Raw genomic sequence first — 41,526 nt, forward strand, 5'->3', positions numbered from 1 at the left:
CGCGGTTGGGATCGACAAACTCAAACTGGAAGCGGTCGGGGTTGAGGCGGCGGTAGCGCTCCAGCTGTTCCCGCAGGTTGGGATCGGGAGCGGTGGTTACCGCCCAGACTTTAACGGGCTGCGCCAGTCCCTGCACCAGCTGCCGGGTCTGAGGCGACAGGGTAAACAGGCCCTCCTCGGTGAGATCCAGGCGCAGGTCGTAGCGCGCCGCCACCACATTCACCAGCACCAGAATGACGGCCATAGCCGTCACCGCCACCAGGATGTTGGCGTTGGTTTGAGTAGAACGCAGGCCCAGGAAGACGCCGACTTCCCGTTGGTGAGTGAGGCCCCACACCACCACTAGGGCCACGCCTGCTGCCAGCAGGCTCAGCGGCACAGCCGTCCAGCCCGTGAGGATAGCCCCCACCACCAGCCCAATGGCGATGACGCCCAGCCCAAGGATCCCCGTCCAATCTGCAAGTACCCGCCAATCCTTCATCAGCACACGTCTCCCAGGACAACCCTAGCCTTGCTGCCAGCGCAGGCTTTCCACCGCTTGCACCGTGGCAAACAACCCCAGCAGGATGATGCTGAGGAAAAGGACGATGCTACTGCTGCTGAGGATCCCTTGCACCCAGTTGCTGTACTGCTGCAGCAGCGAGACATGCCGCAGGGTAGCGGCAATCCACGTGTTTTCCTGGCCCGCTGCAGCGTCGATGACCCAAAGCAGCAGGATGAGCCCAAAGGTGGCCACTGCAGCAATGAGGGTGCTGTCGGTTAGGGAAGAGATGAACAACCCCAAAGCCATGACGCTGCCGGCCAGCAGAGCAAGCCCCACATAGCCCATCAGGGTTAGGCGGTAGTCCACTGCTGGGTTAGAACTGCTCAGCACCAGCACGTGGTAAACCAGCGGCGGCAGCAGCAAGGTAATGAAGAACACCCACACCGCCAGCCACTTGCCCAGGGCCACCTCCAGGTTGGTAATGGGGGAAGTGGCCAGCAGCTCCATGGTGCCCCGCCGCCGCTCTTCGGCATAGGAGCTCATGGTGAAGATGGGCAATAGAAATAAGGAAAGGGTGCCCAGCAGATTGAGAAACTGCTGCGACAGGATGGTGGCAGCATCAAAAGGGTTCTCCTGGCCAAACTGGGCAAACAGATCCACCTGCTGGGAAAAATTGATGACCCGCACCAAGATGTTGACAAAGAAAAACCCCGCCAGCCCCCAAAACACTGCCGCCACCACATAGGCAATGGGGGAGGTAAAGTAGCCGCGCAGCTCTTTGCGGAAAATGGCAACCACGCCGTTCATGCCGCTTCCTCCAACGCGCCTGCTGCTTCCTCTTGGGTGGTGAGCTGCAGGAAAATTTCTTCCAGAGAAGCCTGAGGACGGCCAATCTCGTAGAGGTCGATCCCTGCCTGCACCAGAGCCCTGGCCACCTCTGGGATCCAGCCCTCTGCGGAAGCATTGCTCTTGAGCTGCAGCTGCCAGCGAGGGGGATCCGCGGCCAAGGGCTGTACACTTACCACCTCCACGTGCAGCAGGTTCTGCAGAGCTGCTCGAATGGCCGCTTCCTCGGCTGCCCCCACCACCAGCTTTGCCTGCTGCCGATCCTGCAACTGAGCCGTCAGCTCAGCGGGCGTGCCGACAGCTGCCACCTGGCCGCGGTTGATAATCACCACCCGGTCGCAGGTCATGCTTACCTCCGGCAGGATGTGGGTGGAGAGGATAATGGTGTGCTCTCCTGCCAGGCTTTTGATCAGGTTGCGCACTTCGATAATCTGCTTGGGATCCAGCCCAATGGTGGGCTCGTCGAGGATGATCACCGGCGGGTCGTGCACCAGAGCTTGGGCCAGGCCCACCCGCTGCTTGTACCCCTTGGAGAGCTTGCGGATAAGGGTGTGGCGCCTGTCTTCCAGACTGCAGCGGCGGATGACCTCGTCTACTCGCCTAGGTCGGTCACCGGCACTGACCCGCTTGATCTGGGCCACAAAGTGCAGATAGGCCTCCACCGTCATATCGGGGTAGAGGGGCGGGTTTTCCGGCAAATATCCAATGCGCTGCCGCACCGCCATCGGGTTTTCGTGCACATCAAACCCAGCCACCCGCGCCGTTCCTTCCGTAGCAGGTAGATACCCTGCCAAAATGCGCATCGAGGTGGTCTTGCCGGCGCCGTTGGGCCCCAAAAACCCCATGATCTCGCCGGCATTGACCTGGAAAGAAATATCGCGGATGGCGGTAAAGCGGCCGTAGGTTTTGCTGAGGTGCTCCACCTCAATGGCAGCTCTGGCTACTGGAGCCGTGGGTAAACCGGTCATTGGCGCTTCCTCGCCTAGAGAGTTAGCGGCAGTTGTTGGCCCAGAAGGCCTAAGGCAGACGCCGAGGCCATCTGCAAACTTAGCATAGCGACGCTCAGCAGGAGCACAGGGGATCCCCATCCCCCTTTTGGTGGGGACTCAAGGCGCTAGGGATCCCCACTCCTCCAGCCCCAAGACCCGGCTCTCCCCAGGGCGGGCCGCTACCACCTCCCCAATGGGGAAGGCTTCGGGGAGCAAGGACCTCACCCGATTCTCCTCCTCAGGAGGGATCACCAGCACGTAGCCCACCCCCAAGTTGAAGGTGTTGAACATCTCCAAGGTTTCCACCTGGCCCTGCTCCTGCAGCCAGAGAAACTCCGGCGGAACTTGCCAACTGTGGGGCTCTATCCGCGCCGCCTGGTCAGGAGCCAAACAACGGGGCAGGTTTTCCGGGATGCCGCCGCCGGTGATGTGGGCCATGCCGTGGAGCTTGACCCCTGCTGCTTGGAGTTTCTGCACTGCTTGGACATAGATGCGGGTGGGGGTGAGAAACACCTCTGCCAACGGTCGATCCCAGCCAGGGGGTTGGTAATCCCAAGGCCAGCGCCGCTCGGCCACAATGTGCCGCACCAGGCTAAAGCCGTTGCTGTGGAGGCCGCTGCTGGGCAAGGCCCACAGCCGATCCCCCAACTGCACCCGCGCGGTGTCTAGGATATCTGCCTTGTCCACGATCCCGACACAAAATCCTGCCAGGTCGTACTTTCCAGGCAGGTAAAATCCCGGCATCTCCGCCGTCTCCCCTCCCAGCAGTTGGCATCCGGCTTCCTGGCAGCCCGCTAAGATGCCATCGATGACTTGCCAGAGGGCTTCCAGCTCCAGCTTGCCAGTGGCAATGTAGTCCAGGAAAAACAGCGGCCTGGCTCCCACCGTCAGCACATCGTTAACACACATGGCCACCAGGTCGATGCCGACGCCGCGGTGCTGCCCCCACTGCTGGGCAATCTCCAGCTTAGTCCCCACTCCATCGGCAGCGGCAACCAGCACCGGGGCAAGGTAGCCCTTTGGCAACTCCAACAAGCCGGCAAAGCCACCAATGCTCCCCAAAAGTCCTGGGGCACCTGCACCAAACTGCTCAACGCGCTCCCGAATCCCTTGGACAAAAGCGCGTCCGCGAGCGATGTCAACCCCTGCTGAGCGGTAGTCCAAGATGCCGAAAGGCCTTGTGATAACTGGGCTTGGGCTTTTGCGCCTGGGCGGGCAAACCCGTCACCTCAAAAATCCATGGTACATTAACTTCCGTTGTTTTAACCCTCGCGTTGGAAGTTGGACGAGTTGAAGAGGAGCGCAGCCTCATGCGAACTCAAAAATGGCTCGGACAGGGACTGGCTCCTGCCCCCAAGCTGGGCTTGGTTAGCTGTCTCTGTGTCACAGCCTTGAGCTGGCCCGTGGGCCTGCTGAGTGAGGCAAGGGCCCAAGCGTCAGCCCGCAGGGGATTCGCCCCCACCCACGCAACAGAGCTACCGCTGGAAAACCCTTCGCTCTCCCCTGCCGCCGATCTGATCTTTGCTCCCCAGTCCAAGGCTTCCCTTCCCGCAAAACTTGGCACCTTGAACCTGCAGGACTTTTCCCCTCAGGCAAGTTTCTCCCCGCTACCTGAAGAGCCTATCCTCAAGATTGGCGAACAGCAGCAGCCTGCTCTTCAACCCATTGCCACCCTCTACTCCTACGCAATGGACGGGCGGCAGGCAGTGACCGTCTATGTGCGGGACTTGCCCATCGTCACCTTTATCGAGCACCCTCGCTTGGAGCCGCCGCTGCTCCGGGCCAGTTCTCTGGTGGCCCAGCTCAACCAAATGGCGCAGGGATCCTTGAAAGACACCACCATCACCCTAGCTTGGACGGAGTTCCAAGCCGGAGATCCCCTCTATGCCGTTCAGGTCAACGACCAGGAACTGTTGCGCATTGACGAGGGCGTGCTGCTGGTGGATAGCCAACGCCCAGTGGATACCGCCCTTTTGGCCGCCAATAGGCTGCGCCGGCTGTTGCTGGATGCCCCTCCTCTCCCCGCTCCCACCTTGCCGCAGCTTGCCACTCTACCTGCCAAGGCCGCTGCTCAGCCGCCGCAAAGGACAGCTCAGCAGGGTCCCCTTTTCACGGTCGAGCGAGTGCAGGAAGGGATCGCCTCCTGGTACGACCTACACCCCACTCGGCAGGAGATGACGGCAGCCCACCCTACTCTGCCCTTCGGGACCGAGGTGCGGGTAACCAACCTGAAAAATGGCCGCCAGGCAGTGGTGCGCATCAACGATCGCGGCCCCTTTATCCCAGGTCGGATCATCGACCTCTCCTTGCGGGCGGCAGAAGCCCTAGGCATGGTCCGCGCAGGACTTGCCCCAGTGCGCCTGGAAGTGCTACGGCGCCGCTAGTTAGTGGAACATGCTGCTGACAGAGCTATCTTCGTGGATACGCCAGATGGCTTCCCCTAGGACACTGGCCACCGAAAGGATGGTGAGGCCGGGGAACTGCTTCTCTGGGGGAACAGGAATGGTGTTGGTGACAATCACCTCTTCAAAGAGGCCACCCCGTAGGCGCTCAATAGCGGGATCGGAAAAGACGGGATGAATGGCACAGGCGTAAACTGCCTTGGCTCCTGCCTTGCGCAGCAACTTTGCCCCTTCAGAGATAGTGCCCGCCGTGTCGATCATGTCATCCACAAGGATGGCAATCTTGCCCCGCACGTCGCCGATGAGGTTCATGACCTCCACATCGTTGTGGGCCTGGCGGCGCTTGTCAATGATAGCTAGCGGAGCTTCCTTGAGTTTTTTGGCAAAAGCCCGAGCCCGGGCTACGCCGCCCACGTCAGGAGACACAACCACAATGTCTTCCTCCAGCAGGCCCTTTTCCTTGAGGTAGGCCTGAAGAACCGGCTGGGCATAGACGTGGTCAAGGGGGATGTCGAAGTAGCCCTGGATCTGGGCCGAGTGCAGATCCATGGCCAGCACCCGGTGGGCTCCCGCCTGAGTAATCATGTTGGCCACCAGCTTGGCGGTGATGGCTTCCCGCCCTGCAGTCTTGCGGTCGGCGCGGGCGTAGCCGTAGTAGGGCAAAACGGCAGTGATCTGGCGGGCAGAGGCGCGGCGGCAGGCGTCAATGATCACCAACAGCTCCATGAGGTGATCGTTGACTGGGCGGCAGGTGGGTTGGATTAAGTAAACATCAGCGCCGCGAATTGACTCCTGGATTTGAATGTACAGCTCGCCATCGGCAAAGCGCTTGCGCAGGATTGGCCCTAGATCCAAGCCCAAATATCGAGCTACCTCCTGGGCCAGGGCTGGATTGGCACTGCCGGAAAATATCTTCAGTCGGTTGCTCTCAGAAACAGGCGGCAGCGGGGAGGGACGAAGAAAGGGGGCAGAGCGAACCACAGATCGGTGTTGAACTCGTCCGTAGTAGCGCCCAAAGGCATGCTTCGCTATCGTAGCATCAGCTTTTCCCCCCTCAGCAACTAGGTTGAAGTCCCTCTAGGATGGAGAAAGTTTGCAGGGAGGAAAGCCATGCCTTCACTTGCCAATCAGGTGGTGCTGATTACGGGGGCCTCTGCCGGCATTGGGAAGGCCGTCGCCCTGGAAGCAGCCAAACGCGGAGCTTGCCTGGTGCTAGCGGCCCGCCGCGCGAAGCTGCTGCAAGAGGTCAAAACCTTGGTGGAGAAGCACGGAGTAGAGGCGCTGGCAGTGCCCACCGACATGGCCGATACCGCCCAGGTGGAGGCGCTGGCCCAAAAGGCCCTAGAGCACTTTGGCCGAGTGGACATCCTGGTCAACAACGCCGGCTACGGCCAAATGGGGCCCGTGGAAGAGGTGGATGTGGCGGCGATGCGGCGCCAGTTTGAGGTCAATGTGTTTGGCCTGCACGCCCTTACCCGCGCCCTCTTGCCCCAAATGCGGGAACGGGGCAGCGGCCGCATCCTTAACCTCAGCTCCGTGGCTGGCCAGATCTCGATGCCCTTCAGCGGCGTCTACAACGCCACCAAGTTTGCCGTGGAGGCCCTCAGCGATGCCTTGCGGGTGGAAGTAGCTCCCTTTGGCATCAAAGTTATTGTGATCGAGCCGGGGCCGGTGGCCACCGAGTTTAGCCGCGTGGCTGAAGAGACCTTTGCTGCCGTTGTCAATCCCAACGGCCCCTACAAGGCCATCTTGGGCAAAGCTGCCGAGCTGGCCCGCTCTTTTAACAGAATGGCCTGGCCAGTGGAAAAGGTGGTAGAGCCGATCCTACGGGCCATGACCGACCCTCATCCTTCCGACCGCTACACTGCTTTTACAGGCGGCAAGTTGGCTCTGGGGCTGATGCGGCTAATGCCGGCCGCTCTAGCTGACGCTATGTGGCGACGTGTCTATGGCCTCCCTATCTCGGCCCCGGTGCCCGCTAGGGCAAAGGAACCTACTGCCGCCGGGATCCCCTAGCCTCTGTGGGGTTGTGCCTGGTAGGAGCAAGAGGTTAAGTTTGTTAAAGGACTTTTAATGATGGGGTGTCCTTCTTCCTTATGAACAAGCTGCTTTCCCCCCAGCGCTGGTTGATGGCTCTTGTGCTGGGCTTTTGTCTCTGGCAGGGCTTTAGCCTAGATCCTGCTCACGCCGCCTTGGCCTCTGCCCTTACCTACGACCGCTTCTTGCGCTATGTCGAGGAGGGGCGCGTTACCGACGTGCGCCTTCTAGACAACAACCTGGTGGCAGAAGTTACGGCTATCGATCCCCAGACGCAGCACTCCACCCGCTATCGGGTCAACCTACTGCCTACGACTGTGCCGCAACTGGTAGACCGCCTTACTAAGAAGGGGATCGAGGTGACGGTGGTGCCTAGCCGCGATGGCAGCGCCTTCTGGGCCATTCTAGGCAACCTGGTGATTCCCCTGATGCTTCTGGGGGGCCTGTTCTTACTCCTGCGCCGGGCGGGCGGGGGGGTGGGTGGCCCTGGGCAGGCCATCAACTTTGGCAAGTCGCGGGCCCGCTTCCAAATGGAAGCCAAAACTGGCGTTACGTTCGACGACGTAGCCGGGATCGATGAGGCCAAAGAGGAGCTGCAGGAGGTGGTCACCTTCCTGAAGAAGCCGGAGCGCTTTACGGCCGTGGGGGCAAAGATCCCCAAAGGCGTGTTGCTGGTGGGGCCCCCAGGGACGGGGAAGACCCTCTTGGCCAAGGCGATTGCCGGCGAGGCAGGAGTGCCCTTTTTCAGCCTTTCCGGCTCCGAGTTTGTGGAGATGTTCGTCGGCGTGGGGGCCTCGCGGGTGCGAGATCTCTTCAGGAAAGCCAAGGAAAACGCCCCCTGCATCGTCTTCATTGACGAGATCGACGCCGTGGGTCGGCAGCGGGGAGCTGGCATTGGTGGCGGCAACGACGAGCGCGAGCAAACCCTTAACCAGTTGCTGACGGAAATGGATGGGTTTGAGGGCAACTCGGGTGTCATCGTTATTGCCGCAACCAACCGTCCGGATGTGCTGGATGCGGCTCTCCTGCGGCCTGGACGCTTCGACCGCCAGATCACGGTGGATCGACCCAGCTTTAAGGGCCGCTACGAGATCTTGCGCGTGCATGCCCGCAACAAGAAGCTGGCGGAAGAGGTCAGCCTCGAGGCCATTGCCCGCCGTACCCCTGGTTTTGCCGGCGCTGATCTGGCCAACCTGCTCAACGAGGCGGCCATCCTGGCGGCCCGTCGTCAGCATAAGGCCATCACCAACCAGGACATCGACGACGCCTTCGACCGCATCACCATCGGCCTGACCAAGCCGCCGCTGTTGGACGGGAAGAGCAAGCGCCTAATTGCTTACCACGAGTGCGGCCACGCCCTGTTGATGACCCTCTTGCCCCATGCGGATCCCTTGAACAAAGTAACCATCATCCCTCGTTCTGGGGGTGCCGGCGGTTTTGCCCAGCAACTGCCCAACGAGGAGCAGATTGACTCCGGCATGTACAGCCGCGCCTGGCTGTTGGATCGGGTGGTGGTCGGTTTTGGCGGTCGGGCAGCGGAGGAGATTGTCTTTGGCTACTCGGAAGTGACGACGGGGGCCAGCAACGACCTGCAGCAAAACACCAACCTGGTGCGGCAAATGGTGACCCGCTTTGGGATGTCCGAGTTGGGGCCGCTGATGTGGGATCCACCCAACAACGAAGTCTTTTTGGGCAGCGGCTGGATGAACCGCGTCGAGTACTCCGAAGATGTGGCGGCTAAGATCGATCGGCAGGTGCGGCAAATCCTGGAAAGCTGCTACCAGAAAGCCAAGCAGATCCTGCTCGAGCACCGCGCCCTGCTGGATCGTCTGGCCGACACCTTAGTGGAGCGGGAAACCCTGGATGGGGACGAGTTTCGGGCCATTGTGGCAGAGTACGTTCCCATTCCCGAGAAGATTGGCTTGCCCAGCCCAAAGACAGCCTAGGGATCCCCTCTGACTGCCGAATGGACTAGCTTAAGGGGGTAGTTGTCGGGGTCGTGGCCTGGCAACTGCCCTTTTGAGTCGGGTTCTCTCATGCGCTCTTTTCCGTCTGCTCTGCCAGCTCATCTTTACCGCTGCCTCAGCTGTGGTCAGGAAGGGCTGAGCCTGCCGCCAGCGCGGGAGCCAGGATTTGCTGTGGATCGGGTTTACTGTCCTCGCTGTGGCCAGGTTTACCCCATCCTCCCTTCCGGGGCAGTGGATTTTCTAGCCACCTCGCCAGCGCTGTCCCTCACTCCAGCCCAAGCCATTGCCCATCTGCCCGGCTTTGCCTGGGGCTACGACCGCCTCTGGCGGCCCTGGGCCCTGTCGCTGTTGTCGGGGGAAAGCTTTGGCAGCGAGCGAGAAGGCCAATTGCTGGCCGAGCTGGTGGGAGAGGCAGATCCGGTCTTGGACCTAGGCACGGCAGGAGGGTACTGGAGCCGACTCCTCCTAGCCAGGGATCCGCAGCGGACGGTGATTGGTCTGGACAATGCGGCGGGGGTGCTGGCAGAGGCAGCCCAACAAGCCCAGCCCCAATGGCAGCACTACAGCCTGGTGCGGGCGCGGGCGGAGCAGCTTCCCCTGGCCTCTGGAGCCTTTGGGGCAGTAATTAGCGGCGCCACCTTAAACGAGGTGCCGTTGGATCCCTGTCTGGAGGAAGTGGCTCGCATCTTGCGTCCCGGAGGCGTCCTGGTGTCCATGCACAGTCAGCAGGTTCAGGGGTGGGGGCAGGTGGTGCAGCGCTGGCTGGAGACGACAGGACTCCGCTTTTTCTCTGCCGATGAGCTGCGCCAGCACCTGGAAGCAGCAGGGCTGCAGTTGGAGCGCTATCTCAGTTTTGGCTGGGTGGCTTTTGTGCAGGCGGTACGCCGCTAAGGGATCCACTCCAGGCCAACTCCAAAGCTGGATTCCCGCGCTAGGGTGGAGTGGCGCAGGCTGTAGCGGGCAGCAAGACGAAAGGAAGGGCTGATAGCGTAGGCAGCTGTAAGCTCCGCCAGGGTGACCTGGACTTCTCCTGGCTCCTGAGGGGTCAGCCAGGTGTAGCTGGCGGTTAAGTCGGCAGCTTGGAGAGCTAGGGACAAGACAACGAAGGCCCCATAGCTCACACCCCTGAGGCGGCGGTTCTCTTGTTCCAATTCCAAGGCGCGGTAGCCCAGTTGGGGGGCTAGATTGAAGCGGGATCCCATAGGGGCAAGAAAGTAGCGCACCTCTAAGCCGTACTGGCGGACTACTGGGTTCTCAGAAGATTGGCGATAGTCGCCGCTGAGGGTGAGGCGATCCCCCAAGCGCAAGTCCTGCAAGGCAATTCGCCACGCAGAAGCCGACTCAAAACCCGCCTGCAAACGGGTGGGCAAAGCGGGAGTATTGCGGATTTCTTCCAGGAGATTGGGCGGGCCTTGCAGCCAGCGGCGCAACACGGGGCTATCGATTTGGCCCTCCAGCCCCAAAGTATCTCCCTGGGCGGTTGAGGTCAAATTGGCCCAGGCTGGCCACCGGGGCATCAGTCCAGCTCCAAGGAGCAACACACCCAAGCAAAGCCCTCTGCCCACTTCCCCCCTCCCTGCCAGCCCCACCTGGCCGAAAACTATTTGTTTCGGCTGTTGGCCATGATCCGCAGCCGCTGCGACAGGTTTTGCAGTTGCCGCTCAAGTTGCAAATCTTCCCGCTGCAACTGACTAATTTTTTCACAGCTATAGAGAACGGTGGTGTGATCTTTTCCACCAAAGTAGTCGCCAATTTTGGGCAAGCTGAGACGGGTATGTTGGCGCATCAAAAACATGGCGATTTGACGTGCATGACTGACGTCCCGCCTGCGGGAAGATCCCAATAGGCTCTCTTGGTCGATGCCAAATTCCTCACAGACTACATCAACAATCATATCGGGAGTAATTTCCTTGGGTTCGCTGGGAGGGTTGAGGATGGGCCGAATCGTCTCTACACTCATCGGCAAGCCAGAAATGGAGACGTAGGCAACGGCCTGGATGAGGGCACCCTCCAGCTCGCGGATGTTGCTGGTGTAGGTGGTGGCAATATATTCGATGACCTCCAGCGGCAAGCTCATCCCCTCATACTCAGCTTTTTTCTTGAGGATGGCCATACGGGTCTCGATGTCGGGCGGCTGAATTTCTGCAATCAAGCCCATTGAAAACCGAGAACAGAGCCGCTCCTGCAGCCGCGGGATTAGATGAGGGGAGCGGTCGGCGGCCAGCACAATCTGCTTGCCCGATTCATGGAGGGTATTAAAGGTGTGAAAAAACTCCTCCTGGGTGTACTCTTTGCCCTCAATAAATTGGATGTCGTCCACCAACAAAATATCCACATCTCGGTACTGCTCCCGAAAAGACTGCATACTGTCTCGCCGGATGGCGTCGATGAGATCGTTGGTAAAGCGCTCGGTGGACACGTAGAAGACCTTAGCCCGGGGATTGGCCTCTAGCTGGTAGTGGCCGATTGCCTGCATCAGGTGAGTTTTGCCTAGCCCTACGCCACCGCAGAGAAACAGAGGGTTGTAGGCCCGCCCCGGCTTGTCAGCCACGGCCAGGGCTGCAGCATGGGCCATGCGGTTGTTGGGGCCGACCACAAACCGCGAGAAGGAATACTTGGGGTTGAGCTCTGGTGCCCGCATAGGTAAGCTGCTGCCCCCCTCCAGCCCCCGAGGAACAGAATCCGGGAAACTGCCAGCGCAGTAGGAGCTTGGCCTCTCAACTGTCGAAGGAGGCTCTTCTGCAGCCAAGGCTTGGGGAGCAACGGAAAACTCTACCTGCAAAGGGATCCCTGCTACCCGCTGCACCACCTCGGTGATGGTAGAGGCATAGTGCTTCTGCAGCCAGCCTCGTGCCCATTCGCTGGGAGTGGAGATGGTGAGGCGGTTGCCCACTAACGACTCAGGCCGTGCTGTTTTGATCCAAGCCTCAAAGGTTGGCCGGCTGAGCTGCACTTGTAGATGGCCCAGAGCCTGATCCCAGAGCTGATCTAGGGAGATATCCACGCCACACACCCAGAGCGACACACCACAAACTCCGAGAGCTAAGCAGTGCCTCCACTCTCGGGATTCCCAATTTAACTGCTTGGCGTGGGGCCTCCAATCTACCCATTTTCCGATAGGTTTGCTAGCATGGCTTCTCAGTGACTATTTTTAGGTGAACTGGATTGCCCCCTCGCCAGCCGCGGTGGGCGGTGTTGAAGTTGCGAGTTAGTTTCTCACCATGCCTCAGCGTACCCTTCGTGGCACCAATCGCAGACGCATTCGTGTTTCTGGGTTTCGAGCCAGAATGCGCACCCCAGGTGGGCGGCGAGTCTTGAAGCGGCGGCGGGCCAAGGGGCGTTATCGCCTGGCTGCTTGCTGAGGCACCCAACTCCCCTGCTAGAGGCACAAGCAAGTGTTAACTTGGGGTGGGATCTGGGAGCCGCCACCATGCTACCTGCTCCTTATCGCTTGCGGGATCGGCGGGCATTTCAGGCACTTTACCAGGCAGGTCAGCGGCGTTCCACGGCGGGCTTGACCCTTCTGTTTCAGCCAATGCCGGCAGGAGGTGAAGGGATCCCTAGCCAGGTGGGGCTGGCGGTTAGCAAAAAGGTAGACAAATCGGCGGTACGGCGAAATCGGCTGCGACGTCGCTTGCGGGAGGCCATACGCCTTCTCTGTCCCCAGCTAAAGCCCGGCTATCAGCTGCTGTTTATCCCCAAGCCCAATTTGCTTACCTACAAGTGGCCGGAGCTGCAAGCAGAGGTGCGCTACCTTCTCCAGAAGGCCGATTTACTCGCTAGCCCAGAGGCGAATTCCTAGGGGCGGGCAGGCTGGGCTACTGCTACTGGCTGTCCTAGAGAGCAGAGTAACCCCTTTCAGGAGATTTTGGAATGCCAGCTCTTCGACCTATGCCCGGTGTAAACCGGCGCAGTCGTTGTTGCCGAAAACTATGCTCTGGCTGAAGTCTCAGCCAGGGATCCCAATCCGCTAACACCCGCCGTATTTGCAGGCAATGTTGTCGGTCAACTGCCCAATGGCACTGAAGTGCAGGTCATGGTCGCCGATACCCTGGTGCGATACCTCTATCGGGGTGCAGAGGGATCCCTTGCCGAAGCAGCGCTGGCCCACTTCAACAAGCTTGCCACCAACTGGTTTTGTGCTCTGAGAATGGTGCTTGACAGGCACACAGAAGAGGTGCGCCTCAGGTATTGCAGCAGGGATCCATCCTCAAGCCCGGACACACTTCGAGCAGGAAATTGCCCAGAGCAAGACTCTCTCCCCTACTCTCAAGACCTGGAAAACGTTGAATCAGAGCCAAACCAGACTGAGACTTTATAAACTAGAGCCAGGGCTCCCAATTGCTTCCTATTGCCCTTCAGCAGGGGGTTATTCTGGAATCCAGTTTTGCATGGGAATGTCCAGTTCATGCCATGACGGCCTTGACGCTCAATCTCAGCCCCTTGATGACTCTGACGCGAGAGGATTTTATCCGGCTATGTGCGGCCAATCCTGAGCTAAAGCTAGAGCGCACTGCCCGAGGAGAGCTGGTGATCATGTCCCCCACTGGCGGTGAAGTTGGCCACTGGAATGCAGAGATCACCACAGAGCTAACCCTCTGGAATCGCCAATCAGGCCGAGGCAAAACCTTTGATTCTTCCACGGGGTTTTCTCTGCCTTCAGGCAGCGACCGCTCTCCTGACCTGGCCTGGATCCCGCTGGAAAAGTGGGAGGCTCTGGATCCCCAGACCCGCCAGGGATTCTTGCCCCTGTGTCCTGACTTTGTGGTGGAGATCCTCTCGCCCACCGATTCTTGGGTTCAAGCCCAGGCCAAGATGCAGGAGTACTTGGACAACGGCTGTCGCTTGGGGTGGCTTTTGGATCCCAAGGCCAAGCGGGTGATGATCTACCGGGCAGGACAGGCGCCGGAGCTAGTGGAAGACCCAGAAACCTTGTCGGGAGAAGACGTGCTCCCCGGCTTCACCCTGCCCATCCGCAAAATTTGGTCTGCCGAGAGCTAAGGGATCCGCAAAAGGGGAAACAACTGGTAGTGTCTTAATGGCTTAAAAAACCAGCATTTGGCCCTGCCGACAGGGGTGGAGCAGATTGCCCAGAGTTTATCCTATTCACAGCATCTGCAAACAAGGGCAGGTCACCATGAAGGGGTTTGCGCGGGCAATTCGGGTATGGGGCACGGTCGTGGCGCTCAGCGGAGCCCTTCCTGGCAAAGTGATGGGACAGCCAGGCTTGCCGCCGGTGCCGGTCGTCCCCTCTGTTGAGGAGCCGAGAGTCGATCCAGTTCCTCCGTCCCCAGAGGTGTCCCCTGCTTCCAGGATACCGGCCGCTTCCCCACCAATGGGCCAGGATCTGCGCTACCTGGTGAAGTTGTTCATCAACGAGTCTTGGCAAGCGGGCAAGCAAGCTGCTGCGGTCAACTACAACGACCTCTACAGCCGCCTGTTGACCCGCACCTACAGGGATCCCCGCCCGCCTATCGAAGTCGAGTACGAGCTGATTCGAGAGATCCTGCGCGAATACGGGGATCCCGCCGATCGCTTCTGGGATCCGCAAAGCTTCAGGGACCTGCTCAGCCGTCCTCGCCCGCCTCTCCAGGCACGTCAGATTGGCCCGCGCCAGGTTTATCTGGCAGTGCCGGAGCTCACCCCTGCCACTGCCCAGCAGATCCGCCAAGCCCTCTACACTCAGGATTACAGCCAGGGCATTGTCCTCGACCTGCGCGGGTCGGTGGGCTATGACCCGCAAGTGATAGCGGATGTGGCGCGCCTATTTTTGCCTCGCTCCGTGCAACCGCTGCTGGTTACCGAAGACCGCTTTGGTCAGTCCACCCGCTGGAACAGCGAAAACCTGCCGCTAGCTGCCGGGATCCCCTTGGTCGTTCTTGTCGACGGCAACACCCGCCAGGGGGCCACCCTCCTGGCAGCTCAGTTGGGAGCTAGCGGCAACACCGTTATTGTGGGACAGACCGCCCAAGGCAGCGAGCGCCAGACCCGCTTCTTTGCCCTTCCTTCTGGTGCAGCGGTGGAGCTGGCCGTGGCCACCTGGAAGACCGGCGATGGACGCTCCTTAGCCCAGGGCTTGGTGCCCCTGCAAAAGGTAGAGGGAGATGAGGACGCTTGGCTAAAGGCCGCTCTAGAGGCCCTGGCCCTACCCCCCCGCCAGCCCAGCCCCCCGCCCCGCCCCACCGTCCTGGTTCAAGAGGGCCGCGTCGGTCGCTTTGTCCTGGGCATGGATACCCGCAACGTCGACACCCACCTTTTGGGCAACGTGGATCTCATCCCCGCCGAGTCACGGGCCAACGTCTTTCAGCCCAACAGCGACCTGAAGATCTTCTACTTGCAGGACTACATCCTCTTTGCCTACCGCCGTCCGGGCGTCCTCAATAGCTTTTTTGCCGACCGCATCTACACCACCCACCCCGAAGCCATGACTGGCGAAGGGATCCGCATCGGCTCCACCTACTCGGAAGTCATTGCCACCTACGGCGGCCCCGGGGAAAATGGCTACAACGAGGTCGTGCCCTATCCCAAAGGGAGCCGGGAATACCTGCGCGACGACCGTTACTACGTCAACTACGACGCCCTCGGCCTGTCTTTTGCCTTTGCGGTGGGCTCTAACCGGGTTACCGCCATTGGCCTGTTCAAGCCGGGGAGTTGAGAGAGCAAAAAGTTAATCGATTGTTAACCTTTTTGTCAAAGGCCCTCAACACCAGCCGGAGCAATGGGGTAAATTAGTGCAGCGGCCCCGGAAGAGGGGTTTTTGTGCTGTTTACATTACCGACTGGGGGAGAAGCCTTTGGCAAACGTTGTAGTTGTTGGTGCCCAGTGGGGCGACGAGGGAAAAGGGAAAATTACCGACCTCCTCAGTGAAAAAGCCCATGTGGTCGTCCGCTACCAAGGCGGCGTCAACGCCGGCCACACCGTGGTGGTGGGGGGCCAGACCTTTAAGTTGCACCTCATTCCCTCTGGCATTCTCTACCCCGATAAGCGCTGCGTCATCGCCAGCGGCACGGTGATCGATCCCGAAGTCTTGCTGGCCGAGATCGACCAGCTGCACCAACTGGGGATCTCCACCCACAACCTCTACATTGCCGAAACGGCCCACGTAACCTTGCCCTACCACCGCCTCATCGACGTGGCCGAAGAAGAGCGGCGCGGCATCTACAAGCTGGGCACCACCGGGCGAGGCATTGGCCCCACCTATGCCGACAAGGCCGAGCGCATGGGCATCCGCGTCGTGGACTTGATGTACCCCGACCAACTGCGGGAGCGCCTCAGTTGGGCCATTCCCTACAAGAATGTTTTGCTGGAGAAGATCTACAACCTGCCCCCCTTAGATCCCGAGCCGATTATCGAGCAATACCTGGCCTATGCCGAGCGGCTGCGCCCCTATGTTACCGACGCTGCCCTGCTTCTTACCCAAGCCATCGAGGAGCGGCAGAACATCCTCTTTGAGGGGGCGCAGGGTACGCTGCTGGACATTGACTATGGCACCTACCCCTACGTCACCTCCTCTCATCCCATTGCTGGCGGCGCCTGCGTGGGGGCTGGAGTTGGCCCCACCAGCATCGACCGGGTGATCGGGGTAGCCAAGGCTTACACCACCCGCGTCGGCGAAGGCCCCTTCCCCACCGAACTGAAAGACGAGATTGGCGCCTATTTGCAATCTGCCGGCGGCGAAGTCGGCACCACTACCGGGCGGCAACGGCGCTGTGGGTGGTTTGATGGCGTCATCGGGCGCTACGCTGTGCGCATCAACGGCCTCGACTGCCTGGCCATCACCAAGCTGGATGTCCTGGATGCTCTAGACGAGATCAAGGTGTGTGTGGCCTACGAGTACCAGGGCCGTGAGATCCACCACTTTCCCAGTGACGCTCGGGTCTTTGCCCAGTGCAAACCCATCTACAAAACCCTGCCCGGCTGGAGGTGCTCCACCAAAGGCTGCCGCTCCGTTGAGGACTTGCCCCCCGAAGCCTACGACTACCTGAAGTTTTTGGCCCAGTTGATGCAGGTGCCGATTGCCATTGTCTCGCTGGGGGCCAGCCGCGACGAGACCATCATTGTCGAGGATCCCATCCACGGCCCCAAGCGCGCCCTGCTCTACCCCAATGGCAGCAAGCAGGTTCACGCCCTCATGCCGGACTGAGGATCGGCGGCTAGTCCCCTGGGGGCACTGCTTGGGCAAAGTCAGTCCCAGCTTGGGCCGCTCCAAGGGGTCGAGGGAACCCTTGAGGTTGCCGCCACTGCTTCACTTAAGGATCCGCTAAGCTCAAAGGTAGAGATTGCTTGCCCTGTCTTCTGGTCTTCCCATGGCTGCTCCCACCTACTCCATCATCACCTTCGGCTGTCAAATGAATCGGGCCGACAGCGAGCGCATGGCCGGGATCCTGGAGTCGCTGGGGTATGTGCGTGCCGAAGACGCGCTACAGGCGGACTTGGTTCTTTTTAATACTTGCACCATCCGCGACAACGCTGAGCAAAAGGTGTATTCCTACCTGGGCATCCAGGCGCAGCGCAAGCGGAAAAACCCCGCCATCAAGCTCATCGTGGCCGGCTGCGTGGCCCAGCAGGAGGGAGAGCGGCTGCTGCGCCGCGTCCCCGAGCTCGATCTAGTCATGGGCCCTCAGTACGTCAACCGCCTTGGGGATCTGCTGGCCCAGGTGGAGGCCGGCAACCAAGTGGTGGCCACTGAGCCCGTCGAGATCCCAGAAGACATCACCAAACCCCGCCGCGACAGCCGGGTAACAGCCTGGATTAACGTTATCTACGGCTGCAACGAGCGCTGCACCTACTGCATTGTGCCGCTGGTGCGGGGACGGGAGCAATCGCGCCAACCCCAGGCCATCCGCGCCGAGATGGAGGACGTAGCCCGAGCTGGCTACCGCGAGGTAACCCTGCTGGGGCAAAACATCGACGCCTACGGGCGGGATCTGGATCCCAAGACCAACTTGGCCAGCTTGCTGCGCTTTGTCCACTCAGTGGAAGGGATCGAGCGGATCCGCTTTGCCACCAGCCACCCGCGCTACTTCACGGAAGAGCTCATTGCCACCTGTGCCGAGCTGCCTAAGGTGTGCGAGCACTTCCACATTCCCTTCCAGGCCGGCAGCGACGAAGTCCTCAGGCGGATGCGGCGCGGCTATACCCAGGAGCGCTACCGCCAGCTCATCCAGCTCATCCGCCAGTACATACCTGAAGCCACCATTAGCGCCGATGCCATCGTTGGCTTCCCCGGCGAAACAGAGGCCCAGTTCCAGGAAACCCTGCAACTGGTGAAGGATATCGGCTTCGATTTCCTCAATACCGCTGCCTACTCCCCCCGCCCTGGCACGCCAGCAGCCGAGTGGCCCGACCAAGTGCCGGAAGAGGAAAAAAGCGATCGCCTGCAACGACTCAACCGCCTGGTAGCCGAGGTGGCTGCCGCCCGCAGCGCTCGCCTGCTGGGCCAGGTGCAGGAGGTGCTGGTGGAGGGCCCCAACCCCAAAAATCCTCGCCAAGCTATGGGACGTACCCGCGGCAACCGCATCGTTTTCTTCGACGGCGATCCTGAACAACTGCTGGGATCCCTGGTGCCAGTGCGCATCACCGCCACGCGGGCCTTTTCCCTCAGCGGCGAGATTGCCAAGCCTGGGGAAGAGAAACCCCAAGCCGCAGAACTTGGGGCTTGCGCCTAAGCCCACGACGAGGATTGAACTCGTGACCTCCCCCTTACCAAGGGGGTGCTCTGCCACTGAGCTACGTGGGCGGCATGGTGGGCCGAGTTGGATTCGAACCAACGTAGGCGTAAGCCAGCGGATTTACAGTCCGCCCCCTTTAACCACTCGGGCATCGACCCATAGACGCTGGTCCTCCATGGTAGCAGAAAAAAGAGACTAATGCCCAGGAGCAATCTCTGCCCAGGGGGGTAGAGGGGATCTCCCCCCGGCCAAACTGGAGAGGAAACTTGGTAGGGTGGAAGACAGTCTTTTAGCTGGCAACTATGGTTTCAACCCTCGGCACGCCCTCTTCCGTGGTTTCTCCCAACCAGTCGCTGCAGCCGTTAACCAGCCGCGTCAACAGCCAGGGCCACCTGGAAATTGGCGGCTGTGACGTGGTGGAGCTCGTGCGCCAGTTTGGCTCCCCCCTCTACATCCTGGACGAATGGACCCTGCGGCAGGCCTGCCATCTCTATCGCGACAGCTGGGCCCGCTGCTACGCCGGCAGCTATCGGGTGTTGTATGCCACCAAAGCCTGGAGCTGCCTGGCCATCTGCGCCTTGGCGCTGCAAGAAGGGCTAGGTCTGGACGTGGCCTCTGGCGGCGAGCTGTACACCGCCCTGCAAGCAGGGGCCAAGGGGGAAGATCTCTACCTGCACGGCAACGCCAAGTCGGCAGAGGAGCTGGCCATGGCCCTTGAGGTAGGCTGCACTCTGGTGGCCGATAGCCTCCACGAGCTGCAGCAGCTGGCCGCTCTGGCCACCCCTGACCGGCCGGCCCGTCTGTTGGTGCGGGTTAACCCTGGCATTGACGTCCACACCCACGAGTACATCCGCACCGGCCAAACCGACAGCAAATTCGGCATTGGCCAATGGCAACTGCCTGAGGTGTTTGATTTTCTGGCAGCCCATCCCCAACTGCACTGCGTCGGGCTCCACGCCCACATTGGGTCTCAGATTTTTGACCTGCAAGGACACCGGGATCTGGCAGGAGTGCTGGCCCGCATTTGGCAGCAAGGGCTAGACAGAGGTCTGCCCCTTCAGGAGCTCAATGTGGGCGGCGGCCTGGGGATCCGCTACGTCGAGTCCGACGATCCCCCATCCATCTCCGAGTGGGTGGAAGCGGTGGCCACGGCAGTGCAGCAGAGTTTCACCGCCGCCGGGATCCCACTGCCCAAGGTGCTCTGCGAGCCTGGGCGCTCTGTGGTTGGGCCAGCGGCGGTAACCGCCTATACCTTGGGGGGCAAGAAGTGGATCCCGCCCAGCGACGACCTTCCCGAAGGCCGCCTCTACGTCACCATCGACGGCGGCATGTCTGACAACCCCCGGCCTATCACCTACGGGGCCCGCTACACCGCCCTCTTGGCCAACCGCCCCGAGGCCGAGGCCACCCAGCGGGTGACAGTGGCCGGCAAACACTGCGAGTCGGGAGATGTGCTCTTGAAAGATGTGCTTTTGCCCAACCCAGCGCCCGGCGAAGTCCTAGTTGTGTTGTCCACCGGGGCCTACAACTACAGCATGGCCTCCAACTACAACCGCTTTCCTCGGCCAGCAGCGGTGCTGGTTAACCAAGGGAAGGCCCAGTTAATCCTGCGGCGGGAAACTTATGCCGATTTAATCCGTCTGGATATCCTACCAGAGCAGTTACGGCGCTAGGGGGCTGCCCCAACTTGCCAAGGGGGATCTAGCCCGCTGGTCTCAACAGGGAAGAGCTGGAGGCCAGGGAGGAGAGCAATGGTAGGCTGGTCAGGGAACCAAAGTCCAGCAAGATTCTCACTGCAGGACAGCGCAGGCAGAAGGTCTGGAGCACGAGGGGAGCGTGAACGGGGTTTTTCGGCATGCGGGCGGCCTTATGGGCTTGGCTACAGCAATTTAACCCTCTCAGCCTCTTGGACGGGGCTCTGGCTGTCCTGCTCTTGGCTTTGGCCCTCTATTCCACCCGCAAGAGCCGGGCTGGTGTCCTACTGCGGGGATTTACGGTACTGTTGGTACTTTACCTGGCCTCAGCCTCGCTGCCGCTGGTGCACCTCATCTTGGATCGCCTGCTCCTGGCTGCGGCCGTGGCCATGGGGGTGCTCTTTCAGCCGGAGCTTCGGCAGCTCTTGGAGCAGTTGGCAAAGACCATTCCCCTGGAGTGGTCAGGTTCGCCAGACGAGGAGGAGGAAGATTCTGAGGAGGGCTTGGTGGAGGAGGTGGTGCAAGCGGTGCGGGAGCTCTCCCAAAGTCGAACGGGGGCTCTGATTGTGATTGAGCCGGATCAGCCCATTGACTCGCGGGTGTTTACGGACAAGGGGGTCTCCCTTCAGGCACGAGTATCGCGGGAACTCTTGCAGACGATTTTTCAGACCTCGACCTTGCTCCACGACGGGGCAGTTCTTATCCATCGGGATCGCATTCGGGCAGCAGGGGTAATCCTGCCAGTCTCAGAGCGGCCTGCTGGGAGGCACCTGGGCACACGACACCGCGCCGCCATGGGGATTACCGAGCAAGCCAATTGCTTGTGTATCGTGGTTTCAGAGGAAACTGGCTCCATTTCTCTAGCAGAGGGTGGACGCATCGAGCGCCCCCTGACCAGTGCCAGGTTACAGGAGCTGCTGCTGGAGCGGCTGCGCCATTCCCGCCAAGCCAAAAAACGAGAGGCTCCTCTGGGGAAACTGGGGATCCACCCTTGGGTTTGTAACGGACTGTTGGGCTGGGGGAGATCCCTGATTGAACTGGCAAAACGCTTTCGCAAACCTAAGAAAACGCTTCCCAAAGGATAACCTCCATGACCCTTTCTCCTGCTCATCTTCTGCAGTTGCCTGCCGATCTCGATCCGCAGTTGTTACCCCGCCACGTGGCCGTGGTGATGGATGGCAACGGGCGGTGGGCGCAAAAGCGAGGGCTTCCTCGCAGCGTCGGCCATCAGCGGGGGGTGGCGGCCTTGAAGGAGCTGGTTCGCTGCTGCCACGACTGGGGGATCCCCCTTCTGACCGTCTACGCCTTCTCCACTGAGAACTGGGGCCGCGCCCGCGAAGAGGTGGATTTTCTCATGACCTTGTTTGAGCAGGTGCTGTGGCAAGAGCTCGAGGAAATGAGGGAGCAAGGGGTGCGCATCCAGTTTGCTGGCCAGCTATCAGCCCTGCCCCCCTCTTTGCAGGAGGCCATTGGGCAGGCAGTGGAGTGTACCCAGCACAACGAGAGCCTTTGCTTGACGGTGGCTCTCAACTACGGAGGAAGGCAAGAGATTCTGGAGGCTTGCCGCTCCATTGCCACCCTGGTTCAGCAGGGACTGCTGCAGCCGGATCAGATCGACGAGGCCCTTTTCTCCCAGTTTCTCTACACCAACGGCCTCTCGGACCCTGACTTGTTAATCCGCACCAGTGGCGAGATGCGCCTCAGTAACTTCTTGCTCTGGCAGATGGCCTACACTGAGCAGTACTTCACCCCCATCCTTTGGCCAGATTTTGACCGCGCTGCTTTTCACCAGGCTCTGCTCAGCTACCAGTCGCGCCAGCGACGATTTGGCAAATGAGAAAACCCCCACTTCTAGAAAAAGGTGAGGGATGAGAGCTCCTTTAGGCGGCACTAGCGCAAAAAGCTGGTTACCAGCCACATCAACCCAAACGTCATCCCCACCAACAGGATGCCAGGAGCATCGCCGCCAGTAAGGGGCAAAGCAAGGGCATAGGCCAACGCCAGCCCCAGGATCAAGGCTGCCAGCGCTAGGAGGAAAGAGCGAAGGAAGCGGCGTTCCTTGCGGTACAGGAAATAGGTAGAGGTCATCAGCCCCAGCGCTAGTTGTAGGGAGGGATACTCTTCAGGGGAGAGGACAACCCAACCCAACAACCCTCCCAAAATCGCTGCCGGCCAAAGGACAGCGGCTACCGAAGGAGTGTCCAGCCAGCGACTCTTCTGGACGGGGCGGGGTAAATTCAACGCTGGCTCGGGAGGAGCAGGACGCTGTTCAGCGTAGCGAATGCGATCCGGGACAGGGATCTTGCCCTCTTTGCGCAGGCGCAGGCGCTGCATCAGAATGGCGTCGTAGGCTTGTTCCACCCGCTCTTGCTGCTCTTCATCGGCAGCCAAGCTGGCCAGAAGCCGTGCCCGCGCCGACTGGATCTCCTCAAAAGAGGCTTCTTCACTGACCCCCAGCACTTGATAGGGACTCATCTCAGCCATGGCGACCAGTCTTGTGACTCTCTATCACCTTAACCTAGCCGCCAATTCAGGAAGGGGTTGGGGAGCTGGCTCGGAAACAGAAAGGAGCACCGCCCGCAGCGATTGGGCCACTTGCTCAACTGCTGCTTGAGTGGTGGCTCTGCCAAGGCTAAGGCGAATAGACCCGAGGGCCTCGGCTTCGGAATAGCCCATGGCTAGGAGAATGCGGCTAGGGATCTGTTGGCCGCTGCTGCAGGCAGAGCCGGCACTGATAGCGATCCCCTGGCGGCTCATCTCCCGCACCAGCACGTTCCCCGAAATCGCGGTAGTGCAGTAACTGAGGTGGTGGGGCAGTCGTTGCTCCAGCTCCGCAGGGCCAGTTAGCCGCAAACTGGGCACGGCAGCTAGTAATTGTGCCAAGTGCCGTTGCAGCTGTCGCAAGCGGGCCGTCTCCTGCTGCAGCTCTTGGGCTGCCAGGGCCGCCGCCACCCCTAGACCGACAATGGCAGGGATCCCTTGGGTGCCGGGCCGCAGCCGCCGTTCTTGCCCGCCCCCTCCTAGCAGCGGCTGCAGCTCTACTCCTGGCCGGACATAGAGCGCTCCCACCCCTTGAGGGCCATAGAGCTTGTGCCCAGAAAGGGAGAGCAGATCCACCGGCAGCTGCGCCAGATCCAAGGGGATCCGCCCCACCGTCTGCACCGCGTCGGTGTGGAACAGGACCCCCGCTTGGCGGCAGATCTGCCCCAGCTCGGCAATGGGCTGCAGGGATCCCACCTCGTTCTGACCATGGACAACGGAGACCAAAACGGTGTTGGGCTGGAGTGCCTGGAGCAACGCTTGGGGATCCACCTGGCCGGCAGCATTTACCGGCAGGCGGGTCACCTGCCAGCCCTGGGCCTGCAAGCGGCGGGCGGCATTCTCCACCGAGGCATGCTCAACGCTGGAGATGATTAGGTGCTGCGGCTGGGAGTAGCGCTGCGCCACCCCAAATAAGGCCAAGTTGTTAGACTCCGTCCCGCCGGAAGTAAACACCAATGCCTCCGGCTCACAGTTGAGCAGCCCAGCCACCTGCTGCCGCGCCCGTTCCATGGCCATGGCAGCCCGTTCTCCCCACCCGTGCAAGCTGGAGGGGTTGCCCCAACTTTCCTGCATCGCCAGCCGCATGGCCTCGATCACCTCCGGACGCGGCGGAGTAGTAGCACTGTGATCGAAGTACAGGGCGGGATCCAGATTGGGCATGGGCAGCTCAGCTTCTAGGATTTGCTGTCCCCATCTTAGTGTTGGCAGCAGCTTACTGGGGCTTTGTCCTCCTTCGCGACGGCTAGGTTACTTTTTCCTGAAAAGGCTAGGGGGTTGGCGGTGCAGAACCACCGATTCCACCAGGCCAATGGCCAGAAAGTTGGCTAGCAAAGCCGAGCGGCCATAGCTTAAAAAAGGCAAGGGCAAACCTGTGATGGGAGCTAGGCCAACAGTCATGCCGATGTTGACCACTGCTTGAAAGAGGATCATCGCTAGCACCCCAATGGCGATCAGAGACCCGAAGTTGTCCTTAGCTCCTTGGGCAATCCAAATTAGCCGTGCACACAGAATCCAAAGCAGGATCAACACCGTCAAGGTGCCGACAAAGCCCATCTCTTCCCCGATGGCGGAGAAAATGAAGTCGGTGTGTTGCTCGGGGATGAAGTCCAGTTGGGTTTGGGTGCCCTGGTGGAGGCCGCGGCCCCAGAGCCCGCCAGCGCCAATGGCAATGCGAGACTGGATGAGGTGGTAGCCAGATCCCCAGGGCTCTTGGGTGGGGTCGAGGAAGATCTCCAGCCGCCGCCGCTGGTAGGGCTTGAGCAGGTTCCAGGCCACCTGGCCTAGCTGCCCCGAGAGCAGGTTAATGACACCAAAGGTCACTGCCCCTGTCCACCGCCAAGGCAGCTTCCAAGCGGCTAGGCTGGCCATGCCCAGACACCAGAGTAACCAAACCCAGATCATCCAACTCAGCTCGGGGCGGGTGTGCAGGCCGTAGAGAATGGCTCCCACCCCTGGCGACACCAGCAAGAGGATCCAACTGCCCTTGGCTCCAGCCCAGTAGAGCATGGCTAGCAAGATAGCCACAAACACCAGGGCCGTACCCAAATTGGGCTGAAGACAGATCAAAATCCAAGGAGGGGCGACGACGGCAACAGCTACCCAAATCTGGCTGAAGTACCTGATTGGCCAGTGATGCAAAATGGCCGCCAGGGTAATAATGACCCCCACCTTGGCAAACTCGGACGGTTGCACCTGAACGCCGGCAATGGAGATCCACCGCTCGGCTCCCCCTGCTGCTGTGCCGAAAAAAAGCACCGCAATCAAGCCCGCCAAGCTTAGGAAGTAGGTCAACCAGTGCCAGCGCAACAACCGCTCATAGGGGATCCGGGCCACCATCCCCAAGAGCACCAGGCCGATGCCAGCCATGATCAACTGCTGCAGCCAGTAATGGCTGACGGGGCGCCCCCAGACCGCGCTGCGGATGGCAATGATGCCGATGCCCGTCAAGGTCAGCACCGTAGCTAGCAAAATGCCGTCAAACTCCTGCCAAGGCGACAAGATTTGCTGTAGGCGCTGTTTCCAGCTTGCCCGGGGGGGCACTTTCGGCTCAGCGCTGTGCAGGAAGCGGGTCATACCTAGGGAGCAACGCCGGCACTAGTTTATCCCAGCCTCTGCCGTTGTCCCCACCAGGCAGCAGCAAGTAATCGGTATCGACCGCCATCCCTGACCCAGGACGCTAGGCCACAACCTCGCCCCCAGTTGCCCGTAGGTTTCGGTATCCAGGCGGGTACTGAAGCCGATAACGGCTTTATTCACACCATCACACGGTACTCCTCGTGCGGCCGCCCTGGTTTTGACCAATTTTTAGCGGGGGCCAGCTAGTGCCCACTGAGGCGATAGACCGGCAGGGTGAAATGAAAACTGCTGCCCTTACCTGGGATAGATTCCACCCAAATCTGGCCGTAGTGGGCACGCACGATGCGACGGCAGAGGGAAAGGCCAATGCCGTAGCCCTCCTGCTGCTGATCGCGCTCTAGGCGCACAGCCTCGGAGAAGATCTTCTCTTGCTCAGCTTCAGGGATCCCAGGGCCAGTATCGCTGACAGTCACTTGGATCTTTTGACTGGTGCGGTGAAGGATGGCAAGGCGAATAGATCCCCCGGCAGGGGTGTACTTGATGGCGTTGTCCAGGAGGTTAAAGATCACCTGGCGGATTTTGTCGGGATCCACGTGAACCGTGGGCAGATCCAGGGGAATATCGACTTGAAACTGCAACTGCTTGGCCTGGATACGGGGCTGCAGCTCCTCAATAAGCGGCTGGCATAGGCTAGCCAGTTGGGTTTCTACCGCCCGGATCCTCAGCTCCGAAGCACTGCCGCGGGCCGATTCAAGAATGTCGGTGATCATGCTGTCCATCTTGCGCAACTGCTGGCGGGCGTGCTCGAACAGTTGCCGCTCCAGAGCCTTGTCCAGGGATCCCTCGCGCGCTTGCTGCAGGGTTTCCACCGCTAGAGCTGTAGCCGTCAGGGGGCTGCGCAAATCGTGAACCAGCATCGCCAGAACGCGGTCTTTAAAATCCAGCTGTTCCCGCAATTGGGCTCGCTCTTGCCGCAGCAAGAACACCTCCTCTGACAGCTGGAGCAGCGCCTCGGTGATGGGAGGAGGGGTGGGATCCTGACCCTCCTTTTGTTGGTGGGAGGCAAGAGCCGCCTGACCCTGCCAGCGAGGCCACCACACTTCCAGTTGCGTCGCCAAGTCCTCCCCCGCCAAAACCTGGGCTGGCAAGGGCTCTGCCTTCACTAAAGCGGGGGTCACCACCAGCTTGTAGTGCTCCGCCAGGTAGGGGTGCTCTTCTAGCGGCACCACTTTTAGATGGGCAGGATATTGGCCAGGTAAGCTCTGGATGTGCCGACGGAGTTGCTCTGCCAGTTCTTCGACGTTGGCTCGGCCTTGGGCAAACAACAGCAGCCGAATGGTGGAACGGGTAGAAGCGCAATCTAGCGAGGTTTGCATAGGCCAAAGTCCAAAGGGCGGCGGGTACCTTGAGCTCACCCTCCACGCCGTTGAGCTTAGCGAAACAGGTAGGCCAGACCCACCAGCACAGCCACTAGCCCCACCGTGGTCAAGCTGAAGTGCAGGAGAGAGGTTCTGCCTTTGCGCACCATGTTGCGCATGGCCAGGCGGACATAGCTGGGCGAGGATCCCTTCTCGCTCTGCGAGGAGCTAACCGGCGAAGGCTGGGACATTGGGATGTCGGAAACGCGGGCCGATACCTCTAACCTAGCTCAAGCTGCCCCCGTTAATACACCTACGGCCACCAGCTCATCAGTCAAACCGGCAAGGGATCCCTAGGCACTGCTGCAACAGCTTTCGGTACTCTTGGCCATCCATGAGAAAAGCACCAAAGCGGGCCAGGTGCGGGTTCATTAGCTGGGCGTCAAAAAGGCGAAAGCCCCGCTCCCGCAGGTGTTCCACCAACTTCACCAGCGCCACTTTGGAGCCATTGGGAATGCGGTAAAACATCGACTCGCCAATGAAAGCCGCCCCCAAGGTAATGCCCAGGATCCCGCCTGCGAGAACTTCTCCCTGCCAGGTCTCAAAGCTGTGAGCAAACCCCGCTTGGTGCAGAGCTAGGTAAATCTGCTTTAACTCCGAGCTAATCCAGGTTTTTGGTCGAGCAGCGCAGCCCTCCACCACCTGCTCAAAAGCGCTGTTGATGCGCACCTGAAAGCGACCGCTGCGCACTAGGGGCCTCAGGGAGCGCGGACAGTGAAACCGCTCGTCCAGAGGGATTAGCGCATGCTGCCTACAGCCATACCACCCCAGGGATCCCGTCTCTTCATCGGCCATGAGAAAGTAGCCCTGGGCATAGCCGGCCACAATGGCGGTTATGTCTACCTGCATACTCATTGCCAGTTTGGCGAGAGGGTGGCGAAATCCCCCGCCTCGGCCTTGGGGTGACAATCCACACAGCCACTTACTCGCACTGGGGTAGGAAAGTCCACCTGCAGGTGCAAAGCCCGGAAGTAGCGAGACTCGGCTAGACGATAGGGCACTGGCTCCCCCTGCCGCAGCGGACGAGAGTTGGGCCGTAAATAGCCCCAAGCCAGTTGGAAAGTCACACCGGTCAAGGGCTGAATCTGCTGGCCGTAGTGGTTGGGATCCTGCAGCAGCCGTTGCCAGGTTTCGGTGGGCAACACCTGAGCGGGCAGCGCCACGTGGCAGGTGCCGCAACTGCGCACGTACTGAGCCTGCGCCAGCTGGGTCGGGGTGAGATCCTGCTGCGCTTGTACCCCAGCTAGCAGGGATCCCATCAAGCCGGCCAGCAGCGCAATCCAGCTGACAAGCCAAAATTGCCGCCGTCGTTTTAAGGAAGCCATGCTCTTGCCTTGAGTTTCAATAGATCCCCTAGTGAGTTTCCAGGATGAGCCTCTCCTGCCAGCCAGTAATCTAGAGCAGCCGGGTGCTGTTTGGCTGGCCTAATCCCGGCAGAGGGATCCAAGACGAGCCCGGCAGATGGCAATTTCCGCGGGGGTAAGGCTATCCCAGCGGACATCGCGGCGCAGAACCAAGCCATTGTGACCGGTGAGGAAGCGAGGGAGCTGGGCCTGGTCAATCACACTTAGATCCCGCATGTCGTAGGTTGTGTAGTGGGTAATCTCTGGAGAGGCGAAGTCAATGTCGATGAGGGTAAGGGTCTTGCGGGGTGGCAGGGGGCTGCCCAACAGGGGGCGGGGCCCAGAGCCGAGAGCGCCACAGTGAAGCAGCTGCAACTGTCCCTTGTAGCCAGGATAGTAGGCGTGGTGGTGGCCGCTGATGTAAACATGGACGCGGTACCTTTCCAGCAGAGCTCGCTTGACTTCAGCATCCAGCAGCACTTCCCCCGGATGGTCGCGCCCGACGGCAACGGCATAGAGGGGCAGGTGACCAATGACGATGCGCAGCTTGGCCTGTTGAGCCCGCTCGCTGGCTAGCGCTGCTTCTGCCCAAGCCATCTGTTCAGGGGGAATGAAGTTGCAGCTAGCATCCCAAACTAGGTAGAAAACCCCATCTTTTTCAAAGGTGTAATAGAAGGGGAAATCGCCCCGATCCACAAAATTCAGGCCAGGATCATGGGCGGGATCGTTCCAAAACTCGCGCGCCAGATCCCGTTCCTTTTGAAAGAGAAAACCACCGCGGGCGTTGCGGGCACAGGAAGCATCGTGGTTGCCCAAGGTAAAGCCATAGGGCAGTTGGGCAGCGCGCAGCGGAGCTGCCACATGTTGGTCAAAGGCTGCCCACATGGCGCGGATGCGCTCTTCGGAAAGGCGGGGATCCTGCCCTGCCACCATGTCCCCTCCTCCCAAGACGATATCCGGCTGGAAGTAGGGGATGAGGCGGATGGCCCGATCCACCTCTGGGTCGTAGTCCACCGAGCCGTAGAGGCCATTTAGGTCACTAATCACCACGAGGCGCAGATCTCGGCGGGGAGGGATGTAGAAGCTGCGAGGAGTTTCGGGATGGGGGACAGCCGTAGGGGTGGGCTGCGGCAGCAGAGGTGGCGCTTTCCTTGTCGGCTTTGGCTGAGAAGCCAGGGGCTGCCGACTGGCCCAGTAGGCCCCTGCCCATCCGCTGCTAACGGCTAACCCCAACAAGCCTAGGAGCAGCTTGCGCCGCCGCATCCTAACTCCTCCTCCACACCCCAGCGGTATTGTAGAAAATGAACAGGCTGCTGTTGGCGCCACGGCCTGGAGAGGTCGACGGCCAGTTTTTTTGAAGGCTTTGGGGTGGCTTCTAGAAGCCAAATCGCGGATGCTAGGCTAAGTTGGATTGGCAATTCGCTATCTCGAACTCGGTATGGCTTGAGGTTTTCCCATGCCTCGCCCTGTGGATTCCTTGGAAGCTGCGCTAGAGCGATGCCGGGAGTGCAATCTTCGTCTTAGCCGGCAGCGCCGCTACATTTTGGAACTCTTGTGGCAATGTGGCGAGCACCTCTCGGCGCGAGAAATCTACGACCGTCTTAATCGGCAAGGCAAGCCCATTGGCCACACTTCCGTCTATCAGAACCTAGAGGCTCTGGCTAGGCACAACATCATTGAGTGCCTGGATCGCGCTGATGGGCGCCGCTACGGCAGGTGTACCCACCCCCACAGCCATGTCAATTGTCTAGATAGCAACCGCATTCTCGACGTAGAGGTAGAGTTGCCGCCGGAGTTGCTGGCTGAGGTGGAGCAAAAGACCGGCACCCGCATCCACAGCTATCGCATCGAGTTCTTTGGTGTGGAAAATCCAGGAAGAAGCTAAGTCAGTAGGAGCGGTTTTGTCCCCTGTTGATCTGAGACTGGATTTGTTCCAGCGAGCTAGCCGGAGCCAGGCACTTGCTGCCCCAGCACACTAGGCCCACCGTCCCGGCAGGCAGGGGCTCTGCTTCTGCGGGCAAGCTAAAGACGGCAGTGGGCCAGGAGCGCTGTTGGAAGGTGGGAATGTGCTCAGCTCCTAAGGTCACCTTCACCCAGTTGCTGTACCAGTCTAGCCCAAGGAATAGAGTGGGACAGACCCGCGGCTGGGTGCTCATGGGGTGGGCAAAAGTTTTCAGGGCCTGCTCTGCTCGCTCCAGATAGTCCAGATCGCCCGTGAGGGCAGCCAGACGCACCAGGTTGGCGATGGCCACACCATTGGCTGACGGCATGGCGCTGTCCTGGAAGTCTTTCTCCCGCACCAGGAGTTCAGCGGCGCTCTGGGCATCGCTGACAAAGTAACCTCCCCTGGCCGTATCCCACAGTTGCGCGTCCATCTCCTGCTGCAACTGGATGGCAGCCTCCAGCCAGTACTGGGAAGTGGGATCCCCTGCTCGACCTAGGCAGGCCTGGTGCAGATCCAACAGGGCCTTGATGAAGAGGGCGTAGTCTTCGGATTTGGCAGGCACCTGGGGTGTGCCGTCGTAGTTCAACCGCAGCAGGGATCCCGTGTCGGGATGGCGCTGGCGGCTAAGGATGAACTGGGCAGCCCCCAGAGCCAACTGCAGGTACTCCTCGTCGCCAAACACTTGGTAGGCCCGTGCCAGCCCCGAGATCATCAGGCCGTTCCAGGAGACGATCATCTTGGTGTCCGTAACAGGCGGGATCCGCCCTGGCCAAGGGTGTTGGCGGGCCGATTGGGCATCTACTGCCGGCGGGAAGGGGATCCTGCGCTCGGTGGAGCCGTAGCGAGCCCGAAACAGATGAGTGGTCAAGGCGGTCTCGACTTCCGGCGGCAGCTCTCCCCCCTGTTGGCGCTGGAGGACAATGCAGCCGGGCCGGTCGGGGAAATTGCCCCCTGGCAACAGGAAGAAAGCCTGCTGCAGAGCGCGGAAGGTTTCTTCATCGAGCAAATCTTGCAGCTCCTGCCAGCGCCAGACATAGAACTCCCCCTCCTCGGGCTCCGCATCTTCTCGCCGGGCAAAACTATCGGCATCCTGGGCCGCATAGAAATACCCAGCAGGAGCTGTCATCTCCCGCGCCACCCACTCCACCGTCAGGCGCACCGCCCGCTCGATGGCAGCGTCCCGGATGCCGTGGGCCCACAGCTCTGCCAAGAACTCCAAGATCTGCCCGTTGTCGTAGAGCATCTTTTCAAAGTGGGGCACCGTCCAGGTGGGATCCACGGTGTAGCGGTGAAAGCCACCGGCCACATGGTCGAAGATCCCGCCCAACACCAGGGCCATGGCCCGCTCCTTAGCCCGTTCCAGAGCTGTCGGCAAGCCGTCGATCCCTTCCGGCGGGTCGAAGCGGGCCGAGCGCAGCACCAACTGGGCATAGGGCATCATGGGGAACTGCTGCACCGCCCCAGCGTTGGTGAGCAAGGGCTGGATCTTGGCGATCCCGGAGCGCAGTAAGTCGGGTGGAATATGGTCTTCTGGCACTAGGTCGCTGAGGGTGGTCAGGGCCGTCAAAATCTGGCCCTTTATCTCCGCAATTTTTTCTTTTTCCTGCCGGTAAAACTGCAGGACGCGCTGCAGCACCGTTAGAAACCCTGGCCGGCCAAAGCGGGGCTTCACGGGAAAATAGGTGCCTGCATAAAACGGCACCAGGTCATTGGGTGTGAGAAAGACATTGAGAGGCCACCCTCCCTGCCCGCTCATGAGTTGCAGCGCCTGCATGTAGATGCTGTCCAGATCGGGCCGCTCCTCGCGATCGACCTTGATGGGCAAAAAGTGGGCATTCAAGAAAGCGGCAATCTCGGGGTCGGAAAAGGCCTCTCCCTCCATGACTGTGCACCAGTGGCAACTGGAGTAGCCAATGGACAGAAAAATCGGCTTATCCTCAGCCCGGGCCTTCTCCAGGGCCTCCGGGATCCAAGGCCACCAATCCACTGGATTATTGGCGTGCTTGCGCAGATAGAGGCTAGAACACGTGGCGAGGCGATTGGCCATAGGTAAACCCTCTCACCTTTTTTGCTCAGGCTAGCGCGTCCTCCCCTCGAGGCCAAGCCAGACCCCTGTTGTCGCCCCTTGCCTTGGGGGTTAGACCTGCTCCTGTTTGGCGGCTGGGATTAAAAACTCCAGCGATCGCCCATAGAGAACCAAAGTGGTGCTGGGGTTTTCCACAAAACCAATCCGCTCGTAAAAGCCGCGCTGATGGGTAGTGAACACGTAGATGCGCTCCACCGACTGCAGGTGGGGATGGCTAATTAGGGTTTCCACCAGCTTGCGCCCAATGCCTTGGCGGCGGTAGTCGGAGTCCACCACAATATCCCAGAGGACGGCCCGGTAAACTCCATCGGAGGTGGCGCGGCCAAAGCCAATCAGGCGCTCCCCGTCCCAGGCGCTGACCACCGGATGGCTGTGGGCAATGGCCCGCTCCATCTCGTCCCGACGGCGGTTTTGCGCCCAAAAGGCATTGCGGTTCAATAGCAGCAGAAGCTGCTCCAAGTCCAGCTCGCCCCGCTCTAGAGAAAAGCGAATGTTGCGGTTGTCAACAGGCTGAGAAGAAGAGGCAACAAGAGGCTGAGGAGGGGGATCGGGCATGTTCAAATCTTTGCCGCAGCGAGAGTGGTCAAGCAAGGAGCCGAGAAGACAGCTTGCCCAACCAGGCGGAGCTAGCTGGCCGAGGCGCTGTCAGAGCTTAACCTCGCCTGCTCCAAGGCATAGGCTTTGAAGCGCTCCAAGTCCGCTTGGATGGTGCTTTCCACTACCTTACCCACGAACAGGCCATCTAGAATTTTGCCCAGAATGCCTGGAATCTTGTAGGCCACTGACAGCTTCACAAGGGTACTACCCTTGCGATCATAAAACCGCAGCGCCCCCCGATTGGGCAGCCCTTCCACCGATTGCCAGGCGATGCGTTGGTGTTTCACCACCGTGTGGGTGCGGGAGATCCAACTGAAGGTAAAGCCGCGCGTAGCAAGCGTCCACCGCGATAGGTCGTGATCCAGCAATTCCACCGAGCGAATCCACTGCATCCAACGCGGCATGAGGGCCAGGTTGGACCACAGCTCCCAAACCTGTTCAATGGGAACCGGCACCTCCACCTGACAGGTGTGCTCTAACCAATCTGACTCCGCCATGGCGCCTCCCACACAAGATGTAGCAGAAAGGGGAAGCCACCCTCAGCCCTGGCCACCAAGCCGCTGGGGGATCCCTGCCTTTACAAAATTTTATATCGGCCTAAGATAGCATTATCAGCCCAAGGCAAAATCGGGGGCTTTGCGCCTTTGGCCAGCAAAGTGCGGTCGATGCCTATTATGAGGTGAGGCAGAAGGGGGGTATCATGATTGCCACCTGCAAGCTTCACCTGCATTGGCCCGCTGCACTCAGCTGTTTGACTTGACGGGACGACCTCACCATGGTTTCTCAGTGGAAACAGCATCTTAAAAACTACTTCGTGGCGGGATTGCTGGTGGTGATTCCTCTAGCAACCACCATTTGGCTGATGGTGGAAGTGGCCACCTGGAGCATCGGTTTTCTGACCAGCATTCCTAAGCCGTTTAACCCCATCCAAGGGCTGCACCCCATCCTGGTTAACCTCATCAACCTGGCGGTGGGCTTGCTGACGCCAATCTTGCTTATTTTGTTGATTGGCTTCATGGCCCGCAACATTGTCGGCCAGTGGCTGCTCAACCTAAGCGAGCAGCTGCTCCATGCCATCCCAGTGGCGGGGCTGGTGTACAAAACCCTAAAGCAATTGCTCAGTGTCCTATTTGCTCCCAACAACCAGGGGTTTCGGCGGGTGGTGCTGGTAGAATACCCCCGGCCAGGGATCTGGGCTTTGGCTTTTGTGACGGGCAGCATTCAAACTCCCATCCGAATGGGCGGGCCCCAGCGTTCCCTTAGCGTGTTTATCCCCACCACTCCCAACCCAACCACCGGCTGGTATGCGATCGTGCCAGAAGATCAAGTGGTGGAGGTGTTCATGCCGGTGGAGGATGCTTTTAAGATGCTCATCTCCGGTGGGATCGTGACCCCGGAAACCTTTGAGGCTGGGCTGCAGCGGCGCGAGGGAGGTCTGGCGGTAACCATGCCCAGCTTGCGGGAGCTGGTGGAACAAGAGCGGGCGGCAGCCTCTGCTAGCACGGACTCAACGGCTGCCGAGGTGGGCTTTGAGGCTTCTTAGCTGGCCGGTTCCTCTCCTAGGAGGTTGGGCTGCCAGAGCTGGTATTCTTTGGCTTGCTCCAGGCGCACGTAGAAGGGCTGCATCTGCCGATCCAAGGCTTCCGCTCGCTCTGGGGGGAAAGCTTTCCAGGCGGCGCGGCTAGCCCAGCGAATGACGAGGTGAACAAGTTCGGGATCCTCGGCGTCAAGCCAGACTTCCTTGCCCAGAAAACCCGGCTGTTGGCGCAGGGCCGCTCCCCAGATCCGCTCGTCTTCCCGAAGGAAAGCCCCCTGGCCGCCGGGGGGAACTCGAAAGCAGAGGTGTTCGATGGCAATAGGCTGGTCGGACATCGGCAAAAGTTGTCTTAAGACGCTAATGAAGCGTTGGTCAGCCGCTGCAGGGTGGGAATGAAGTCGGGGTAGGAGATGCGGGCGCAGTCGGCACCGCTGAGGGTGGTGGATCCCTGGGCGGCCAGGGCAGCTACCATCAAGCTCATGGCGATACGGTGGTCGGCGTGGCTGTCCACCTCTGCTCCCTGCAAGGGGATCCCTCCTTTGATTTCCAGGCCGTCGGGATATTCGGTTACCTGGGCACCCATGCGGCTGAGTTCCTGAGCGATGGCCGCCAAGCGGTCACTTTCTTTTACCCGCAATTCCGCTGCATCGCGAATGACCGTAGTTCCTTCGGCAAAGGCTGCTGCCACCGCCAAAACCGGGATCTCGTCGATTAGGGTGGGAATCAGCTCGCCGCCGATGCTACAGCCTCGCAAACGGGCCGAGCGCACGCGCAGATCCCCCAGAGGCTCGCCGGTCACTTCCCGCTGGTTCTCCACTTGAATGTCGGCCCCCATCTCCTGCAGCACCTGCAGCAGCCCGGTGCGGGTGGGGTTGAGGCCCACACCCTCTAGCAGCAATTCGCTCTCGGGCACAATCGAGCCCGCCACCAACCAGAAGGCTGCCGAGCTGATGTCCCCGGGCACCTGCACCGTCTGGCCCACCAGGCGGGATCCCCCCACCACCGCCACGGTTTTTGTCGCCACATCGACCTGGATCTCGGCCCCAAAAGCCCGCAACATTCGCTCCGAGTGGTCGCGGGAAAGGGCCGGCTCCGTAACCTGGGTGGTGCCTTCTGCCAGCAGGCCCGCCAGCAGCAGGCAGGACTTTACCTGGGCCGAGGCCACAGGCGAGTGGTAGTGGATCCCCTTTAAGGATCCCCCCTGCACAGCCAGAGGTGCCAGGTTGCCCCCCGCCCGCCCCCAGATCTGAGCCCCCATCTGCCGCAGCGGCTCCACCACCCGCCCCATAGGCCGCGAGCGCAGGGAGCGATCCCCAGTGACGGCAAAAAAGCGCCCCCGCTGGCCAGCCAGGATTCCCAACATCAGGCGCAAGGTGGTGCCGGAATTGCCGGCATCCAAGACATCTGCCGGCTCCTGTAGGCGATCCAGACCCACTCCTCGGATGCGCACACACTCGCTGTTGAGCTCAGGGATCTCGACTCCCAAAGCCCGAAAGCAAGCCGCTGTGCTGTGGGGATCTTCCCCTAATGACAGACCCTGGATGACCGTTTCCCCTTCCGCCAGGGATCCCAGCATCAGAGCACGGTGGGAGATGGACTTGTCCCCTGGAACCTTAATCTGGCCGCGTAGGCCCCGGGCAGGGGAGAGCGTCAGGACGTTGGGAGAAGCAGCAGTGGTTAGCACGGCAGCCGTAAGGAGACTAGGGGCAGTCTCAATGATACGTTGAACCCACACCGCTCTTGCCGGCAGTTGGACTTGGGAAAGACAGCCTGTATTTTGACGTGGTGTAGTGCAGAGCCTCCAAATTAACACATCGTGAGGCTTGGCTAGGTCGACTGCCCTTGTCTGGGCTGCTCAGCTGCGCGGTAGCAAGGATTGCCTGCAGATTCCCGATGGCCTGGTGGCCCGGGAAAAAGCCTGGATAGAATCATCGAGGTTGCCCCTCTGCAGCCACTGACCTCATGGACTTGCCGGAAACTCGGCTCGGGGAGAGCTTGCTGTACCACCACGAGTCCGTTTTGACCGAGGAGGTGATGGCTTACCTGCAACCCCAGCAGGGCGGTACGTTTTTGGACGTAACCTTGGGAGGAGGCGGACACACCTTGGCCCTACTGCAGGGGGGAGCAGAACGGGTGGTGGGGCTGGATCGGGATCCGCTGGCTTTGCAGGCAGCTCGGGCGCGCTTGGCAGCAGCAGGGATCCTCCAGGAGCGCATCCAGCTTTGGCACCTCAACTTCGCCGATTTCGATCCGCAGCGGCACGGCTGGCGCGACGAGCAAGGGCGGCCTATCCTCTTCGATGGCATCGTGGCCGACCTGGGGGTGAGCTCGCCCCAATTGGACTGCCCTGAGCGCGGATTTAGCTTTCGCGCTGAAGGGCCGCTAGATATGCGCATGGATCCCACTGCCGATCAGGAAACCGCTGCTGATTGGGTTAACCGCCGCCCTGCCGAGGACTTGATCGACATTTTCGTTCGCTATGGCGAGGAGCGCTTTGCCCGCCGCATCGCCCATCACATCGAACGCTCCCGCCCCCTTTTTACCACTACCCAACTGGCCCAGGTAGTCTGGCAGGCAGTACCGCCGGCAGCAAGGCGGGGCCGCATCCACCCAGCTACGCGGGTCTTTCAGGCCCTGCGCATTGCCGTGAACCGAGAACTGGAAGCCCTGGAAACCCTGCTGGCCCAGGCTCCCGCTTGGCTAAAGCCCGGCGGTAGGTTGGCTGTAATCAGCTTCCACAGTCTGGAAGATCGCCTAGTGAAATGGGCCTTCCGTACGGATCCCCGCTGGCAGGTGCTCACCCCTAAACCTCTGCGCCCTTCCCAGCAGGAGCAGCAACGCAATCCCCGGGCCCGCTCTGCCAAACTGCGAGTAGCTGCCCGCCTCGGATAGAGTGGAACCCAGTTGGCAGCAAGTGCTTGCTGGGTGAGGCGTATGGTTAGCCAAAACACAAGCCGTAGTCGCAGCTTTCTCCCTATCCAGCCCAGAACTGCAACTTTGGCTCCCTCTTCCCACTCCAAAACAGCTTTGTCTCCTGCCGCTTACAAAGGCAGCTCCCCTCAACCTTTGAAGTCCGCCCATCCCCGCCGTTGGGATCCCACCTGGAGAGAGCATCTCATCTGGTGGCACCAGGTTTCCACCGGCATGGCCATCGTCTCGGGGTTAGCGGTGCTAAGTGTCTATAGTTGGACAGTGCGTACCCAAAGCCAATGGAGCCAGCACTACCAGGTTTGGCAGCGGCTGCAACGCCATGAGCAGCAGTTTCTCCTCACTCAAGAATCCATCGTCAATTCTCTGCGAGAGATTGCCGAGCGCTCCGATATGGTTTCTCTAGCGCCAGAGCGGACGATCGAGGTTCCCATTGCTCCCCCCCGCCGAGTTTCGGGGCAGGGTCAAAACACCCCCCAGCAAGCCAAAGCTAGCCCCTTTTATCCAGTTGGGTATTGAGCAGCCAGTTGCAACAGCCACAGCTAGTCACCTAAGGCGCCCCTTGATTTACTGGAAACTGCTGCCATTCCTGGCGGACTCGCTGCAGCTTCTGGAGTAGCTCTTCCCACTGTTCGCCCTCGATTAGCTGCTCTAGTACCTTCAACTCAGCTTGGTAGCCGCGCAGAGCAGCTAGCAGCGCTTGCCGGTTGTAGCGGGCCATCTCTAGCCCTAACTGCGGGATCCCACCGCCAACCCGACTTGTATCTCGAAAGCCACTGCTGGCCAAAGTGCGGGCCAGTGCCAGAATATCGGGGTTTCCCTCTTGGCTAACGGCGGCAATTAAGCCAGCTCCCACCATGACCGGCAGATGGCTAACCCAAGCTACTGCCTGATCGTGACGGACAGGATCGGCAAGGACAACTTCGGCACCCACTGCTGCCACTAGCTCCTGCATCACCGCGAGGGCTTGGGGTTGCGTCTGGGGAATGGGAGTGAGCACATAGGGTCGCCCCAGAAACAAGTTAGCTTCCGCTCCCTGGATCCCTTGTAACGTCTTGCCGGCCATGGGGTGCCCCCCCACGAATAGGGGCCATAGCGCTGTTGCCGGCCCAACAATTGGCTGCTTGACGGAGCCGACATCGCTTACCACTGTCTGGGGCGCCAGATAGGGCACCAGGGCTGCCAGGGTGGCCAACACCTGCTCCAGGGGAGTACAGATCACCACCACCTGAGGGTTGAAAAGCGTCAACTGGGCCAACTCGGTTCCGCAGCCCTGAACCGCTCCACGTTCTAGGGCCTCTTGACAGGTAGCCGGATTGCGGCTGATCCCCCAGACGGAGTACCCTGCTTCGGTAAGCTTAAGAGCCAGGGATCCGCCGATCAACCCCAACCCGACAATAGCGATGCGCATACTGTCTCCTTGAAGATCAAGGCTTTGCCAAAGCCGGCGGCAGAGGGAGACTGCCTTTTGGGATTTCTTCCGGATTAGAAAGTTAATTCTGCCCCATGAAGGGCATACAGGGGAGGGATCCAGCCGCTAAGATGGAAGGGTGAACTGGGTAACCCCCACAACAGTTCGCCCGGATCTTTTATCGCAGGAGGGAACCGTGCTTCATCGTAGGATCTATCAACTCAGCCGCGAAGGCAAGGAAGTGTGGATCTACCTGCGCGATCAGGGACGCTGGCTGGAACGAGCCAAGATCCTCGATATCGAGGGGGACACCATCCTGGTTCGCTACGAAACAGAGGATGAAGAGGAGATTTGCTCCTGGGAGGAGATGATTCGTCTGGAGAGCATTGGGGCTGTCGCCCAGCGCCTCTCTTCCATCCCAAAAGGAGTGCTTAGCACTTCCGACCTGCCCACAGCCGAGGATTGCCCTCCTGCTGAACTCCTCCGTTTACCATCCTCCCCTCGCGCCACAGAGCCCCTCAACGGAGAGCGTGCCAGCAGCGAGCGCCTTGGGGAAGAGCTGGAGCGGGAGGCCTCTGCCCTTCGCGAGAGCGGAATGGAGTCCCTGAGGCCGCTGCTCCCGAACGGAGAGGAGCTCAAACGGGTAGATCGGTTCCGGAACGACCCAGAAGGCCAGCGGGAGGGTAACCACGACTAGGTTGAAGTTTTCTGGAGATCGACAGGAAGGCGTCCCAACGTCGTCCGGGACAGGGGCAAATGGCAAGGAGGCCGTAGAACTCCTCTGCATAGGGCTCTAGCTGACAAGGGGAGGTCACTTGCCCATCGCGCGGGTCGATCTCGGCCTGTAGGGCAACTGCTTCTTCGCCCAGTCAAGGGCTTTAGTCCTCGTTCGCAACAGCGGTGCGGAGCACCTCTCTTGTCCAGTGTTGTAGCAGCAGTGGTACAATAGAGGCTAGCTTTAGTAAACCCTAGAAAGGGCGGTTAGCGCAGCGGTAGCGCACTTCCTTCACACGGAAGGGGCCACAAGTTCGAATCTTGTACCGCCCATAAATTTCGGCCTTTGGCGGGCAAGCTTTCCCTGCAAGGTGTTGCTTCTATCTACAGGCTCCCTTGAGGAGGGGCCACTGGTTGTCTGACGGGCAACTTCTGACACACCCCCCTTTGCGCAAGTGCTTCGAGCTGGGTGGACTATGCAGCTACGGGAATCCCACTGCTGTAACCAGAAGCTAGAAGATATCGATTCATGAAACCCTTTGCCAATCCTCCTCAGCCATTGACTGCCAGCGAGTTTTTATCCCACTTAGAGGAGATAACGAGAGCTTACGAAGTCAAGACATCTATCATCACCTTCTACAGCAGAATTTGGAGTCAGGTATTCGACCTCAAACTTTCTAGGGGCCAATGGATTTTTGGGAACAGCCCCCACTGGGGAGCGCTTCTGGAAGCTAAGCTCCGGAAAAGCGAATACTATCCAATATCTTGCGTTGTCAGAACCTTCACTGACGAAAAGCACAAGCGCGGGGCTCCAAACAGCAAAACTATCTTGATCCCAACCAAAGATCTGAGAATGTTTTTTCTTCCGGCTCCAGGTCAGGTTATTAAGCTAACTCCGGAGGAGTGCTTTGCCTGCCACAACACAGATGCCCAAACAGGAGGGCCACTCCCCATCGAGCAAGATGTTAAGTTCTTGTAGTGGCAGCAGTGGGAGTTGGGAAACCCTGTTGGGGCTAATCCTACAGGACCAGGGCTATTTGACCTCAATCAAGAGCTTGGCTCCAAGCGCAACAGGGATCCGTTGGGGGCGTCAGTCAACAAGTAGAGCAAGCCATCCGGCCCCTGACGCACATCCCGGATACGGCCGACAACTCCCTCTAGGAGACGCTCCTCAGCCACCACCCGATTCCCTTCCAAAACCAGCCGTGCCAAATGCTGGCCAGCCAGTGCTCCCACAAAGAGGTTGCCCCGCCATTCGGGAAAGACGTCTCCCGTGTAAAAGGTCATGCCAGAGGGAGCAATGGAGGGGGTCCAGTGAAGCAGCGGCGAAGCCAATCCAGGAGCTGCTGCTAGTCCCTTGCCAACTGGTTCGCCGCTGTACTCGCGGCCATGGGTGATTAAAGGCCAGCCGTAGTTCACGCCGGGAGCGAGGATGTTGATCTCATCTCCCCCTTTGGGCCCATGTTCGTGTATCCAAATAGCCCCTGTTTCCGGGTGGCGGGCCATTCCCTGAATGTTGCGGTGGCCATAGGTGAAAATTGCTGGCAGAGCCCCTGCTTGCCCAACAAAGGGGTTGTCTTTCGGGATCCCGCCCGTGTCGGTAAGGCGCAACACCTTGCCTGCTGCATCCCCCAGATCCTGAGCCCGATTCCGTTCTCCGCGATCCCCAGTACTGATGTAGAGAAACCCTTCTTCGTCAAAGACCAAGCGGGAGCCGAAGTGCTGCTGGGCAGGCGTCTTGCGCTCCATGTCAAAAATCACTTCCAGGTCCTGGAGTCCCTTTTTCCCTAGGCGGGCCCGCGCCACTCGTGTCCCCCCTCCACCCGGCCCGGGAGCCGCGTAGGACAAGTAGATCCAGCCGTTCTCCGCGTAGTTGGGGTGCAAAGCGATATCCAGCAGTCCCCCTTGGCCGCGGGCAAACACCTCCGGCACCCCGGCTATGGGCTGGGGATCCAACCCTCGGTCGGTAACCCGCCGCAGGCGGCCCGGACGTTCGGTAACCAAAATGGTTCCATCTGGCAGAAAAGCCATCCCCCACGGATGCTCCAGGCCGGTTGCCAAGGTTACCACCCGAAAGCGTTGCTTCGTTTTGGCTCTGGGCAGCGCTTGAGCGTGATCCCCCCGTTGCAGAGACATGACCGTTTTGGGGCTGACCGGATAGGCCCCTACGGCAACAGGGGCGGACAGCCCTCCCAAAAGCAGCAGTGAGGAGAGAAGCTTTATCACCGAGATCCTCATGGCGATTGCCGCCTCGTTTTCGCAATAGAGCTAAGGGCAGGCGTTGTTCTCTCTCGGCTTTAGGTTAGCCCTGAGGGCGGCGATCTGTCCCCAAACCATTA

41 protein-coding genes, 3 tRNA genes and 1 pseudogene (1 of these 45 only partly in view) are annotated in these 41,526 nt (G+C 60.2%); 20 read left to right on the top strand and 25 right to left on the bottom strand.

Going from position 1 to position 41,526, the window contains the following annotated elements; genetic code table 11:
- The 4 genes from NW833_RS00795 to purM form a co-directional block, all read right to left on the bottom strand.
- Window positions 1–481, bottom strand: the 5' portion of a protein-coding gene (locus tag NW833_RS00795) for a GldG family protein (protein WP_414411228.1). Its footprint begins 1,088 nt before the window's first position; 481 of the gene's 1,569 nt are visible here — the first part of the coding sequence; its start codon is at window positions 479–481; its stop codon lies beyond the left edge, outside the window.
- A gap of 24 nt (window positions 482–505) precedes the next feature.
- Window positions 506–1,291: an ABC transporter permease gene (locus NW833_RS00800; RefSeq protein ID WP_414393689.1), complete on the bottom strand. Its 786-nt coding sequence runs from the start codon at window positions 1,289–1,291 to the stop codon at window positions 506–508.
- Entirely contained in the window at window positions 1,288–2,298 is a 1,011-nt protein-coding gene (locus NW833_RS00805; RefSeq protein ID WP_414393691.1) for an ABC transporter ATP-binding protein, read from the bottom strand. Before NW833_RS00805 ends, NW833_RS00800 begins: the two co-directional genes overlap by 4 nt.
- Before the next feature lie 138 nt (window positions 2,299–2,436).
- Window positions 2,437–3,483: a phosphoribosylformylglycinamidine cyclo-ligase gene (gene purM, locus NW833_RS00810; RefSeq protein WP_414411229.1), complete on the bottom strand. Its 1,047-nt coding sequence runs from the start codon at window positions 3,481–3,483 to the stop codon at window positions 2,437–2,439.
- A gap of 146 nt (window positions 3,484–3,629) precedes the next feature.
- Between purM and NW833_RS00815 the strand changes: the two genes are divergently transcribed.
- Window positions 3,630–4,703: a septal ring lytic transglycosylase RlpA family protein gene (locus tag NW833_RS00815; RefSeq protein WP_414411230.1), complete on the top strand. Its 1,074-nt coding sequence runs from the start codon at window positions 3,630–3,632 to the stop codon at window positions 4,701–4,703.
- On the opposite strand, the gene NW833_RS00820 is transcribed toward NW833_RS00815, so the two are convergent.
- On the bottom strand, window positions 4,704–5,702 hold the full coding sequence (locus tag NW833_RS00820) for a ribose-phosphate pyrophosphokinase (protein WP_414393698.1): 999 nt from the start codon (window positions 5,700–5,702) through the stop codon (window positions 4,704–4,706).
- A 129-nt stretch (window positions 5,703–5,831) separates the two neighbouring features.
- Here NW833_RS00820 and NW833_RS00825 point away from each other — a divergent pair, with 129 nt between their 5' ends.
- From NW833_RS00825 to NW833_RS00835, 3 genes are all read left to right on the top strand, one after another.
- On the top strand, window positions 5,832–6,737 hold the full coding sequence (locus NW833_RS00825; protein ID WP_414393700.1) for an SDR family NAD(P)-dependent oxidoreductase: 906 nt from the start codon (window positions 5,832–5,834) through the stop codon (window positions 6,735–6,737).
- 80 nt (window positions 6,738–6,817) lie between these two features.
- A complete protein-coding gene (ftsH, locus tag NW833_RS00830) occupies window positions 6,818–8,704 on the top strand; it encodes an ATP-dependent zinc metalloprotease FtsH (RefSeq protein WP_414411231.1) in 1,887 nt (628 codons plus the stop codon).
- Between the two features lie 90 nt (window positions 8,705–8,794).
- Window positions 8,795–9,616, top strand: a complete 822-nt coding sequence (locus tag NW833_RS00835) for a class I SAM-dependent methyltransferase (RefSeq protein ID WP_414410495.1) — start codon at window positions 8,795–8,797, stop codon at window positions 9,614–9,616.
- Here NW833_RS00835 and NW833_RS00840 read toward each other — a convergent pair.
- On the bottom strand, window positions 9,613–10,242 hold the full coding sequence (locus NW833_RS00840; protein ID WP_414411232.1) for a hypothetical protein: 630 nt from the start codon (window positions 10,240–10,242) through the stop codon (window positions 9,613–9,615). The two genes, NW833_RS00835 and NW833_RS00840, sit on opposite strands and share 4 nt — an antisense overlap.
- Before the next feature lie 83 nt (window positions 10,243–10,325).
- Window positions 10,326–11,729: a chromosomal replication initiator protein DnaA gene (dnaA, locus tag NW833_RS00845; protein ID WP_414411251.1), complete on the bottom strand. Its 1,404-nt coding sequence runs from the start codon at window positions 11,727–11,729 to the stop codon at window positions 10,326–10,328.
- 217 nt (window positions 11,730–11,946) lie between these two features.
- Here dnaA and rpmH point away from each other — a divergent pair, with 217 nt between their 5' ends.
- Both rpmH and rnpA read left to right on the top strand, forming a co-directional pair.
- The gene (gene rpmH, locus NW833_RS00850) at window positions 11,947–12,087 is read left to right on the top strand and encodes a 50S ribosomal protein L34 (RefSeq protein WP_414393711.1); all 141 of its coding nucleotides are present in this window, start codon (window positions 11,947–11,949) and stop codon (window positions 12,085–12,087) included.
- A gap of 68 nt (window positions 12,088–12,155) precedes the next feature.
- On the top strand, window positions 12,156–12,527 hold the full coding sequence (rnpA, locus tag NW833_RS00855; RefSeq protein ID WP_414393714.1) for a ribonuclease P protein component: 372 nt from the start codon (window positions 12,156–12,158) through the stop codon (window positions 12,525–12,527).
- A 168-nt stretch (window positions 12,528–12,695) separates the two neighbouring features.
- On the opposite strand, the gene NW833_RS00860 is transcribed toward rnpA, so the two are convergent.
- A complete protein-coding gene (locus tag NW833_RS00860) occupies window positions 12,696–12,836 on the bottom strand; it encodes a hypothetical protein (protein WP_414393716.1) in 141 nt (46 codons plus the stop codon).
- A 302-nt stretch (window positions 12,837–13,138) separates the two neighbouring features.
- Between NW833_RS00860 and NW833_RS00865 the strand changes: the two genes are divergently transcribed.
- From NW833_RS00865 to miaB, 4 genes are all read left to right on the top strand, one after another.
- A complete protein-coding gene (locus NW833_RS00865) occupies window positions 13,139–13,726 on the top strand; it encodes a Uma2 family endonuclease (protein WP_414411233.1) in 588 nt (195 codons plus the stop codon).
- A gap of 136 nt (window positions 13,727–13,862) precedes the next feature.
- Entirely contained in the window at window positions 13,863–15,380 is a 1,518-nt protein-coding gene (locus NW833_RS00870; protein WP_414411234.1) for a S41 family peptidase, read from the top strand.
- Window positions 15,381–15,518: 138 nt separating this feature from the next.
- Window positions 15,519–16,868, top strand: a complete 1,350-nt coding sequence (locus tag NW833_RS00875) for an adenylosuccinate synthase (protein WP_414393723.1) — start codon at window positions 15,519–15,521, stop codon at window positions 16,866–16,868.
- Window positions 16,869–17,031: 163 nt separating this feature from the next.
- Complete coding sequence (gene miaB / locus NW833_RS00880; RefSeq protein ID WP_414393726.1) at window positions 17,032–18,393, top strand: tRNA (N6-isopentenyl adenosine(37)-C2)-methylthiotransferase MiaB; 1,362 nt, start codon at window positions 17,032–17,034, stop codon at window positions 18,391–18,393.
- Here miaB and NW833_RS00885 read toward each other — a convergent pair.
- Window positions 18,393–18,464 (bottom strand) — tRNA-Thr (locus NW833_RS00885). The two genes, miaB and NW833_RS00885, sit on opposite strands and share 1 nt — an antisense overlap.
- 4 nt (window positions 18,465–18,468) lie before the next feature.
- Window positions 18,469–18,554, bottom strand: a tRNA-Tyr gene (locus NW833_RS00890).
- Between the two features lie 144 nt (window positions 18,555–18,698).
- Here NW833_RS00890 and lysA point away from each other — a divergent pair.
- From lysA to NW833_RS00905, 3 genes are all read left to right on the top strand, one after another.
- Window positions 18,699–20,069: a diaminopimelate decarboxylase gene (gene lysA, locus NW833_RS00895; RefSeq protein ID WP_414411235.1), complete on the top strand. Its 1,371-nt coding sequence runs from the start codon at window positions 18,699–18,701 to the stop codon at window positions 20,067–20,069.
- A 182-nt stretch (window positions 20,070–20,251) separates the two neighbouring features.
- Window positions 20,252–21,175, top strand: coding sequence for a diadenylate cyclase CdaA (cdaA, locus tag NW833_RS00900; protein ID WP_414411236.1), 924 nt, complete (start codon window positions 20,252–20,254; stop codon window positions 21,173–21,175).
- A 5-nt stretch (window positions 21,176–21,180) separates the two neighbouring features.
- Window positions 21,181–21,927: an isoprenyl transferase gene (locus tag NW833_RS00905; protein WP_414411237.1), complete on the top strand. Its 747-nt coding sequence runs from the start codon at window positions 21,181–21,183 to the stop codon at window positions 21,925–21,927.
- Window positions 21,928–21,980: 53 nt separating this feature from the next.
- Here NW833_RS00905 and NW833_RS00910 read toward each other — a convergent pair whose 3' ends face one another.
- The 8 genes from NW833_RS00910 to NW833_RS00945 all read right to left on the bottom strand — a co-directional run bounded on the left by NW833_RS00910 (window position 21,981) and on the right by NW833_RS00945 (window position 29,232).
- Entirely contained in the window at window positions 21,981–22,574 is a 594-nt protein-coding gene (locus NW833_RS00910; protein WP_414393738.1) for a CPP1-like family protein, read from the bottom strand.
- Window positions 22,575–22,598: 24 nt separating this feature from the next.
- Complete coding sequence (locus tag NW833_RS00915) at window positions 22,599–23,792, bottom strand: cysteine desulfurase family protein (protein WP_414405323.1); 1,194 nt, start codon at window positions 23,790–23,792, stop codon at window positions 22,599–22,601.
- Window positions 23,793–23,879: 87 nt separating this feature from the next.
- Window positions 23,880–25,205, bottom strand: a complete 1,326-nt coding sequence (gene rodA / locus NW833_RS00920) for a rod shape-determining protein RodA (RefSeq protein WP_414411238.1) — start codon at window positions 25,203–25,205, stop codon at window positions 23,880–23,882.
- Window positions 25,206–25,450: 245 nt separating this feature from the next.
- On the bottom strand, window positions 25,451–26,584 hold the full coding sequence (locus tag NW833_RS00925; RefSeq protein WP_414393744.1) for a histidine kinase: 1,134 nt from the start codon (window positions 26,582–26,584) through the stop codon (window positions 25,451–25,453).
- 56 nt (window positions 26,585–26,640) lie between these two features.
- Entirely contained in the window at window positions 26,641–26,817 is a 177-nt protein-coding gene (locus NW833_RS00930) for a DUF3285 domain-containing protein (RefSeq protein WP_414393745.1), read from the bottom strand.
- 79 nt (window positions 26,818–26,896) lie between these two features.
- Window positions 26,897–27,475 carry a leucyl/phenylalanyl-tRNA--protein transferase gene (gene aat, locus NW833_RS00935; protein ID WP_414411252.1) on the bottom strand — a complete coding sequence of 193 codons (579 nt, stop codon included), beginning with the start codon at window positions 27,473–27,475 and terminating at the stop codon, window positions 26,897–26,899.
- 2 nt (window positions 27,476–27,477) lie between these two features.
- Window positions 27,478–27,951 (bottom strand): hypothetical protein, encoded by a 474-nt coding sequence (locus tag NW833_RS00940; RefSeq protein ID WP_414393749.1) that lies wholly within the window; start codon window positions 27,949–27,951, stop codon window positions 27,478–27,480.
- 99 nt (window positions 27,952–28,050) lie between these two features.
- Window positions 28,051–29,232: a metallophosphoesterase family protein gene (locus NW833_RS00945; RefSeq protein ID WP_414411239.1), complete on the bottom strand. Its 1,182-nt coding sequence runs from the start codon at window positions 29,230–29,232 to the stop codon at window positions 28,051–28,053.
- Window positions 29,233–29,425: 193 nt separating this feature from the next.
- On the opposite strand from NW833_RS00945, the gene NW833_RS00950 reads away from it, so the two are divergent.
- Window positions 29,426–29,854, top strand: coding sequence for a Fur family transcriptional regulator (locus NW833_RS00950; protein ID WP_414405319.1), 429 nt, complete (start codon window positions 29,426–29,428; stop codon window positions 29,852–29,854).
- 1 nt (window position 29,855) lies between these two features.
- Here the strand turns inward: NW833_RS00950 and NW833_RS00955 are convergent, their stop codons facing one another.
- From NW833_RS00955 to NW833_RS00965, 3 genes are all read right to left on the bottom strand, one after another.
- Complete coding sequence (locus tag NW833_RS00955) at window positions 29,856–31,961, bottom strand: thioredoxin domain-containing protein (RefSeq protein WP_414411240.1); 2,106 nt, start codon at window positions 31,959–31,961, stop codon at window positions 29,856–29,858.
- 90 nt (window positions 31,962–32,051) lie between these two features.
- Window positions 32,052–32,555, bottom strand: a complete 504-nt coding sequence (locus NW833_RS00960) for a GNAT family N-acetyltransferase (protein ID WP_414410507.1) — start codon at window positions 32,553–32,555, stop codon at window positions 32,052–32,054.
- A 71-nt stretch (window positions 32,556–32,626) separates the two neighbouring features.
- Entirely contained in the window at window positions 32,627–33,094 is a 468-nt protein-coding gene (locus NW833_RS00965) for an SRPBCC family protein (RefSeq protein ID WP_414411241.1), read from the bottom strand.
- Between the two features lie 278 nt (window positions 33,095–33,372).
- Here NW833_RS00965 and NW833_RS00970 point away from each other — a divergent pair, with 278 nt between their 5' ends.
- The gene (locus NW833_RS00970) at window positions 33,373–34,140 is read left to right on the top strand and encodes a DUF502 domain-containing protein (RefSeq protein ID WP_414411242.1); all 768 of its coding nucleotides are present in this window, start codon (window positions 33,373–33,375) and stop codon (window positions 34,138–34,140) included.
- Here NW833_RS00970 and NW833_RS00975 read toward each other — a convergent pair.
- Window positions 34,137–34,469 (bottom strand): TIGR03792 family protein, encoded by a 333-nt coding sequence (locus NW833_RS00975; RefSeq protein ID WP_414411243.1) that lies wholly within the window; start codon window positions 34,467–34,469, stop codon window positions 34,137–34,139. The two genes, NW833_RS00970 and NW833_RS00975, sit on opposite strands and share 4 nt — an antisense overlap.
- A gap of 14 nt (window positions 34,470–34,483) precedes the next feature.
- Entirely contained in the window at window positions 34,484–35,818 is a 1,335-nt protein-coding gene (gene aroA / locus NW833_RS00980; protein ID WP_414393808.1) for a 3-phosphoshikimate 1-carboxyvinyltransferase, read from the bottom strand.
- A gap of 278 nt (window positions 35,819–36,096) precedes the next feature.
- Here aroA and rsmH point away from each other — a divergent pair, with 278 nt between their 5' ends.
- Complete coding sequence (rsmH, locus tag NW833_RS00985; RefSeq protein WP_414411244.1) at window positions 36,097–37,026, top strand: 16S rRNA (cytosine(1402)-N(4))-methyltransferase RsmH; 930 nt, start codon at window positions 36,097–36,099, stop codon at window positions 37,024–37,026.
- 174 nt (window positions 37,027–37,200) lie between these two features.
- Window positions 37,201–37,581 carry a hypothetical protein gene (locus NW833_RS00990; protein ID WP_414411245.1) on the top strand — a complete coding sequence of 127 codons (381 nt, stop codon included), beginning with the start codon at window positions 37,201–37,203 and terminating at the stop codon, window positions 37,579–37,581.
- Between the two features lie 31 nt (window positions 37,582–37,612).
- Here NW833_RS00990 and NW833_RS00995 read toward each other — a convergent pair whose 3' ends face one another.
- Window positions 37,613–38,473 carry a prephenate/arogenate dehydrogenase gene (locus NW833_RS00995; RefSeq protein ID WP_414411246.1) on the bottom strand — a complete coding sequence of 287 codons (861 nt, stop codon included), beginning with the start codon at window positions 38,471–38,473 and terminating at the stop codon, window positions 37,613–37,615.
- 196 nt (window positions 38,474–38,669) lie between these two features.
- Here NW833_RS00995 and NW833_RS01000 point away from each other — a divergent pair.
- The 3 genes and pseudogenes from NW833_RS01000 to NW833_RS01010 all read left to right on the top strand — a co-directional run.
- Window positions 38,670–38,960 (top strand): annotated as a pseudogene (locus NW833_RS01000) (DUF6679 family protein); the annotation flags it as partial.
- Window positions 38,961–39,448: 488 nt separating this feature from the next.
- Window positions 39,449–39,520: transfer RNA gene (locus NW833_RS01005), tRNA-Val, on the top strand.
- 196 nt (window positions 39,521–39,716) lie between these two features.
- Window positions 39,717–40,166, top strand: coding sequence for a hypothetical protein (locus NW833_RS01010; RefSeq protein ID WP_414411247.1), 450 nt, complete (start codon window positions 39,717–39,719; stop codon window positions 40,164–40,166).
- A gap of 68 nt (window positions 40,167–40,234) precedes the next feature.
- Here the strand turns inward: NW833_RS01010 and NW833_RS01015 are convergent, their stop codons facing one another.
- Window positions 40,235–41,425, bottom strand: a complete 1,191-nt coding sequence (locus NW833_RS01015) for a PQQ-dependent sugar dehydrogenase (RefSeq protein WP_414411248.1) — start codon at window positions 41,423–41,425, stop codon at window positions 40,235–40,237.
- Between the last annotated feature and the right edge of the window lie 101 nt (window positions 41,426–41,526).

The organism is Synechococcus sp. O70.1 (genome assembly GCF_047462215.1).
GTDB lineage: Bacteria > Cyanobacteriota > Cyanobacteriia > Thermostichales > Thermostichaceae > Thermostichus.

Bases quoted from the DNA above. Each gene is read 5' to 3' on its own strand.
- NW833_RS00800 (WP_414393689.1), bottom strand. From the start codon at position 1,291: ATGAACGGCGTGGTTGCCATTTTCCGCAAAGAGCTGCGCGGCTACTTT.
- NW833_RS00805 (WP_414393691.1), bottom strand. From the start codon at position 2,298: ATGACCGGTTTACCCACGGCTCCAGTAGCCAGAGCTGCCATTGAGGTG.
- NW833_RS00815 (WP_414411230.1), top strand. From the start codon at position 3,630: ATGCGAACTCAAAAATGGCTCGGACAGGGACTGGCTCCTGCCCCCAAG.
- NW833_RS00825 (WP_414393700.1), top strand. From the start codon at position 5,832: ATGCCTTCACTTGCCAATCAGGTGGTGCTGATTACGGGGGCCTCTGCC.
- ftsH (WP_414411231.1), top strand. From the start codon at position 6,818: ATGAACAAGCTGCTTTCCCCCCAGCGCTGGTTGATGGCTCTTGTGCTG.
- NW833_RS00835 (WP_414410495.1), top strand. From the start codon at position 8,795: ATGCGCTCTTTTCCGTCTGCTCTGCCAGCTCATCTTTACCGCTGCCTC.
- NW833_RS00840 (WP_414411232.1), bottom strand. From the start codon at position 10,242: ATGCCCCGGTGGCCAGCCTGGGCCAATTTGACCTCAACCGCCCAGGGA.
- rpmH (WP_414393711.1), top strand. From the start codon at position 11,947: ATGCCTCAGCGTACCCTTCGTGGCACCAATCGCAGACGCATTCGTGTT.
- rnpA (WP_414393714.1), top strand. From the start codon at position 12,156: ATGCTACCTGCTCCTTATCGCTTGCGGGATCGGCGGGCATTTCAGGCA.
- NW833_RS00865 (WP_414411233.1), top strand. From the start codon at position 13,139: ATGACGGCCTTGACGCTCAATCTCAGCCCCTTGATGACTCTGACGCGA.
- NW833_RS00870 (WP_414411234.1), top strand. From the start codon at position 13,863: ATGAAGGGGTTTGCGCGGGCAATTCGGGTATGGGGCACGGTCGTGGCG.
- miaB (WP_414393726.1), top strand. From the start codon at position 17,032: ATGGCTGCTCCCACCTACTCCATCATCACCTTCGGCTGTCAAATGAAT.
- lysA (WP_414411235.1), top strand. From the start codon at position 18,699: ATGGTTTCAACCCTCGGCACGCCCTCTTCCGTGGTTTCTCCCAACCAG.
- cdaA (WP_414411236.1), top strand. From the start codon at position 20,252: ATGCGGGCGGCCTTATGGGCTTGGCTACAGCAATTTAACCCTCTCAGC.
- NW833_RS00905 (WP_414411237.1), top strand. From the start codon at position 21,181: ATGACCCTTTCTCCTGCTCATCTTCTGCAGTTGCCTGCCGATCTCGAT.
- NW833_RS00910 (WP_414393738.1), bottom strand. From the start codon at position 22,574: ATGGCTGAGATGAGTCCCTATCAAGTGCTGGGGGTCAGTGAAGAAGCC.
- NW833_RS00915 (WP_414405323.1), bottom strand. From the start codon at position 23,792: ATGCCCAATCTGGATCCCGCCCTGTACTTCGATCACAGTGCTACTACT.
- rodA (WP_414411238.1), bottom strand. From the start codon at position 25,205: ATGACCCGCTTCCTGCACAGCGCTGAGCCGAAAGTGCCCCCCCGGGCA.
- NW833_RS00925 (WP_414393744.1), bottom strand. From the start codon at position 26,584: ATGCAAACCTCGCTAGATTGCGCTTCTACCCGTTCCACCATTCGGCTG.
- NW833_RS00930 (WP_414393745.1), bottom strand. From the start codon at position 26,817: ATGTCCCAGCCTTCGCCGGTTAGCTCCTCGCAGAGCGAGAAGGGATCC.
- aat (WP_414411252.1), bottom strand. From the start codon at position 27,475: ATGCAGGTAGACATAACCGCCATTGTGGCCGGCTATGCCCAGGGCTAC.
- NW833_RS00940 (WP_414393749.1), bottom strand. From the start codon at position 27,951: ATGGCTTCCTTAAAACGACGGCGGCAATTTTGGCTTGTCAGCTGGATT.
- NW833_RS00945 (WP_414411239.1), bottom strand. From the start codon at position 29,232: ATGCGGCGGCGCAAGCTGCTCCTAGGCTTGTTGGGGTTAGCCGTTAGC.
- NW833_RS00950 (WP_414405319.1), top strand. From the start codon at position 29,426: ATGCCTCGCCCTGTGGATTCCTTGGAAGCTGCGCTAGAGCGATGCCGG.
- NW833_RS00955 (WP_414411240.1), bottom strand. From the start codon at position 31,961: ATGGCCAATCGCCTCGCCACGTGTTCTAGCCTCTATCTGCGCAAGCAC.
- NW833_RS00960 (WP_414410507.1), bottom strand. From the start codon at position 32,555: ATGCCCGATCCCCCTCCTCAGCCTCTTGTTGCCTCTTCTTCTCAGCCT.
- NW833_RS00965 (WP_414411241.1), bottom strand. From the start codon at position 33,094: ATGGCGGAGTCAGATTGGTTAGAGCACACCTGTCAGGTGGAGGTGCCG.
- NW833_RS00970 (WP_414411242.1), top strand. From the start codon at position 33,373: ATGGTTTCTCAGTGGAAACAGCATCTTAAAAACTACTTCGTGGCGGGA.
- NW833_RS00975 (WP_414411243.1), bottom strand. From the start codon at position 34,469: ATGTCCGACCAGCCTATTGCCATCGAACACCTCTGCTTTCGAGTTCCC.
- rsmH (WP_414411244.1), top strand. From the start codon at position 36,097: ATGGACTTGCCGGAAACTCGGCTCGGGGAGAGCTTGCTGTACCACCAC.
- NW833_RS00995 (WP_414411246.1), bottom strand. From the start codon at position 38,473: ATGCGCATCGCTATTGTCGGGTTGGGGTTGATCGGCGGATCCCTGGCT.
- NW833_RS01010 (WP_414411247.1), top strand. From the start codon at position 39,717: ATGAAACCCTTTGCCAATCCTCCTCAGCCATTGACTGCCAGCGAGTTT.
- NW833_RS01015 (WP_414411248.1), bottom strand. From the start codon at position 41,425: ATGAGGATCTCGGTGATAAAGCTTCTCTCCTCACTGCTGCTTTTGGGA.